The organism is Moorena sp. SIO1G6 (genome assembly GCF_010672795.1).
Classification (GTDB): domain Bacteria; phylum Cyanobacteriota; class Cyanobacteriia; order Cyanobacteriales; family Coleofasciculaceae; genus Moorena; species Moorena producens.
Genome location: NZ_JAAHFZ010000015.1, coordinates 1 through 50,442, shown reverse-complemented (window position 1 = coordinate 50,442; position 50,442 = coordinate 1). Strand labels below are relative to the sequence as shown.

At 43.8% G+C, this 50,442-nt stretch carries 42 protein-coding genes; 22 read left to right on the top strand and 20 right to left on the bottom strand.

Features of this window, described 5'->3' with window-relative positions; all coding sequences use genetic code 11:
• A partial coding sequence (locus tag F6K63_RS16540) for a helix-turn-helix domain-containing protein (RefSeq protein ID WP_287312716.1) occupies positions 1-331 on the bottom strand: 331 nt, incomplete at its 3' end.
• Positions 332-1,094: 763 nt separating this feature from the next.
• A complete protein-coding gene (locus F6K63_RS16535) occupies positions 1,095-1,718 on the bottom strand; it encodes a glutathione S-transferase family protein (protein WP_287312715.1) in 624 nt (207 codons plus the stop codon).
• A gap of 650 nt (positions 1,719-2,368) precedes the next feature.
• Between F6K63_RS16535 and F6K63_RS16530 the strand changes: the two genes are divergently transcribed.
• The 4 genes from F6K63_RS16530 (at position 2,369) to F6K63_RS16515 (ending at position 5,882) form a co-directional block, all read left to right on the top strand.
• Positions 2,369-2,575: a hypothetical protein gene (locus F6K63_RS16530; protein WP_044494884.1), complete on the top strand. Its 207-nt coding sequence runs from the start codon at positions 2,369-2,371 to the stop codon at positions 2,573-2,575.
• The gene (locus F6K63_RS16525; protein ID WP_154659921.1) at positions 2,562-2,828 is read left to right on the top strand and encodes a hypothetical protein; all 267 of its coding nucleotides are present in this window, start codon (positions 2,562-2,564) and stop codon (positions 2,826-2,828) included. Before F6K63_RS16530 ends, F6K63_RS16525 begins: the two co-directional genes overlap by 14 nt.
• 195 nt (positions 2,829-3,023) lie before the next feature.
• Positions 3,024-4,691, top strand: a complete 1,668-nt coding sequence (gene pyrG / locus F6K63_RS16520; RefSeq protein ID WP_287312714.1) for a CTP synthase — start codon at positions 3,024-3,026, stop codon at positions 4,689-4,691.
• 771 nt (positions 4,692-5,462) lie between these two features.
• Positions 5,463-5,882: a hypothetical protein gene (locus F6K63_RS16515; protein WP_071102957.1), complete on the top strand. Its 420-nt coding sequence runs from the start codon at positions 5,463-5,465 to the stop codon at positions 5,880-5,882.
• A 496-nt stretch (positions 5,883-6,378) separates the two neighbouring features.
• Here F6K63_RS16515 and F6K63_RS16510 read toward each other — a convergent pair whose 3' ends face one another.
• The 4 genes from F6K63_RS16510 to F6K63_RS16495 form a co-directional block, all read right to left on the bottom strand.
• Positions 6,379-7,203, bottom strand: a complete 825-nt coding sequence (locus F6K63_RS16510; protein ID WP_502708321.1) for a metallophosphoesterase — start codon at positions 7,201-7,203, stop codon at positions 6,379-6,381.
• A 328-nt stretch (positions 7,204-7,531) separates the two neighbouring features.
• The gene (locus tag F6K63_RS16505) at positions 7,532-9,541 is read right to left on the bottom strand and encodes an ArnT family glycosyltransferase (protein WP_287312712.1); all 2,010 of its coding nucleotides are present in this window, start codon (positions 9,539-9,541) and stop codon (positions 7,532-7,534) included.
• 9 nt (positions 9,542-9,550) lie between these two features.
• Positions 9,551-9,718: a hypothetical protein gene (locus F6K63_RS16500; protein ID WP_158026223.1), complete on the bottom strand. Its 168-nt coding sequence runs from the start codon at positions 9,716-9,718 to the stop codon at positions 9,551-9,553.
• 10 nt (positions 9,719-9,728) lie between these two features.
• Complete coding sequence (locus F6K63_RS16495) at positions 9,729-10,418, bottom strand: glycosyltransferase family 2 protein (RefSeq protein WP_287297058.1); 690 nt, start codon at positions 10,416-10,418, stop codon at positions 9,729-9,731.
• Between the two features lie 1,062 nt (positions 10,419-11,480).
• On the opposite strand from F6K63_RS16495, the gene F6K63_RS16490 reads away from it, so the two are divergent.
• The 5 genes from F6K63_RS16490 to F6K63_RS16470 all read left to right on the top strand — a co-directional run bounded on the left by F6K63_RS16490 (position 11,481) and on the right by F6K63_RS16470 (position 16,587).
• The gene (locus F6K63_RS16490) at positions 11,481-12,680 is read left to right on the top strand and encodes a glycosyltransferase (RefSeq protein WP_287251645.1); all 1,200 of its coding nucleotides are present in this window, start codon (positions 11,481-11,483) and stop codon (positions 12,678-12,680) included.
• Between the two features lie 187 nt (positions 12,681-12,867).
• Positions 12,868-14,556, top strand: a complete 1,689-nt coding sequence (locus F6K63_RS16485; RefSeq protein WP_287251646.1) for a glycosyltransferase family 39 protein — start codon at positions 12,868-12,870, stop codon at positions 14,554-14,556.
• Positions 14,535-14,678, top strand: a complete 144-nt coding sequence (locus F6K63_RS16480; RefSeq protein WP_165691865.1) for a hypothetical protein — start codon at positions 14,535-14,537, stop codon at positions 14,676-14,678. The genes F6K63_RS16485 and F6K63_RS16480 overlap by 22 nt, the downstream gene beginning before the upstream one ends.
• 168 nt (positions 14,679-14,846) lie before the next feature.
• Positions 14,847-15,593 (top strand): sulfotransferase family 2 domain-containing protein, encoded by a 747-nt coding sequence (locus tag F6K63_RS16475; RefSeq protein WP_071102962.1) that lies wholly within the window; start codon positions 14,847-14,849, stop codon positions 15,591-15,593.
• Positions 15,594-15,675: 82 nt separating this feature from the next.
• Positions 15,676-16,587, top strand: a complete 912-nt coding sequence (locus F6K63_RS16470) for a CoB--CoM heterodisulfide reductase iron-sulfur subunit B family protein (RefSeq protein WP_287251649.1) — start codon at positions 15,676-15,678, stop codon at positions 16,585-16,587.
• A 425-nt stretch (positions 16,588-17,012) separates the two neighbouring features.
• On the opposite strand, the gene rpmA is transcribed toward F6K63_RS16470, so the two are convergent.
• Positions 17,013-17,285, bottom strand: a complete 273-nt coding sequence (gene rpmA / locus F6K63_RS16465) for a 50S ribosomal protein L27 (protein WP_008188487.1) — start codon at positions 17,283-17,285, stop codon at positions 17,013-17,015.
• Positions 17,286-17,361: 76 nt separating this feature from the next.
• Positions 17,362-17,799 (bottom strand): 50S ribosomal protein L21, encoded by a 438-nt coding sequence (gene rplU, locus F6K63_RS16460; RefSeq protein ID WP_008188488.1) that lies wholly within the window; start codon positions 17,797-17,799, stop codon positions 17,362-17,364.
• 585 nt (positions 17,800-18,384) lie between these two features.
• Here rplU and F6K63_RS16455 point away from each other — a divergent pair.
• The 3 genes from F6K63_RS16455 (at position 18,385) to F6K63_RS16445 (ending at position 21,277) form a co-directional block, all read left to right on the top strand.
• A complete protein-coding gene (locus tag F6K63_RS16455) occupies positions 18,385-19,869 on the top strand; it encodes an alanine/glycine:cation symporter family protein (RefSeq protein ID WP_502708044.1) in 1,485 nt (494 codons plus the stop codon).
• A gap of 47 nt (positions 19,870-19,916) precedes the next feature.
• A complete protein-coding gene (locus F6K63_RS16450; protein ID WP_287312711.1) occupies positions 19,917-20,351 on the top strand; it encodes a universal stress protein in 435 nt (144 codons plus the stop codon).
• A gap of 113 nt (positions 20,352-20,464) precedes the next feature.
• Positions 20,465-21,277, top strand: coding sequence for a carbon-nitrogen hydrolase family protein (locus tag F6K63_RS16445; RefSeq protein ID WP_287265940.1), 813 nt, complete (start codon positions 20,465-20,467; stop codon positions 21,275-21,277).
• Between the two features lie 98 nt (positions 21,278-21,375).
• Here F6K63_RS16445 and aroF read toward each other — a convergent pair whose 3' ends face one another.
• From aroF to F6K63_RS16415, 6 genes are all read right to left on the bottom strand, one after another.
• Positions 21,376-22,440 carry a 3-deoxy-7-phosphoheptulonate synthase gene (aroF, locus tag F6K63_RS16440; protein ID WP_287265941.1) on the bottom strand — a complete coding sequence of 355 codons (1,065 nt, stop codon included), beginning with the start codon at positions 22,438-22,440 and terminating at the stop codon, positions 21,376-21,378.
• Positions 22,441-22,966: 526 nt separating this feature from the next.
• The gene (locus F6K63_RS16435; protein ID WP_287312710.1) at positions 22,967-23,476 is read right to left on the bottom strand and encodes a PAM68 family protein; all 510 of its coding nucleotides are present in this window, start codon (positions 23,474-23,476) and stop codon (positions 22,967-22,969) included.
• 35 nt (positions 23,477-23,511) lie between these two features.
• Complete coding sequence (gene rpsO / locus F6K63_RS16430) at positions 23,512-23,781, bottom strand: 30S ribosomal protein S15 (RefSeq protein ID WP_287312709.1); 270 nt, start codon at positions 23,779-23,781, stop codon at positions 23,512-23,514.
• A 60-nt stretch (positions 23,782-23,841) separates the two neighbouring features.
• Positions 23,842-24,297 carry a Holliday junction resolvase RuvX gene (gene ruvX / locus F6K63_RS16425; protein WP_287312708.1) on the bottom strand — a complete coding sequence of 152 codons (456 nt, stop codon included), beginning with the start codon at positions 24,295-24,297 and terminating at the stop codon, positions 23,842-23,844.
• Between the two features lie 112 nt (positions 24,298-24,409).
• On the bottom strand, positions 24,410-25,648 hold the full coding sequence (locus tag F6K63_RS16420) for a GNAT family N-acetyltransferase (protein ID WP_287312707.1): 1,239 nt from the start codon (positions 25,646-25,648) through the stop codon (positions 24,410-24,412).
• Positions 25,649-26,075: 427 nt separating this feature from the next.
• The gene (locus tag F6K63_RS16415; protein ID WP_008188499.1) at positions 26,076-26,378 is read right to left on the bottom strand and encodes a hypothetical protein; all 303 of its coding nucleotides are present in this window, start codon (positions 26,376-26,378) and stop codon (positions 26,076-26,078) included.
• A gap of 1,011 nt (positions 26,379-27,389) precedes the next feature.
• Here F6K63_RS16415 and F6K63_RS16410 point away from each other — a divergent pair.
• A complete protein-coding gene (locus F6K63_RS16410) occupies positions 27,390-29,681 on the top strand; it encodes a DNA polymerase III subunit gamma/tau (protein ID WP_287312706.1) in 2,292 nt (763 codons plus the stop codon).
• 274 nt (positions 29,682-29,955) lie between these two features.
• Here the strand turns inward: F6K63_RS16410 and F6K63_RS16405 are convergent, their stop codons facing one another.
• A complete protein-coding gene (locus F6K63_RS16405; RefSeq protein WP_008188501.1) occupies positions 29,956-32,040 on the bottom strand; it encodes a tetratricopeptide repeat protein in 2,085 nt (694 codons plus the stop codon).
• A gap of 732 nt (positions 32,041-32,772) precedes the next feature.
• Between F6K63_RS16405 and F6K63_RS16400 the strand changes: the two genes are divergently transcribed.
• A complete protein-coding gene (locus F6K63_RS16400; RefSeq protein WP_287312705.1) occupies positions 32,773-33,636 on the top strand; it encodes a fimbrial biogenesis chaperone in 864 nt (287 codons plus the stop codon).
• Between the two features lie 977 nt (positions 33,637-34,613).
• On the opposite strand, the gene F6K63_RS16395 is transcribed toward F6K63_RS16400, so the two are convergent.
• Positions 34,614-35,144 (bottom strand): hypothetical protein, encoded by a 531-nt coding sequence (locus F6K63_RS16395; RefSeq protein WP_008188505.1) that lies wholly within the window; start codon positions 35,142-35,144, stop codon positions 34,614-34,616.
• Between the two features lie 286 nt (positions 35,145-35,430).
• On the opposite strand from F6K63_RS16395, the gene F6K63_RS16390 reads away from it, so the two are divergent.
• Positions 35,431-38,103: a carboxypeptidase-like regulatory domain-containing protein gene (locus F6K63_RS16390; RefSeq protein WP_008188506.1), complete on the top strand. Its 2,673-nt coding sequence runs from the start codon at positions 35,431-35,433 to the stop codon at positions 38,101-38,103.
• Between the two features lie 424 nt (positions 38,104-38,527).
• Here the strand turns inward: F6K63_RS16390 and rpsF are convergent, their stop codons facing one another.
• Positions 38,528-38,857, bottom strand: a complete 330-nt coding sequence (gene rpsF, locus F6K63_RS16385) for a 30S ribosomal protein S6 (protein WP_193374718.1) — start codon at positions 38,855-38,857, stop codon at positions 38,528-38,530.
• 566 nt (positions 38,858-39,423) lie between these two features.
• Between rpsF and F6K63_RS16380 the strand changes: the two genes are divergently transcribed.
• Positions 39,424-40,224 carry a fumarylacetoacetate hydrolase family protein gene (locus F6K63_RS16380; protein WP_008188508.1) on the top strand — a complete coding sequence of 267 codons (801 nt, stop codon included), beginning with the start codon at positions 39,424-39,426 and terminating at the stop codon, positions 40,222-40,224.
• Here F6K63_RS16380 and F6K63_RS16375 read toward each other — a convergent pair.
• Both F6K63_RS16375 and F6K63_RS16370 read right to left on the bottom strand, forming a co-directional pair.
• Positions 40,221-40,697 carry a Tic20 family protein gene (locus F6K63_RS16375; protein WP_008188509.1) on the bottom strand — a complete coding sequence of 159 codons (477 nt, stop codon included), beginning with the start codon at positions 40,695-40,697 and terminating at the stop codon, positions 40,221-40,223. The two genes, F6K63_RS16380 and F6K63_RS16375, sit on opposite strands and share 4 nt — an antisense overlap.
• 169 nt (positions 40,698-40,866) lie before the next feature.
• A complete protein-coding gene (locus tag F6K63_RS16370) occupies positions 40,867-41,064 on the bottom strand; it encodes a hypothetical protein (RefSeq protein ID WP_008188510.1) in 198 nt (65 codons plus the stop codon).
• Positions 41,065-41,794: 730 nt separating this feature from the next.
• Between F6K63_RS16370 and F6K63_RS16365 the strand changes: the two genes are divergently transcribed.
• From F6K63_RS16365 to F6K63_RS16350, 4 genes are all read left to right on the top strand, one after another.
• Positions 41,795-43,054 carry an RNA-guided endonuclease InsQ/TnpB family protein gene (locus F6K63_RS16365; RefSeq protein ID WP_008188511.1) on the top strand — a complete coding sequence of 420 codons (1,260 nt, stop codon included), beginning with the start codon at positions 41,795-41,797 and terminating at the stop codon, positions 43,052-43,054.
• Positions 43,055-43,280: 226 nt separating this feature from the next.
• Positions 43,281-44,564: a serine hydroxymethyltransferase gene (gene glyA / locus F6K63_RS16360; RefSeq protein WP_008188512.1), complete on the top strand. Its 1,284-nt coding sequence runs from the start codon at positions 43,281-43,283 to the stop codon at positions 44,562-44,564.
• 315 nt (positions 44,565-44,879) lie between these two features.
• Complete coding sequence (locus tag F6K63_RS16355; protein WP_267872101.1) at positions 44,880-45,002, top strand: hypothetical protein; 123 nt, start codon at positions 44,880-44,882, stop codon at positions 45,000-45,002.
• Between the two features lie 1,045 nt (positions 45,003-46,047).
• On the top strand, positions 46,048-46,845 hold the full coding sequence (locus tag F6K63_RS16350; protein WP_008188514.1) for a PEP-CTERM sorting domain-containing protein: 798 nt from the start codon (positions 46,048-46,050) through the stop codon (positions 46,843-46,845).
• Positions 46,846-47,188: 343 nt separating this feature from the next.
• Here F6K63_RS16350 and F6K63_RS16345 read toward each other — a convergent pair whose 3' ends face one another.
• Positions 47,189-47,314, bottom strand: coding sequence for a hypothetical protein (locus F6K63_RS16345; protein ID WP_287250949.1), 126 nt, complete (start codon positions 47,312-47,314; stop codon positions 47,189-47,191).
• A 111-nt stretch (positions 47,315-47,425) separates the two neighbouring features.
• Between F6K63_RS16345 and F6K63_RS16340 the strand changes: the two genes are divergently transcribed.
• A complete protein-coding gene (locus tag F6K63_RS16340; protein ID WP_287312704.1) occupies positions 47,426-49,021 on the top strand; it encodes an efflux RND transporter periplasmic adaptor subunit in 1,596 nt (531 codons plus the stop codon).
• 249 nt (positions 49,022-49,270) lie between these two features.
• A complete protein-coding gene (locus F6K63_RS16335; protein ID WP_287312703.1) occupies positions 49,271-50,386 on the top strand; it encodes an efflux RND transporter permease subunit in 1,116 nt (371 codons plus the stop codon).
• Positions 50,387-50,442 lie beyond the last annotated feature (56 nt).

Genomic DNA, 50,442 nt, shown 5'->3' with positions numbered 1-50,442 from the left:
AGGGGCCATTGACTTCTACCGTATGACCGTAAGTATTTTTAGAACCCCGTTTCACCGTGATCACAGGGTTGCGCTCCCCGCTCTTGAGATTTTGGCGAATTACCTTCTGATTAACGTGAATCACAGCCTTAGTGTACTCCGTGCGCTTTGACCAATTCCGCTTCGGTCCGCGAGTACCAGGAGTGACCACCGGCATACCATCAAACAGAGGAATCACCCAAGTCCTACCCACCTTATAAGCCCCCTTCACTCTGCCTTTGCTCAGCAGGAAACGGACGCGAGTGGCAGAAACACCTAGTAATTCAGCGGCTTGGGCGGTAGAAATCATCATGGCAGCAAAACCATTGCTTTAACGTTACTGTTAACTTAACACAAATTCTCATAAAATGCAAGGGGTTAGAAAAACTATTGCAGCGATGCAGCGCGGTCATGGGGGAAACCCCCATGACCGCGCTGCATCAAGACATTGACACTATCTTTAGCTAGAGAGTGGTAAGGGTGGTAAGAGGGGTTAGAAAAACTGTTGCATTGACGCTATAGCAGAAGTCAGAAGTCAGAAGTAAAACTATTGCTATACTTAGCTTTGAGACTTTTGTCATGTCCTAACTGCCCTGGCGACTGCTATATCTGAGTTTAGGGGTTTTAAGGGTGGTAAGAGAGGAAAAAGTTTAAAGGGTCACAAAAACTGTTGCACTGACACTATCTCTAGCTAGAGGGTGGTAAAAGTTGTAAAGGTTGTAAGTGTGGTATTAGTGGGAAAAGGGGTCAGAAAACTGTTGCACTGACGCACTGATGAGCAGCCCATATTGCGTACGCGTAGCGGTGCCTGCGGCACATCGCAGAGAACCGGTATGCGTACGCGTTTACAGAACCAGTATGCGTACGCGTTTACAGAACCAGTATGCGTACGCGTAGCGGTGCCTGCGGCACATCGCAGAGAACCGGTATGCGTACGCGTAGCGGTGCCTGCGGCACATCGCAGAGAACCGGTATGCGTACGCACCAAATACAACTAATACAATTCTCGTTACTGTTCCGATCTCCCCATCTCCCCATCTCCCCATCTCCCCATCTCCCCATCTCCCCACTCCCGATTACCGATTACCAATAGTTTCTCTAAAAGCTGGACGTTCAGACAAACGCATCACATAATCAGCAACAGCTGGATACTCCTTCAAATCCAAATTTACCAGTATTTTGGCATAAGCTAAATAAGACCCTACTGCAATATCAGCCACACTTAACTTATCCCCTAACAAAAACGGTTTATCGGTTAATATTTCATTTAGTGGCTTCAACAAACGGGGCGTTTCTTTCTCCCGTCTATCGTCCACAAACAATTCTAGTCCTAAGGTAGCATTAGCAAACAACACCCACTGCAAAATCTCCGACTGTTCTTCTAGAGAAATAGGGGTTTCTTCATACTTATTAGCTAAGTAAACCAAAATCGCTCCCGACTCCCAAAGTTTGAAGTCCCCATCCACAATTGCTGGCACCTTCCCCATCGGATTAATCGACAGGTATTCCTGCTGTTTATGCTCTCCAGCTTTCATATCCAGCAAGATATACTCATAGGGCACTCCCAACTCCTCAAGATACCACTGCACAATCGCAGCTCGGCTCCGAAGAGCACCATAAAGTTTTAGTTGTGCAGATGATTGACTGACTTCAAAATTGTCATGACTACTGAATTCTGACTCTTGAGTAGGATAAGACATTGTTATAGATCTAGATTCGTTTACCTTAGAAGTATTAAATGCACTTTGCCCACTGACAGGATTAACGTATCCAAGGATTATATAAGTGGATAAAGTAGCTAATAAACAGAATAATAGATCCATAGCAATAAGTCAAGTAGTTGTTAATTTTGTGAGGTAGAAATTTCTGGGTTTTAGGGAGCAGCGAGTAGGGAGCAGGGAGCAGGGAATCGGGAATCGGGAATAGTAGAAAAGAGCGATGCAGCGCGGTCAAAGGATGCTACCCCATTAGCGACTGTATCAATAAGCTACAAAGACTTTTTGATGTTATGAGAAATCCGCCAGATTGTTAATGACCTATTTATAAATGCTATACAGCGTTTTTCATAACTATAAGCTATAAAGGTACATAAAATTTTTTACCTATTCCTTATTCCCGATCCCGATTCCCGATTCCCGATTCCCGATTCCCGATTCCCAATTCCCTACTCCCAATTCCCTACTCCCAACCAGTTTTTCACAAAACTTTTCAAAATATGTTATAATATTATATTTTTTGTGCTAAACTATAAGAGTGGGCGCTGAGACGCCCGGAGTCAAGAGCTAGCCCGTAGATGTTGGACCGTCGGCGGGCTAGCTCTGGCTCCCCTACAAAAGGAGATAGTTTGATTATGAGTTATTCTGAACGCCTTCATCCGTGGGTGGTCATTCGGCTGTTACCCAAGATGCAGCGGAGAGTCGTTGCTCGCTTCCGGAACCGGTCCGATGCAGAGGGACATTTATGGGCTCTGAAACGATTAATGCCTGATGCTCAATTTGTCATTGTCTTTGACGTCGGTAATCTAGACCTCGGTAATCCAATGGATGAGGAATCCTAGGGGTTTTGCATCGATCAGCGGTCAGCGGTCAGCGGTCAGCGGTCAGCGGTCAGTGGTCAGTGGTCAGTGGTCAGTGGTCAGCCGTCAGCCGTCAGCCGTCAGTGGTCAGCCGTCAGTGGTCAGCCGTCAGTGGTCAGCCGTCAGCCGTCACCTTCAGTGGTCAGTGGTCAGCCGTTGGCTGAAAGCTGATAGCACCTCAAGTAGCGTGCGCGTAGCGCTTAAGCTGATAGCACCTCAAGTAGCGTGCGCGTAGCGCTTAAGCTGATAACTGATTGCTGATTGCTGATTGCTGATAACTGATTGCTGATTGCTGATTGCTGGTAACTGATAGCTGATAGCTGAATACTGATAGCTGATAGCTGATAGCTCAGCAGCACCAAACAACTCTGGTGTACCATGGCACAATGAACCCAGAAAATCTATATCGCGCTATAATATTATTACTATTATGACTAAGTTTGTCTTCATCACTGGAGGGGTTGTATCCAGTATTGGCAAGGGGATTGTTGCTGCTAGCTTGGGACGTTTACTCAAATCCCGGAACTATTCCGTTTCGATTCTTAAACTAGACCCCTATATTAACGTAGATCCGGGAACCATGAGTCCCTACCAACATGGAGAAGTGTTTGTAACATCAGACGGTGCCGAGACAGATTTAGATTTAGGTCACTATGAACGCTTCACGGATACCTCTGTCTCTCGCCTAAACAGTGTCACAACTGGCTCGATTTATCAAGCCGTAATCAATAAAGAACGTCGCGGTGACTACCAGGGGGGGACAGTGCAGGTGATTCCCCACATTACCAATGAAATAAAACAGCGCATTCATCGAGTTGCCCAAAATTCCAATCCTGATGTAGTGATTACAGAAATTGGTGGCACATTGGGGGATATTGAATCCCTACCGTTTTTGGAAGCAATTCGTCAATTCCGTAAGGATGTCGGGCGCAATCACGTCCTTTATATGCACGTCACCCTATTACCTTGGATTCCTGCGGCTGGAGAAATAAAAACTAAGCCAACCCAGCACTCCGTCAAGGAATTGCGTGCCATTGGGATTCAACCGGATATTTTAATTTGCCGATGCGATCGCGCTTTCCCAAGCGGATTAAAAGATAAAATATCAGCATTCTGTGATGTACCAGTAGAGTCAGTTATTTCTGCACAGGACGCCAGCAGTATCTACGAAGTCCCCCTAATGCTAGAAAAAGAAGGACTAGCCCAGCAAACCCTAGAGTTATTCCAGATGGAGCAACGGGAACCAGATTTAACCCATTGGCAGCGGTTAGTTGAGCGTTTGCATAATCCCACTCACCATCTTGAAATTGCCATTGTTGGTAAGTATATCAAACTAACTGATGCCTATCTATCCGTTGTGGAAGCTTTGCAGCATGCTGCGATCGCAAAGGATACCAAAATCAAAATACACTGGGTTAGTGCTGAGGATGTGGAAGCTTACGGCCCTGAACCCTTCCTAAACGGTTTTAACGGTATCCTTATTCCTGGAGGCTTTGGGATTCGGGGAGTAGATGGCAAAATTGAAGCAATTCGGTATGCTAGGGAAAATCAGATTCCCTTGCTGGGCTTATGTTTAGGGATGCAGTGTTCTGTAGTTGAATGGGCAAAGCACATAGCCCTCTTAGAAGATGCCCATAGTGCCGAGTTTTTCACTGATATCAAGAATCCCGTCATTCATCTATTGCCAGAGCAACAAGATGTAGTGGATTTAGGCGGTACCATGCGTTTAGGGCTCTACCCATGCCGTATAGCACCTAATACTCTAGCATCTTCCCTCTACCAACAGGAAGTAATTTATGAGCGCCACCGCCACCGCTATGAATTTAATAACGCTTATCGCAACCTATTTCTAGAAACAGGTTATGTGATTAGTGGTACTTCTCCCGATGGTCGCCTCGTGGAAATGATTGAATTGAAACAACACCCCTTCTTTATTGCCACTCAGTTCCACCCAGAATTTAGCTCCCGTCCCAGTCATCCCCATCCATTGTTTGTGGGATTTGTGCAAGCTACCCTTGACAAAGCACAGGTTAAACAGTCCACTACTAACGGCAGTACTAGCGAAAACCAGCAATCCGTTGCGGAAGTAAGCTGCTAAGTATGTGACGCAGGTGCTTTCGGTATTGATCAGGGTAAATAGGGCAACGGATGTCACATATGTCGCAGATTAGGGGATCAATGACATCATGCCGGATAATTACCCTCCATCAAAACATGATTCCACAGAAATTATCCGGCTCTGAGGAATAAACCCCTGAAATATGACTTAGCTTGATCAGCAGCTAGGCAACAGTGAAGTACCCCAACCGACACCAAGTAGGTTGGGGCTTCAACTTTCGCTCAATTCAGGGATGATCTTAATAGAATTAAGAATTAAGAATGCGCGAATTTAGAATTGGATTCTTAATTCTACATTCTTAATTCTACATTCTTAATTCTACATTCTTAATTCTACATTCTTAATTCTACATTCTACATTCTACATTTTTCCTATCCTGGTTAACTATTTATCCTTCTTGGTTGAAAGTCAAGTAACAAGTAACAAATGGAGCATGTCAGTTTTGTTAATTCCTGATTCAGCTCCCCCTAAATCCCCCTTAATAAGGGGGACTTTTGAATCTAATTCCTCCCTTGATTAAGGGGGGTTAGGGGGGATATATGTACATAATTACAAAGGTGAAATGCTCCCAGTAACAAGTAACAAGTGTTAATTAACAAGAAGTAACCAGTAATCTGAATAAGAAGAGCAATCCGTATAGGAATTGTGATAATTTTTGTTTCCTGTTCCCTTTGCTAAAGTGATTAACTGGACTCGTTCGAATTGGTAATTGCTAGTATTACCAACCCATTATTTCAATAAGGAGGTTTTGTGAGTTACTGGATAAAAGTTAATTACGATCATCGAGAATATGTTATTGATCTGGATCGGCTTAGTACATTCACCCATGGACCCAACGGAAAAATAACCTTCTGGTTACCCGATAGTACTATTCCCATTATTATCAACCGTCAAAATGACCCAGACGGTTATCAACGAGTGGTCAACTACATTCAAAAGTTATCAGCACGATCACCTTCAGGTTTTTGGATTACATTCAGTTACGAGCGTCATGATTATATCCTTGACCTCAACAAAATCAGTAGTTTTTGTCACTACCCAAATCAGAGATTAACCTTTTGGTTACCTGACAGTTCCATGCCCATCATTATTAGCGAACAAAAATATCCAGACATTTATCATAAGATAATAGACTACATTGAACAAAAAACTGGCTACCTACTAACGTAATTATAGAATTTAGAATTTAGAATTGGGAATTTAGAATTAATAATTTAGAATTTAGAATTTAGAATTTAGAATTTAGAATTATACATGCTACCTTCTGGCTTCTGGCTTCTGGCTTCGGGAGCATCCCAATTTGGCACGTTAGCTCTTGTTAGGGGGCTGAAACCCTTGAAATATCGTTGCTTTGGGTAATATTGTTTCCAAAATGAGATGCTCCCCTGGCTTCTGGCTTCTGGCTTCTGGCTTCTGGCTTCTGGCTTCTGGCTTCTGGCTTCTGCCTTCTTAATTCCCCATTCTTAATTCCCCATTCTTAATTCTACATTCTTAATTCTACATTCTTAATTCCCCATTCTTAATTCTACATTCTTAATTCTACATTCTTAATTCTTAATTCTTAATTCTTAATTCTACATTCTTAATTCTACATTCTTAATTCTACATTCTTAATTCCCCATTCTTAATTCCCCATTCTTAATTCTACATTCTTAATTCTACATTCTTAATTCAATGTAATTACTGTCACTTCTGGTGGACAAAATAGACGACCTGGCCAATAAGTTCCTAAACCACGATTAGTATACAACTGGTTTCTACCGATCCGATGTAAACCCTCAGACCATTCCCAGTGCTTAGTTACTTTTGAACATACTTTCAAATACGGTATCCAGGGCTGCACAGATTTAGGAATATACTTCCGGAGGGTTTTTAACATTGCTGGCGCAGGTCCGATTCCTGGAATCACAATCTGACCACCATGGGTATGACCAGACAACTGTAAATCCACTCGCCAACGCTGTAATATCTCCGCAGTATCAGGGTTGTGGGATAAGACAATCCGGGGTGTTTTGGGGTCAATTTGATTGAGCACTGGACCAGGATTGAAATCACCAGACCAAAAATCAGCAAGTCCTACTAGCGGTAATTGTGCTCCAAACGGATAAGCGATCGCATTCCACAACACCTTCACACCAATCTTAGTTAGAGCCTGAGTAACTGTTGCTTTTGAATGACGCCAGACTAAATCATGGTTACCCAGTACAGCATAGATTCCATGGCGACTTTCCAGATACTTCAATCGCCGCACTAGTAGATAAATCGGAGTCGGGCTATTGGTTACGTAGTCGCCAGTTAAGACGACTAGATCAGGTTGAGCTTGATTAGCGGCTTCAATAGCGTCAGCTAAGATATTTTCTCGTAACTGCTGTCGATCATAATGTAAATCGGATAGTTGTACAATTGTTGTACCTCGCAATGACGTAGGTAAATCGGCGATCGTAACGGTGATTTTTTCTACCCTTATCGGTCCTGAAAATATCCAATTCATCCAGCTAATCAAGAGGGTCATTAAACACTTGCCTCCAGCATAGCTCAGCCATCAGCTATCAGCCATCAGCTATCAGCTATCAGCCATCAACTATCAGCTATCAGTTATCAGTTATCAGCCATCAGCTAATAGCTATCAGTTTTTGAATAAAACAGGTAACCATTTGTTTAATAGTCACAAAAGTCACAGCGTCGTTCGCACAGCGTGGCCAAAGGCCAAAGCCTGTGCCACAAAGCTGACGGCTGACGGCTGACCGCTGACGGCTGACCGCTGACGGCTGACCGCTGATAGCTTAAAATCTAATTTAGAATTAGGGATAAAATCAGGATTATTTTTGACTAATAAAAATCTTGACCTTATCTTTTGACCAAGCTTGAGGATAAATTATATTTTGGTAAGTTATTTCCTCAGCTTGGTTTGTTTTATCAGGTTCAGGTTTAGTTGAAAAAATTGCACAAGGAATAAATTCGCTATTGGTGGAAACTTCAGACTTGCTGGCTGATGTATTCTTAACGTTTATATGTTTAATCCTCACTGGTAAATCAGTCTGTTCTTGTAACAGTATCCATAATGGGTATTCCCAGTCATTATCACCTAAATACAGTCCAATATCTGTACATTTATTACTTTTCAAAATATCACTAGCACCGAGGTAAGCTGATTGGATTCGAGACTTACTGTTAAAATATTGCTCAGTACGGCTAGTGTTGAAAATACTGTTAGCGCCCAGAAGAGGTCGTTCTCTGCCAGATAATGCCCATGGTAATGATGTGATGATCAGAACCACTGCTATAACATTGGCAACTTGACGTAGCTTAATTTGGGACAATACTATTCCAACTACTGCAGAAAAAAGTAAGAAAATTGGTAAATGAAGCCGACTGTTCCACCATTGCCATTTCAACAGGAAACAAAATAGCAGAAATATGCTAATAATCACAGCAATGTAACTGATTATATAGCGTTGCTTTCGACCCTGTCGTTGGATGAAACAAGCGATGACTGAAAAAACGATTAAAACTAGATGAAGGGTGTTGCTGGTGTTGTTTTCCGTAGCATTAATTCCCAGAGTTGATAAGCTACCAGGAATCCCAAAGTTTCCGGTATAGGTAGTGCGGGGGTCACTAATATCTACACTTAAAACAAGATGGCATAAATTAATTATCTTATTAGATATAGCATTAATAATCCCAATCGGTGTTCCCAGGTGAAGACCAATATTTCTCAAAATATTGGAGACTAATACTGACGTTGTAAAAATTTCATTAGTATATCGTAGTTCTTCTGAAGCCGTGGCAATTGGAGTGCCATACAATTCAAAGTTACGGATATAGTGACCAAGATTAAGTAAAATAACAATAACCCCTACCGCTAAAATTGGCTTCCACCATCGCCAACGTAGGCGCTTAATCATCATCAGTGAAAACCAAATAAATAAGGGTAATGTATAAATATAGGCTGTTGCTTTCGTAACAATAGCCATCCCCATGGTAGCACCAACCCCTAATATATTAATCCAGCTAACTCTGGATTTGATAGTCAAAATAATAAAGTAAGCCAAACAAATCACCCAGAACGAAACCACATAATCATTCTGGGTACTTGACCCTTGTAGGATTCCCATGGGAATAGTCGCAGCGACGACAGCAGCAAAAACCTGTCCTCGTATCGCCGCTCCCAATTCTTTAGCAATCAGAGATACCCCAATCACGCTACCAATCATACTGAACCATTGGACAAGATTAGCTAAGCGATCGCCCCCACTCAGGAGTTGAAAATGCATGATCGTAAATTCAGCCCAAGGGTTTTGGTAAAGCTGTCTGGGAATATGGGTAGGATAATGGGCAACACTGTGATGCTGCATCCAATGAAGCACACGACTCATGTGGTAAGTCATAGAATCCCAGGTGTTGGGAGGCGCAACGATAGCAGTTAAGCCTACGATAGCGACCAGAAATCCTATACCTCCAAGTAATACCAGTAAAAAACCAGAGATTTGGGCATTCCCATTGTTTGGATTTTGCCCATTCGTGGAGGGTGAGCTTTGCCCAATCCCATTTTGCCCAATCCCATGTTGTGAATCCTCGGTGCGGGTGACTCGTTCTGGTTTAACAGTCCGAAAGTAGGCAAAAATCAACGTCAGACTCAGTAAACCCCAGATTCCCGCTAACCAACCCCAAGTAATTAACTTAAATAAACTTAAAACTTCAGTGATAAAGGTTAATAAGACTCCCCAGGTAATAGCTGTCCACAATAGGGAACTACGCCAGCAATAATTGTAACGATAGATGAAGAGAAATAAAACAGTGAAGGTAATCAGAGGGAGCAAAGCCAACATAGTTAGTTATTATAGCAAAGGGAATAGGGAATAGGGAATAGGGAATAGGGAATAGGGAGTAGGGAGTAAGTGATTAACCAAAAGTTCATGTAGGGTGGGCAGTGTATCAGACAGATTCCGAAGTTTGTAATAGGGTTGCTCGGCACTGCCCACCATCGGATTATGACTGCCCACCATCAGATTATGACTAACGAAAAAGATTGTATTTTAAGATACAGAATATTGCCCTAAACCCATCCCTCCAGCCAATTTTTTTCCCTTCTTCGTAAGTGCGACCATAGTAAGATATTCCTACTTCATAGATGCGGCATTTCTTTTTGGCAACCTTAGCAGTAATTTCTGGTTCAAAGCCAAACCGAGATTCTTCGATTTTGATAGATTGGATAAGTTCACGCCGGAATGCCTTATAGCAGGTTTCCATATCGGTAAGGTTAATATTGGTAAACATATTGGAGAGCATGGTTAAAAATTTATTGCCCACCATATGCCAGTAGTACACTACCCGATGGGGACCACCGCCAGCGAAACGGGAGCCATAAACCACATCCGCTTTGCCATCAATAATCGGCTGCATTAACAAGGGATATTCCTGGGGATCGTACTCTAAATCAGCGTCTTGAACGATTACGATATCTCCAGTAGCCAAGCCAAACCCAGTCCGTAAGGCAGCTCCTTTGCCCCGATTCTTGTGATGATAGACAACATGGTCAATCTGGGATTCTAGTGATGACTCTAAAATCTCTCTAGTGCCATCCGTTGAGTAGTCATCGACAACAATAATTTCGCACTCTTTAACCGGAGATGCTTTGACAGCTTCAATAACATTGGCAATTGTGTTGACTTCGTTAAAACAGGGTATTACAACACTTAGCTTCATAAGCTTAATCCTTAATAATAAGCAAATAATTTGATTAGCTTAAAACTTTACATAATCTTTACATAATCCCCGCCTAATTCCCCTAGCCTTTGGTTAAGTAGAGAGTTTGAGCCCCTAAACACATCACGAAATATTTACATAACGTCAGTTACATAAAGTTATGGGAAGTTTCCCCGTGATTAGATGGGATTGAACCCTCAAATTCAGGGCACGACCAGGATTGATAGACAGGTTTGAGGTTGACTACTTGACACCCTGAATAAATTAGTATAATTCTACTGTAGGATTATAAATAGATCAACTAAATAGAGCAACATAGAGCAACTAACATAGAGCAACTACTAAACCATTACGCTCAAGCCTGATTGGGGAGTCGTTGCTCATTACTCATTAGTATTTTGGTAAGCATTCAGCCGTCAGCGGTCAGCCGTCAGACTTTGGCTGATAGCTTGTAGGGTGGGCAAAAACAGTTTGCTTCTTTTGAGTATTCTAGATTATACTACTTTGCCCACCCTACTTTAATTGGTCTGATCCGCGACACGCTGATAGCAGCTTGTAGGGTGGGCAAAAACAGTTTGCTTCTTTTGAGTATTCTAGATTATACTACTTTGCCCACCCTACTTTAATTGGTCTGATCCGCGACACGCTGATAGCAGCTTGTAGGGTGGGCAAAAACAGTTTGCTTCTTTTGAGTATTCTAGATTATACTACTTTGCCCACCCTACTTTAATTGGTCTGATAGCACTGATAGCTGATAGCAGCTTGTAGGGTGGGCAAAAACAGTTTGCTTCTTTTGAGTATTCTAGATTATACTACTTTGCCCACCCTACTTTAATTGGTCTGATAGCACTGATAGCTGATAGCTGATAGCTGAATGCTTACGTATTTTGACTAATGACTGATAACTAGTGACTAATAACTAAACTAATGACTAATGCCATAGGCTTGATAGCACTAGGTATTAGGCGCGCTAGACATTAAGTACTAACACCATTAACCCAAAACCTAACATCTAACATCTAGCACCATTAACCTAAAAAAAATTCCATCAACCAAGAGAGTATGTCTTTGGATACCAGTAATGACTACATAACACCAGAAGAATCTCACCTTAGTGATTCTTCCTTATCCTTGGTGATTCCCACCTATAACGAGAGTAGAAACATCGGGGAGCTAATTAGAATCCTGAGCAATTTGCTCGATGAAGCTATACCAAACCAATACGAACTAATTGTAGTAGATGACGATAGTCCTGATCGTACCTGGGAAATCGCCCAGGCTCTGATGTCGGACTATCCACAGTTACAGGTAATTCGCCGTCAGCATGAACGGGGGTTATCTACAGCAGTTATTCACGGCTGGAAGGTAGGTACTGGAAAAATTTTGGGGGTAATTGATGGGGATTTACAGCATCCACCAGAGATATTAGTAAAACTTTTGGTAGCAATGGAGGATGGAGCCGATATCGCTATTGCCAGTCGTCATGTAGACGATGGTGGTGTTAGTGATTGGAGTGTAGTGAGGCGTTTCTTATCCAGAGGTGCTCAACTTTTAGGATTATCGATTTTACCAGAAGTTATCGGTCGTGTTTCTGACCCAATGAGCGGTTTTTTTATGGTACGCCGTAGTGCCATTCAGGAAAAAGACCTCAATCCTCTGGGGTACAAGATTCTAATTGAAGTGCTGGCTAGGGGAAAAATTGGCCGAATTGCAGAAGTTGGCTATGTATTTCAAGAGAGACTCTCAGGAGAGAGCAAAGTTACCTGGAAACAGTATGTAGACTATATTAGACACTTACTCCGGTTAAGGTTTTCTCTCGGAACCATTGGTAAACTTAGAAAAGGCATTCCCTTCCCCTTAAAGCGGTTTATTCGTTTTGGCTTAGTGGGATTCAGTGGGGTATTTGTGGATATGACTGTGCTTTACTTACTCCATGACCCTGCTAGTTTGGGTTGGGGACTCACCCGCAGTAAAATTATTGCTGCTGAAGCGGCCATTATGAATAACTTTATTTGGAACGATGCCTGGACATTTAGGGATATAGCGAGTCAGCAGTGGGGATGGGGTAAGCGCTTGAAACGGTTTTTGAAGTTTAACCTGGTCTGTTTGATCGGTTTGTGCCTAAATGTGCTGTTGTTGAATCTGTTGTTTAATCTCCTGGGAATTAACTATCTGATTGCAAATGGTATTGCGATCGCAGCCGTTACTTTCTGGAATTTCTGGATTAATCTAAAACTCAACTGGCGAGTGACGCAAAAATAATGATAACCGGTTGACTGTTGACTGTTGACTGTTGACTGTTGACCGTCAACAGCAAAAGGTTTTAGGGAGTCGGGAGCGGTGCGACCCGTGGCGAATTTAATTCGCCAACGGAAAGCGCACCGAGGGAGTCGCGGTAAGAAAATTGAATGTACTTCATAACAATGAATATCATCTATGGTAAACCTATATGGTAAACAAATTGCAGCAAACTCGTAGATTTACATCAACTTGGTTAGGGCTTTTAATTATTATCCTGTTGATGCTAGGAATAGTGTTTCGATTCGTAAATATTGACAAAAAAAACTACTGGATTGATGAAACCTTTACCTCGCTACGGATTTCTGGTTATCGATTGTCAGACATGATACCAGAAATTTCCAATGGGGATGCGATCGCTATTAAAGAATTACATAAGTATCAGCAGACAAATCCGGAAAAAACTTTGATTGGTACGATTAAGGGATTGGCGTTTGAAGAACCTCAACATCCCCCATTCTATTACGTGATGGCGCGATTTTGGGGGCAGTTATTTGGGAATTCAGTAGCAGTGAGGAGAAGTTTTTCAGCTCTGATTAGCTTGCTGATGTTTCCTGCTATCTATTGGTTATGTCAAGAATTATTCGAGTCGTCCTTGGTGGGATGGGTAGCTATGGCCTTAGTTGCCGTTTCTCCCTTTCAGGTATTGTATGCCCAAGCAGCAAGACAGTATGGCTTATGGGGCGTAACTATTTTGCTATCAAGTGCAGCACTGTTACGGGCAATACGCTTAACCAAACCAAGAAACACCACCAGTAAGATTAGAGACATCCTACACTTTATCTCTACCTGGGGAATTTACGCCCTCACGTTAGTGACAGGATTTTATACCTTTTTATTTTCTATCTTAGTAGCCATCAGCCATGGCATCTATGTACTGGTAACAGAACGGTTCCGCTTCAGTAAAATTATTGTTTACTATGGGCTATCATCGTTAATGGCTTTGATGGTATTTGTCCCTTGGTTACTGGTTTCTAACAGTAACCTTTCTAAGGTATCCAGCAAAACCAAATGGGCACTCAAAGAAGTTCCCTTATCATCATTAGCCCAAACCTGGCTGATTAATATTAATCGGAGTTTCTTTGATCTCAACCAAGGCTTAAATTTCCCCAGCGTAGTGGTCTCTGTAATAATCTTAATCCTAGTCGGCTATGCCATTTACTTTCTCTGTCGTCATAGTCCCAAACGAGTTAGTCTATTCATCTTGACATTAATTGGAGTTACCGCCTTAGCCCTAGTGCTACCGGATTTAATTTCCGGAGGCAAGCGTTCTAGCGTAACTCGCTATCTAATTCCCTGTTATCTTGGTATTCAGCTAGCAGTTGCTTACCTATTTACTAACAAAATAACTAACAAAGTAACTAGTATTTTTCAGGGAGTATGGCAACAGAAGCTATGGCGACTCGGAATGATTTTGCTACTGTCTGGTGGAATTCTATCCTGTGTGATCAGTTCTCAAGCAGAATTTTGGTGGAACAAGTATACTAGTGCTAACCATACCCAGGTAGCAGCAATCATTAACCAGGCTGACCAACCCCTCTTGCTGACAAAAAGTCTGGAAGTGATCTCCCTGTCTTACCTTCTCGACTCCAAAGTGAAGTTTTCTTGGTTAAGCGACAAATCCGTAAAGATGCCTAATGGCGAAAAAAGCAAACAGTTAATCATCCCCGAAAATACCGATGAATTCAGTGATTTATTTTTATATAATCCATCTAAGGAATTGCGAGAAAAATTCGAAAAACAATACAACTATAAATCAGAACTTATTGGCAAATGGAACCATAAACTTGAACCAACCTACGAAATTAAAACGTTTCTGTGGAAACTAGTAAAGCAATAAACTTAAGCATTCAGCTATCAGCCGTCAGCTATCAGCCGTCAGCCGTCAGCCGTCAGCCGTCAGCCGTTGGCCTTTGGCCACGCTACTTGAGGTGCCGTCAGCTAAGAGCTCACACTACTTGAGGTGCTGCGCAAACAGTAGCCTGACCACAGGCCCAAAGCTGATAGCTGAATGCTGATAGCTGAATGCTGATAGCTGAATGCTGATAGCTGAATGCTGATAGCTGAATGCTGATAGCTGATAGCTTACGTCTTGTTTATAATAATCCCTAGAATAACAGGAGCTTGCTCATGGCAATGATTTGCCGTAAATACGGCTTACTCTACCTGATGGCACCGCGAACTGGTTGCACAGCAGTAGAAGATGTCCTCGAAAAAAAGCTAGAAGGTGAACTAGTCCCCCCCCAAGACATCCTAGACGCCAACGGAAAATTTTTGATGCACAGAAGACATCATTCTCTACGAGAGATGTTCAGACGCAATCTTTTGACAGAAAAAGAGGCAGCATCTTATCTAAAATTTAGTTGTATTCGCAACCCTTTTGACAGTTTAGCTTCCGACTATGTAAAAAGAGCCTCAAAATACCAACACTTTATCGCTGACTCCACGTCATGGGTTCACCGTCTACCGGGTTATATAGAAGACATGGAATTTTGCAAAACCCATTCATTTAATGATTGGATTGAGAAACACTATGGCTCTATTTACGGCAATGGACTGAAACGAACCCTTCAATCCCTGGTTCGGAATACTAATCGAAACCGACTTAAACAGTTTGTAGGTCTTCCCGCTGAACCGTATACACTCTATGGAAGTTATACCAAAGGTATGGATAGTGTAATGCGTTTTGAAACCCTTCAGGATGATTTTGACAGAGTCCTGGATAAAGCTGGAGTGCCCTTCAAAGTGCAAATACCAGTGATCAACAAAACCGAAGAAAGAAAGAAAAACTATCGAGAGTACTATAATGAGCGATCGCGAAAAATTGTCCAGTACGTTTTTCACGAAGAACTAAAGCGCTACGGTTACGAATTTTGAACAAGCTAGTAACGGTTAGGGCATCAGCTGTTACCCTTGAGCTGATCTCTAACCGCTTTAAGGCGATTAAGTATAAATTACTATGCCATCTGCTACGCTCAAATATGCCTATTTTCCCGGCTGTGTTGCTCAAGGAGCCTGTGGAGAACTATACCAATCTACGTCAGCTTTAACCCAAGCGCTAGGTATTGAACTGATTGAGTTGAAAAAAGCTGCTTGTTGTGGTTCTGGTACCTTCAAAGAAGATTCCCAACTCCTAGAAGACACTGTTAACGCTCGCAATATCGCCCTAGCTGAGGAGCTGAATCTACCCCTGTTAACCCATTGCAGCACCTGTCAGGGAGTAATTGGTCATGTAGATGAGCGTTTAAAGGAATTCCAAGAGACCGACACAGCTTATGTGGAAAAAGTCAATGGCTTGCTGAAAAAAGAAGGCTGTTCTCCTTACAAAGGCACTACGGAAGTCAAGCATTTACTGTGGGCATTGGTGGCAGATTACGGCATGGAAGCCCTAGCCGCACAGGTGAGTCGTAAGCTAACTGGACTCAAATGTGCTGCATTCTATGGTTGTTATTTGCTGCGAGCTCAGACATCAATCCCCTACGATGACCCAGTGCATCCAGAATCCATGGAAACTGTATTTCGCACTGTAGGAGCAACACCTGTATATTACCGAGGTCGTACTCAATGTTGTGGTTGGCCAATTTCTAGTTATGCCACAGAACAATCCTTCAAGATGGCAGGGAGGCATATTCAGGAAGCCTTGGATGCTGGTGCCGACTGCATGGTGACCCCTTGTCCGTTGTGTCATCTTAATCTGGACTCCCGTCAACCGGAGGTAGAAAAGGTGATTGGGCGTCAGTTCAGGTTACCAGTATTGCATTTACCCCAGTTAGTTGCCCTAGCGCTAGGGGTTAGTCCAAAGCAACTGGGTTTAGAACGGCACGTGGTTTCGACTGGACCTGTATTAGAGAAGTTGGGCCATAAAGTATGAAGTGTGACCTATCAAGTGTGAAGTCTAAATCCGGTTGACGTAAGCATTCAGCTATCAGCTATCAGCTATCAGCTTATGCGCGATGCGTGGCTATCGGCCAAGGGCAAATCCCCAGACTTTCAATTCTCATTAATCTGGAACTATTAAATTATCCTTTTCAAGGTTTATTTTAAGCTGTCAGCCGTGAGCTAAAAGCTGACGGCTGACAGCTGACGGCTGAATGCTTACCGGTTGACTAATTATCATCTCCCTTATCGGGTAATGGGTAATTGGTAGTTAACGATTACCCATTACCCATTACCTTTTGTCTTTGCCAGACATATTTTCAAGAGAAAAGCACCCCCTCGGGGGTGCCTCATCAGTTACCATCAACAGCAGCCAACTGCTGATGGAGGGATTTCAGTCTCAACTATAAACTGTTGTATCTAAGCTGATGCTTCGGTTTCAACCGGGTAAACGCTGACTTTTTTTTGGCTTTTGCCCCTTCTTTCAAAAGTGACTATGCCATCAGCCATGGCAAATAGAGTGTCATCACCGCCGCGACCAACATTGGTACCAGGATGAACCTTAGTACCTCGCTGACGTACCAAGATGTTGCCAGCCTTGACAAACTGACCACCGTAGCGCTTGACCCCTAGGCGTTTGGAATTAGAGTCACGACCGTTACGAGTACTTCCTGTTCCTTTCTTATGAGCCATAATGTTCCTTTATATTTAGGTGTTTTTACGGGAATTTTGAGGTAATTTTGCCCTATGCACAAGTCTGAGCCATAAACTATTCCGGAGCAGTTTCAGCGGTTTCCTGAGTTGCTGGTGCTTCAGTTGCTGGTGCTTCAGGGGCAGTTTCTGCTGAGACTGGTGCTTCCTCTGCTTTGGAAACCGAGGCGAGCACAGAACCATTCATACTAATAGCATCAATCATCAGACGGGTTTTTTCCTGTCTGTGTCCCCGCTTCTTACGGGTTTTCTTCTTGGGCTGCATTTTGTAGACGATGATTTTGCGATCGCGAAAGTGTCGCATCACCGTTCCTTGTACGGTTGCTCCTTCAACTAAGGGCTGACCGATGCTGATTTCACCATCATGATTAACGAACAGGACTTTGTCGATGGTGACATTTTGCTCTGGTTCAACGTGCAGTAGTTCGATGTCGTAAAAGCGACCGGGTTCGACTCGCAGTTGCTTGCCACCAGTTTCGATAATTGCGTAGGTCATGGATTTGTTTTTCTATAGTTGCCGTACAGGTAGCTGGTTAGTGTTTGTTCCGATGGATAGGATTTCTTGGTTGTGCCAGCTTTTGCTATGCCTTCACCTGATCCGAGCAGGAAAGTACACTTGACACTCCCCACAGCTATAAGCCGGGGGATTCTTGGCTCCACGACTTGACTTGCCATGACAGGTTTACACCAAGCACAGTAGAGGCCAAATCTCCCCAAGCGTTCAGATCATGGATCTAAGTTCCGGTGTGCCCCACCGTACTCATGGTTTTTGCTAAGACTTGCCAGGCTTTGTCTAATTTTTTGTCCAATGACTTTCGCAGGCGACCAGATCGTTAGACCAGACTTGCGCAATGTGCATTTTCTTGACACATTCTTTACGCTGCCTACTTATATCAAAGAGTAATTTTCCCAGCTTGATCACTTCTTTATTATATACTAAATAGCCAGTATCGGCATTCCAGATAAAAATTAGCTCACGGGGAATTTATTCCCCACGGGCTCATTCCCATAACTATAAGTTAAAGGCTTTTGCCCTTCGAAATCTCGGTAAGTCCTGGTAAAAAAGTATTGCTAAAAGACGTTGACACTAAATCCTATTTTTTTTTACTCATCCACTCTAGCTCTAGCAGCAAACAACTCGGTTCTAACTAACCTCACCGCTATTGTTAACCAAATCTTAAATGGCATATCTAATGTACTCTTCTTTAGCATCGGTGGTATGCCACTGATTGTCTTGTGGCTAGTCTGTGGTAGCCTATTCTTCACCTTCAGGATGAACTTCATCAACATCTGGGGATTTCGACACGCCATTGACATCGCCTTAGGCAAATACGAGCAACCCAACCAAAACGGTGAAATCTCTTCCTTTCAAGCTCTATCAACTGCCCTATCCGCTGGTGTTGGACTCGGTAGCATTGGCGGTGTTGCCTTTGCCATCAGTATCGGAGGACCAGGAGCTGCGTTCTGGATGACCCTTGCTGGCTTATTTGCCATGAGCAGTAAATTTGTAGAATGTACCCTGGCTCAAAAATATCGAGTGGTCAGACCAGACGGAACTATAGCTGGTGGTCCAATGTATTACCTCTCGGCTGGTTTAGCCGAAATGGGATATCAAAAACTCGGGAAAATTGTGAGCCTCCTATTTTGCATCTTTGCTATTGCTGGGTCATTTGGTGGTTCGAGCATGTTTCAAGCTAACCAATCCTTTGAAGTAATGGCCAGCGTAGTCCCCTGGCTGATCAATCGAGGCTGGCTTTATGGATTAATTCTGGTTGGCCTAGTGACATTGGTGATTATTGGTGGCATTCAACGTATTGGCTTAGTGGCTGGTACCATCGTACCCGTCATGTGTGGGATCTACATTTTGACATCCCTCTGGATTCTAATTGTCAATTTTTCCAGCATCCCATCTGCCATCGAAACTATTGTGACAGAAGCCTTCTCTCCCCAAGCCGTTGAGGGAGGTTTGATTGGGGTGTTAGTACAGGGATTAAGGCGTTCAACCTTTACTAATGAGGCAGGTATTGGTTCATCTGCCATGGCTCACGCCGCTGCCAGGACTGAGGAACCAGTGCGGGAAGGAATTATAGCCCTACTCGAACCTTTTATTGTTACTGTGGTCATCTGCAATATGACTTCTCTAGTAATAGTCATCACTGGAGTATACAAAAATCCTGAGTTTGCTGACTTCGGTGGTGCCGAAATGACCGCTGCTGCTTTTGGGAGTGTAATTAGTTGGTTTCCCATCCTCCTTGCCATCTCTGTGTTCTTTTTTGCTTTCTCTACCATGATTTCATGGAGTTACTATGGTGAAATCTGTTGGGATTATTTGTTTGGTTCGAGAACGTTGATTGTCTACAAAGTATTATTTCTTATCACCATCTTTATTGGAGCTGTGGCTAACCCAGAAGCAGTCATTAATTTCAGTGATAGTATGCTTTTTTCTATGGGTTTACCTAATCTTTTCGGTGGCTACTTACTCTGTAGCAAAGTAGCCACTGAACTTAAAGACTATATGGACCGCTTGAATGCTGGAAAAATAGTTACCGTCACTCAATCTTCCTAGAAGATTAGTATTTATAATATTTTTAAACAAGCCATAGGAGTGAATCTATGAGCTTATTTGCCACCGACCGTATACTTGTCCCAATTGATTTTTATGAAACCTCCTTTGAGGCTTTAGAAAAAACAATAGACTTTGTCAAGGATGCATCTCATATATACGTTATCCATGTCCTACCTCCTCTCAACCCTGGTGAACCGGGAGTTATGTGGCGTACGGTAGATAGCCAGACTCGTAAATCCCATGTGGAAAACGTGCTTTCTGAGAGATTCAAGGAACCTCTATACCAAGGAATTCATATCAACGTCACCATCGGAAATCCTGCCTCAAACATCATCGACTACGCCAGGGAACAAGCTATTGACCTGATTGTGATCCCATCTCATGGCTATACCGGTCTGAAACGATTTGTCTTGGGGTCAGTAGCTGAGCGAGTGGTTCGATTTGCCCACTGTCCAGTGCTGGTTCTGCGACGGGAAGTCTAACAGTGATTAATTTTTTTTAATTTGGTTTGGGGCATTCTGGGGAAAATATAGAAAATAGATTTAATATCAGATTTAATATCTGTCTATATTGAAAACTCTAGGGTTGAATCATAATGAAGTGCTATCTTGCAGCTGCCATTCAAATGACTAGCTCCCCTGACCTAGAAAAAAACCTAGTTCAGGCAGAAGAACTGATCGACCTAGCCGTGCGTCGTGGTGCTGAGCTGATTAGCTTACCGGAAAACTTTTCTTTTCTTGGTACAGAGGAAGACAAAATTACCCACGCTGATGCGATCGCAGAGCAAAGTGAACAATTCATCAAAACTATGGCGCAACGGTTCCAGGTCACCATCCTTGGTGGTGGCTTTCCCGTACCAGTGGGTACTAGTAAAGTCTACAATACTGCCCTACTCATCGGTTCGAGTGGCAATGAACTAGCTCGCTACCATAAAGCTCATCTATTTGATGTTAACCTTCCTGATGGGAATACCTATAGAGAATCAGAGACAGTTAAGGCTGGAACTGAACTACCCAAGGTCTACTCGTCCCCAGAATTCGGCAATTTGGGACTCTCTGTGTGTTATGATGTCCGATTCTCGGAACTATACAGACACTTATCCCAGAATGGAGCCGATGTATTGTTTGTGCCTGCTGCCTTCACCGCCTACACTGGCAAAGACCATTGGCAAGTTCTGCTCCAAGCTAGAGCCATAGAAAACACCTGCTATGTCATTGCCCCAGCCCAAACTGGTCGTCACTATGCCATGCGCTACACCCATGGTCATGCTATGATAGTAGACCCTTGGGGGGTAATCTTGGCAGATGCTGGAGACACACCAGGAGTTGCGATCGCAGAAATTGACCCAGACCGCCTCCAACAAGTCCGCCAACAGATGCCTTGTCTAGAACACAGAGTGTTTGTTTGATTAGTTCTTAGTTATCTTATTAGCTATCAGTCTTAATTAACCTGAGTTCTGGATCAAGTTAGTAATCTCGAACTCAGGTCATCACTAAGAACTAACTACTAATGAGTAGCAACAGGCACAGCAGATTCAGACCAACGCCCTACGGCTTTGCCGATGACCGCCATTTCTTTCACCAACTCGTCAAACCGCTCCGGTGTCAAAGATTGTGGTCCATCAGACAGGGCTTTAGCGGGGTTGGGGTGAACTTCGATCATCAACGAGTCAGTTCCAGCTGCGATCGCTGCTTTTGCCATAGCTGGAACATAATCCGACTTCCCTGTGCCGTGACTGGGGTCAATCATAATCGGCAAGTGAGTGAGGGTGCGCAAGACTGGGACTACTGAAAGATCTAGGGTATTCCGGCTGTATTTACGGTCAAATGTCCGAATTCCCCGTTCACAAAGAATCACATTAGAATTGCCCGCTGCTAGGATATATTCAGCAGCCATCAACCACTCATCAATAGTTGCTGACATCCCCCGCTTCAGGAGTACTGGCTTATCTTGAGCCCCCACTTTTTTCAGTAGGGCAAAATTCTGCATGTTACGGGCACCCACTTGCAGAACATCTGCTACCATACCAATTTTATCCACATCAGCCGTGTCCATCACTTCAGTAATGATGCCCAACCCAGTTTCTTCCCGTGCCTTGGCTAGCAAATCCAAGGCACTTTCTCCATGACCCTGGAACGAATAGGGGGATGTCCGGGGTTTGTAGGCACCTCCCCGCAGGAACTTGGCTCCTGATGCCTTAACCCGCCGTGCTGTTTCCACGATCATCTCCTCGTTTTCCACCGAGCACGGACCGGCAACAATTACCAAGGGATGGTGTTCACCGAACACAACAGGTCCATTCGGCGTTGGCACTAATACCTCACTGGCTTCCCCATGACGATACTCACGGCTAGCCCGTTTAAACGGTTGCTCTACCCGCAGTACCTGTTCTATCCACGGACTAATTTCCTGAATTTGTAGGGGGTCTAAAGAAGCGGTGTCACCGACTAGACCCAACACCACTTTATGCTTACCAACAATTTTTTCTGGAGTCAGCCCCCATTGGCTAAATTCCTGGCTCAGGCGAGTCACCTCGACTTCTGGAGAGCCTACCTTCATTACTACTATCATAAAAAAATCCTCGTGAGTTTATAAACCCCGCGTCTAATGACCGGGGAGGAAAAACGAGCCGACTAAGAGCCGATTAATTGGTTGTACATCAAAACAAACATAATTCTAAGGCTGAAACCCAAGATTTCCCTTAGAGTGTCTCATACAACTAGATTTTTAACAGCTTAGGGCCTTTAGTCCCAGTCTGGGAATGTGGGTGGGAGATGGTCGAGTTACTCCCTTTTACTCCCTTTGCTGTTGACAGAGTGCTTTAATTATTCTACAGAACACTTTCTTGCTCTAGATATGCCTTTTTGGCTTATATTAATGTTTAACTAGTCACGATATCTGTTTTAAGCAAAATTTTGAGGGAACTCCCTGTCTACAATCTTTGATTTAGGCGGAAGAACGCAAAAATATAACTAATTAATATAATAATATGTTAATTACCATAACAAATTACTTACCCAGGTTAGTTAGGAAGCACTTTTGGGCTTCCTACCTGGTAAACTTATCCCCAAACTGAGATCATAGGCTCCCCAAAGGGTTAACTCTTTGACTTAGCAGTACGCCATGCTGATGTCAATCTGCCTAGGTTAGTGGTGAACTCTTGCCAACCAAAAAAAGTTCCTGGTATATCTTCCTCCCACGAAGCAGAAAGAACACCATAGCTCAACCCCAACACACCTAGACCAAAGCATCCCATACTCACCAGAATCACTGCCACATGGGGTAACTCTACCCCAACCTGTGTGATCAATAAATAGCTAACCACAAATGTAACTATCCCTAAGAAACTGGGAATACCACACATTAGACCCATCCGACGCACCATCCGTTTACTGACCACATCGGGGATTGCCATTGAGTCATTTGAGGCTGCCGTTGGCTTATCTTGCTTCTTATCTGGCTTCTTATCTTGCTTGACAGTAGTTTTACTGGGTTTTTCCTTAGGAGTAGTTTGGGGATTTGTTGATGAATTTTGGGCTTTAGAGTTCTTTCTGCGCTTTTGACGTGGTTCAAAAGGCAATCGCTCCCGTGACGGTTCAGTAGACATACACTCTTTTCCACTAGGGTCTATTCAACTAGGGTCTATCCCCGAATACCTAAGCGCTCAATCAATTTTTGATACCGTTGTTGATCCTCTTGACGAATATAGCTAAGTAAGCGCTTGCGGCGACCGATCATCTTTAACAATCCCCGTCTCGACGAGTAATCTTTTTTGTGGCTTTGTAGATGGAGACTCAATGTATTGATACGCTCAGTCAGGATAGCTACTTGCACCTCTGCCGAACCAGTGTCAGTTTCATGAACCTGGTAGCCATTAATAATTTCAGTTTTACGTTCTTGAGTTAGACTCATTGATAAAGTTTAATTAGTATAAGTCAACAGTTTTCTATTCTATCACCATCAAGAAGGGATTCAATTCCCAGAGGCTGGAGGATTCTGATGATTAGCTGAGCGCCGCCTATCTAACCACTGTTGTAGGATAATAGCAGCAGCGTGACGGTCAATCAGTCCTTTATTTTGGCTAAGCGATCGCTTACTCGCCTTAAGTCGCGATTCAGCCTCCCAAGAGGTAAGCCGTTCATCGATATACTCTAGCGGCAGCTGGAGTGCTGCTGCTAATCGCCTAGCCAATTTTTGCACCTTTTGTGCCTGGAAACCCAGAGTCCCATTCATCGAATAAGGCAAACCTACCACTAGTACCTGCACTTCTCTGGTTTCAACTAACTCTCGCAGTTGGTCAACATCCCGCTGAAAGGAGGTACGCTCAATGGTAGTTAAACCAGTAGCAATCAAACCCGTCCCATCACAACCCGCCACACCAATACGTTTGCTTCCCAAATCCAATCCCAGTGCTGAAATTCTTTCCATAGCTTGATCCCCCATCTTATCAACTTACAGTCAAAGAGCTATTTTTGGAAATGGCAGATCAGGTATGGGGCATCTGAAAATTAGTTGTTAGAACCCAATTGGGGATAATTAACTACTTCTGATCTGAAGATTTAACCGACACCGTCTCCTCTTGAGAGACTACACTCTTAGACTGGGAAACCCCAATAGAGACCTTTTTCCCCTTAGCACGGTGTTTCTTCGATGGGGATTGTGACCAGGATATGCGGCTGGGGATTGGGGTTCGGGCTGGCTGTAGCCCCTGAAGCACATCCGATAACTCAAAAGTAACAGACTTGTTTTCCCGCAACTTATGCCATACGGAACGGGACATCAGCAGAGTATGCTCAATTCGTTCTGCTCCCAGCTGAGCTAGATACTCTTCCTGCTCCGCTTCATAGTCAGCCGTTGCCAGATGTAGGGATTGGGAAGGCAGTTTTTTGGCAATTCGTGCTATTTGAGACAGTAACTCTGGATATAGGTAATTGTAGGCTGGATGAACTGTTAACTCAGCTGAGTTGGTACGGTTACCATCACGGCACAGTCGCAGCCGAAAATAGCCAACGGCAACTTTACGCTGTGGTTCAAATACATAGGAACTGATCACTTCAGTATGATTTAGCCACTGCCACAGTGAATCAATGATTTTCCGTGACATACTGGTTTGAAAATCCTGGATATGGCGGTCAAAAACCTTACGCACTATTGGTGGCATTGATGTCGTATCCAGCTGATAGAGCAACTGAGCATCTGCGTTACTGACAGGCAACAGGTTCTGCAAATCTGGTTCACGAACCGCCAATTTTTCCAGCAGTGTTGGCTCTATCACCCAGTAGGTCATCTGAGCTAGGGGTTGGAATCCGTTTTGCCGATACAGAGCCAGTGAACTTTTATGATTGATATTGACTTCCAATAACCAAGTTCGCGCTTGCCAAATTTTTTCAAAACAATGGCGCAACAGAGCCGAGCCAATGTCTCTATTTGCCAGGGTGTTACTCACACAAGGAGTGTTGGCATCAACTAACACCTGCTCCACCCGCCAAGTACTACGGGTGTGATTAAATGGGGAAATTTTGATCAGTCCACGCAGCTTTTGGAGTTGCTCAGCCACATAGATACAAAAGCTGTACTGATAGGGGTTGGGAAACCAACTCAAAAACTTCAGCAACCAATACCAGCCTCTAACGTGCTTAAGTGGCTGTGGGACAACAGATGGGCAGATCTTACTCTGGCCATCTGTTGCCTGTTGCACTAGCTTCTCTATTGCTGCCAAATCATGGTATTGAAATGGGCGGATCAAGTTCTTCGGGTTTTCCGAGACAGGTGAAGTCATTTTGGGTACGGATGCCATGAAGCTGCTCGCTCTGTTTGACCCATGTTCTTGCGCTGTAACCTACATTGGCAAGACTAGGGTTACTGCCAATATATTAGCTATTTTCCCATCATCCCAGTTGTGACAAGACATATGAGTAATATTAAGTTGTGTTCATGGGGTTTAATCAACCACTGGGAGTGTTGAGTGTTAATCGTTAAGGGTCGGTCAAGGGTGAACACTCAACATAGTCTCAACATAGGTAAGCTATCAGCTATCAGCTATCAGCTATCAGCTATCAGCCTGTGGCCACACTACTTGAGGAGTACACCGCAATTGAATCAAATAACCTGACCGCTGACTGCTGACCGCTGACTGCTGACTGCTTACCAACATAGTCTCAAGGTAGTATAGGCATGCCCTTATCTAGCGCTTAGTCTTGTAAGGCTTAGTCTTCATCCATTATATTCCCTTTGTCTACCCGTTCTAACTGCCACAGAATTTGATTACCTTCACGCCTGACCCTTGAGACAACCCAGTTGCGCCAAGACCAGTGGTTACCCCGACTAGTGACAGCGCTGGCGTTCACATCCATTAAATCGGCCAGTTCAGAACTACTAATCAGGTAGCCTTGGCTGGCAATTTCATCCGCGATGTGTAGAGTTTCTACCAGATTACGCAGTTGAGCAACTCTCACCTCGCGGGGTAATTCGTCAGTAGTACTAACAGAAGAAGAAATAGCTGATTCCATAATTAAAACAGAAGATATATATCGATGAGGTAGAAATGCTCGATTATATAGTTTACCGAAAGCTCTGAGGGCTCATCCCCTAACTTATCGTTATGGGGATGAGCCCGAAGGGAATTTATTCCCCGTCAGCTAATTTTGATCTCGAATGCTGATACTGGCTCTGGTAGTATATAATCAGATAGTAAGGCACGCCAGTATTGGAGATGACCCTTTGATATAAGTAGGTAACGTAAAAAATGTGTCTTGAGAATGCACATTGCGTAATTCAATCTAACGATATGATGGCCTATGAAAGTCATTGGGCAAGAAATTAGAGAAAGCCTGGCAAGTCTGAGGAAAAACCCTGAGTACGGTGGGGCACACCGGAACTTAGATCAATGATTCTGAACGCTTGGGGAGATTTGACCTCTACTGTGGTTGGTGTAAACCTGTCACGGCAAGTCAATTCGGTGAGCCAAGAATCCCCCTGCTTATAGCTGTGGGGAGTGTCAAGTAAGGTAACCCATCAGTAGTATAGGAGTCTGATATCCCTGTTACTATCTTTGGTGAAAGATTACCACCGAAGATAAAGGTTTAACAAACCCCTGTCTCCAGCAATCCCTAAAAAGACCCCCATATGTCTTGCCTAAAATTAAAACACTATTAGCTAAACCGCGAGAAGCCCCGCACTTTACCGGATAGGCTAAGTGTACTATGGTCAGCGCGGGGCAAGGGTCGGAACGTCGAAATGCCAAATGGAGGCGCGCTTGACCTAGGCGAATTTAATTCGCCATGGGTCGCGCCTCAAAGTTTTAACCCTTTCAGCCAAGCCTCCTAGCCATAAAGGCTGCCCCAGCGAGGGATTGCTCGCTGGGGTAACTTCTGACCGTGTCGTTAATAAAGTAACCCGTGTAACCTAAGCAGTAGCTGGTGTTGGAAAGAAGCCCGCACTGTCCCGTGCTTGGCAGCGTCGGGAGTATGTCACTAAAACACTACTAGAGCAATCTGGTAAGCCCCCCACAGCACAAAGTCGTGAGCTACGAACCCCTACATCACAAATATCGTCCCCAGAGATTTGCAGATTTAGTGGGGCAAGATGCGATCGCAAAAACCCTAACCAATGCCATCGAGAGTGAGCGCATTGCCCCTGCCTATTTGTTTACTGGCCCTAGAGGTACCGGGAAAACCTCTTCAGCACGGATTTTAGCTAAGTCTCTCAACTGTCTCAAGACTGATTTGCCAACTCCATTTCCTTGTGGGGAATGTCACGTCTGCCGTGAGATCGCTGGTGGTTTATCCTTGGATGTGACTGAGATGGATGCAGCTAGTCATACAGGTGTAGATAATATCAGGGAAATCATTGAACGGGCTCAATTTGCCCCAGTCCAGTGCCGCTACAAAGTGTATGTGATCGATGAATGCCATATGCTTAGTACCGCAGCCTTCAACTCCCTTCTCAAAACCCTGGAAGAACCACCGGAGCGGGTAGTCTTCATCTTGGCTACCACAGACCCTCAACGGGTATTACCCACCATTATTTCCCGCTGCCAACGCTTTGATTTTCGCCGCATTCCCCTAGAGGCAATGGTGTCTCATCTGAAGGATATTGCAGTTAAGGAAAATATAACTATTACACCAGATGCCTTAACCTTAGTGGCACAAGGGGCTCAAGGCGGGCTCCGGGATGCAGAAAGTTTGCTAGATCAACTGAGTTTGTTAGATGAACAGGTCACGGTAGAGCAGGTTTGGGATTTAGTGGGGGCATTACCTGAACAAGACTTGCTGGCATTGCTAAACGCGATCGCATCTTCTGAAGCAGTAGCAGTACTAGAACAATGTGGCTATCTGATCGATAGAGGTCGAGAGCCCCTAGTTATCCTACAAAATCTGGCTAGCTTCTACCGAGATTTGTTGATTGCTAAAACTGCTCCTGCTCGTAATAATTTATCAGCCATCACCCTCCCCACCTGGCAGAAGCTGTGTGAGTTAGCTAAACAGCTGGATGTGGAGAGTATTTTACGTGGTCAACAGCATCTAAAAGACAGTGAAATTCAGATCAAAAACACTACCCAGCCCCGTCTCTGGTTAGAAGTAACCCTAATGGGTTTATTGCCAGCGGCTCTTGCCTCTCAATCCGTAGAAACCTCAAAGTTATTCCCTGAAAATCCATCAGTCAAACCCTCAGCACCTTCGGTTAAACCTAGGCACCAGCCTAAACTACCACCAGTTGGGAAACATCAGCCCAGAAAAGAGCCATACAATCAATCAACCTCTGCTCGAGATCAGACTACTCCTAAACCAGAGCATCCAAGTAAACCAGCTCAGAAGCCCAAGACTCAGAAAACTGAGGAGCCTAAGCCTTCAGAAAGGTTAGGGTTTCAACCACACCCAGACACCTCTACCAATGGCATACCCAAAACCCCTGATTTAGCTACAACCTCAATACCGAATCAGGCGGTTGACCATAGCGCTATTGTTGAGCAAGATAGCGAGGTTAGCAACCAGCCCTACGAAATCGAGCAGGTTTGGCAACAGGTCATTCGTAATATTGAACTGGATGGGTCTAGAGAAATACTGCGTAGCAACGGCTGTTTATTAGCTTTCAATGGCCGAGAGGCATCTATTGGCATCAAAAAGAAGGGTGTACAACAGCTTATAAAAGGAATGTTGCCCCAAATTCAAAAGGCATTTGCCAAAGTCCATCCAGGTCATGTGAAAGTTAATTTCCAACTCGTAGGAGCAAACCCGTCCCAGACCGCTCCTCAATCAAGAGTGACCCTAGCAGCAGTACCAACTCAGAAATTACCTCCACCAATCACTACCCCAGCACCACAGGAATCTTCAAACAGCAAGGGGGATTCAAAGGGGGATTCAACCAAGGCCAAACTAGTTGTGCCACCTAGCACCAGTGACTCTTCAAAGCCAGCAGTAAACCCCTCCTCCCAACCATCCCAGCCAGAAAACCTTGCCCCTCCTAGCAATTCTGAAGCATCTGAAGCAGTGGACACTGTATTATCCAAGGGAGGTTATGATTTCTCTGACTTAGACTGGGATGCTGATCAAATAGAGCAAGCTTTAGGGAAAATTAAAGATTGTTTTGGCGGAGAAATTATTGATTTAAATGATGAGCTGAGTAATAATGAAGTGATGCCCAAGGAGCCATTAGTAGAATCGTTTGTCAATGATACTCAGGCTATCTTTGACCAAGAGCAACCCCAATCATCAGTAGCCGAAAATCAACCTGATCCAAGACCGTTTCCTAGAAAGATTCACAACAAGCCTCAACAGTTACAATATGATCAAGATGGTGAACTATCTTTTTAGAATTATAAATTTGGGAATTGGGCTAGCAAAGGGAGCAGAGAGTAGGGAATATGGCATCAAAAATTATTTGTGATAATTTTTGATATCTAGAATTGGTAATTTAAATTTAAATTTAAATTACTAGGCTCCTATAGCGTTGGTATTTGAGATGGAAACCTGTATGGTCTTTTTTTATTGGACAATAAAACTGAGGTTCTCTTTCCCCTATTGCTAGCATGCCTATTGCCTTTTGCCTTTTGCCCCAATTCGTGTGTTTACAACCCAGAGACAAACCCTATAGGCGATGCAAAATTTCTGGTAATAGCTGACCTGGCACTTTAGAAAGGGCAAAGCTTTGTCCCGCAGGACCATTTTCCCGAGAGAATGCTCGAATGGTGTGGATTAGGTAATTCAGAGAAATTTGGTAGGTTTCCGGTTGCTCAACTGTACCCATACAAGCTTGGACATGTTGGTGTAGGGCAGCTTCTAAATGAGTTAACTTAGACCCTTTGCTTAAGGAAAATTGTGGGTGTGTCGCTAGCTGGAAATTAACTAGCCCCAAGTTGTTGTAGGTAGCTATAATATCAAAATTAACTGGTACAGGTGATCTGTTATGGTTAGAGACTTGGTCAGAAGGGTGTGGTTGATATCCTGCGATCGCAAGAGCATTTTCATAAGCCGTTATACATTGCTTAAAGTATTCTGCTTTTGCCCCATATTCCTCCTTTAACTGGTCGGCTAAGTGCCAGTAGGCGGTACCTAGGTTATTCTGGGTTGCAGCATAGCCAGCTGGGTCAACCTCCGGTTTCCGGTATTTGAGAGCATCTTGATAGGCATATATGGCTAGCTTCAACCAGACTGTTGGTTGTTCGTGCTGGGCAAGACTCCAGTAAGTCGTACCCAGGTTATTTTGAATCATTGCCCAATTCTGAGGATTGGCTGTGGTGTCATGATGAGAGATGGCTTCTTGGTAGGCTGCGATCGCTTTCTTTAAATTCGGCACTGGTGATTGATGTTGCGCTAGATTCCAGTAAGCCGTTCCTAAGTTATTCTGGGTTGAAGCATATTTAACCAAGTCATGGTCAGCACCGCCATAGCGCAAAGCTTCTTCATAGGCGCGAATAGAATTTTCCAGATTTTTAGCTAAATCTTGGTACTGGGCTAACTCTCCATAAGCTGTTCCCAAATTATTCTGTATCATGCTAAAAATTTCGGGAGATTGTTCCGCTAAAAAGTCAGTTAGTGCTACTTGATAGCATTTAATGGCTTGCTCTAAATAAGAGAGCATCAGGTTGTCATTGTTCGGACAACGAGATAGCATCCAGTAGAAATTTCCCACATCATTGAGGATAGCGGATTCTTCGATAGGTGTGAATTGTGACCATTGCAGCGCCTGCTCATAAGCCTGGATTGCGATCACTAAGTTTTCCTCAGAGGCATCTCCTTGTTCAATCAGGTAGCGATAATGATTGCCCAATTCAAGATAGGTTTGGCCTGTAGATGGTTTTTGAGTTCCAGGTTGCAAGTTATTTGGTTCAGAGTTATCTTGTGGTGTTTCAGTTTCAGTTGTCGGTCGCAGGTTATTTATTTGTAAGTTATCTTGTGGTGTTTCACTGTGATTTTCAAGTCGCACATTCTTTGATTGAAAGTTATCGTTTAAAGCTTCAACATTAAAACTTTTAACTGTCAACATATCCTCTTGCCCTAACAGTGTCTCCACATCTTCCTGACCAGGATCGATTACTGTTGTTGAGGGGGGTAATGTGTAAGAAGCCTGTGCTGTATCAGCCACCCTTTGGGATAGGGGTGTTGGTTCTCCTTCAAACTCAAAGAAACCAGTGTGCTGTTGCCAAAATTCTGGTACCGACTGCTGAATGGAATAAAACCAAGGTCGTGGCAACCAAAGCAAGAAAGTCAGTTCCCAGTAGCTGAGATTATTCCCAATTGACTGTAAATGCCTGAGAAACAATCGTTGCAGTGCTGCGGGTTGCCGTGTTAAGTTTTCTATACCCAGAATCTGAAATCCCGGTATACTTTCAGAAGTGTAAGATTCCTCATGGTCGGTTAACCATTGACTAATCTGAGCTAAGGGATTGGGTTCGCTCAGATTTAAATTCAGGCTGACCAAGTTTGGGTAACCTTGGTGGTTCATTGACCCGTTTGCTGCACATAAGCCTAACTCCCGGTATAATTGATCTGCTAGCTGGTTGCGCAGATTCAGGTCATCACACACTGCCAAAAAAAGCTGGCGGCGCAGACCAATACTCAAAGCGAGTTTCAAACGTTGATAGGTTTGCCGATTCCAACTGGAAATTTCTTGATTTGAGGCAATGTCCGTTACTATCATGCTGGCATAGGTGTCAGAGCAAAGGGATTCCATATCAACCTTTTCCTGGTTTTGTTGCCTAAGTCAGGATTGAACTTGAATATTCTGTGATCGTGGCTTAATTTATCACTACTTAGCACTCAGGACGATTTTAAGGTAAGTATTGTTTAAGTATCATTACAAAATAAATTACCTCTTCCTATTATCGGTAAGGCTTATAACATCAGGATTTTTATTTTGTAAAACAGGTAATTTTTTTTGTGTGACTACTTACAAATCACTTAGCATTGCTATATCCGTATTTATAACGATTGTTGAAAAATAATAGTATATAAAAATCAGTAATTTTAACCATAGCTATTACCATAAATTTAGTCAACAATAGATTAAAGTATAGCGCTACGCGCAAGGCAATAGGCAATAGGCATGCTAGCAATAGCTGAATATAATAGCTTTTGCTGCTTTTATAAATGTCCTAACCTTAATGGGTAGTGCTATATATCGCTGTTTACTAAATTATCGTAAGCATATGCGCTACAGATGGTGCTACTTGAGGTGCTATCAGCTATCAGCTGTCAGCCGTCAGCTGTCAGGCGTTGGCCTTTGGCACCTCAATTATCGTGGCATAGGCTTCGACGCTGGGACGTAGCGCATAAGCTAAATCCTTACTTTGTATAGTAAATAGGTACAAATATTTTTCCCGATTCCCGATTCCCGATTCCCGATTCCCGTTCCCCTCCTGGGAGGGGTTAGGGGTGGGTTCCGATTCCCGATTCCCGATTCCCGATGACCTGTTCCCTGTTCCCTGTTCCCTGTTCCCTAGAAATGATTAAACTCAATCAACATTTAATAACTTATTTAGGTAGTTGCGCCTTATCTGCACTGGTGCTGTTTCCCGGATTAGCTAAAGCTCAGGTTCAAGTTTCTCCCTTAGTTATTGAAGAAGAAGCAGAACGAGGTCAAGCCCGAGGTATCATCAACGTCACCAATCGCAGTAATAAGGCATTTCGAGCCCGTGTCTATGCGACACCTTTTACCTACGATGAAAATGGGTTTGAGGCATTGGAATCTAGCTCTAATGATTTAACCCCTTATCTACAATTCTCCCCTCGTGAATTGGTGGTAGAACCAGGAGTAACTCGCCGCATCCGAATGATTTCCCGCTTTCCTCCTAGTATGGAGAAAGGGGAATATCGGGCAGTGATTTTCACAGAAAATCTGGAACATTCCCAGAATAACCGTGGTGGTGTCAGTATGGGCATCGTACCTCGCGTTGGTGTCACTGTCTATGTACGTCATGGAGATATTTCTCCCCAGTTGACCGTAGAGGAAGCGAGCTTTGATGACAAGAGTAAGCAGATTCTGTTACAGGTTAGCAACAGTGGCAATGCCACTGCACGTCCCAAGTTGGAGTGGACTCTGAAACAGGGAAGCACTACGGTCACCACTGGTAAACAAAACCCATGGACAGTTATTGCTGGGGGGGAACGAAAGATTTCCCTAGGATATCCTAGTGATGCCAAGGAATTGACAGCTGGACAATACCAATTGACTGGAACCTTGCTTTGGGGCGAAGAAGAGAATCGACAAAGTGTGCCTTTTAGTATTAATCTGACTATGCCCAGCAGCACCACTGCTCAGAGTAGGTAAATTCAGAGTACGCCAATCAGCAGACCTCTTGCAAAAGTCCAAAACTAGTCTCCACAATCCTGCCAATATCCCAAGTTATCTACTTCTCCAAGAAGCCGATTTGATTAAGTCGAATGGCACTAACTTAAGCAAAAGTAGAGAGGTAGCATGCTATCTCTCTACAAGACTGCAAAGACTGAATTAAAAAGGTAGTATTTAACACAGATATTATCTTTTTATTAATTAAAAATTATCCGGTTATCTGCTCCGAATTTACCTGTTTCCTGTTTCTTTTAAAAACTAATTATGATAAACTCCAGTTGTAAGCATTCAGCTGTCAGCTAATGGGCTACGCGCACGCTACGGGAACAGGTATCAGCTTATGCGCTACAGATGGTGCTAGTTGAGGTGCTAGCAGGCGCTTTAACTGCACGGGGTCGGATGAGTACAACGAGCAGGGATTTTCAACCAGCCATACCACCACCCCCCAGCTGGTTTACTACCTCCCTTTGATTACCTGACGGCACATCAAGTAGCGTGGCCTACGGCCAACGGCTGATAGCTGAATGCTTACATCTACTTGAGCTAGGGTAAACTGGTGGTGTAAAGGAAATTTTTAGAAATTATTTTAAAAAAATAAAAACTGTAACCATTCAGCAAAGATACCGAAATTTTAAACTAATTTAACTTGATTAATATGTAGAAAATTACGGGTAATATAGTAATATTTTTTATAGGATTATGGTGGTTTTTATTCCCATAGTAAATAATACAGACCCTAATTGTTTTTACTTAAATCTGTCTGGAAAGGCTGTTCTAGATATTGACAGAACAATTAGCTGATGTTAGATTATTATAAATCAACGGTTTGTTGGTAAAGTCTCCGTAGGAAAAATCGGGTGAAGCCGATTCCCACGGAGACAACTAAAAATATAGAGGTTAATTGCAGTTCAATTTTCCAGCGGAATACGTCGCTGGCTTCCAGCCAATAGTTGAGTTTAGTCAGCTGTAGCTGTCACCGTAAACTTATAGGCATAATCACCACCTTTAAGGGGTAAAAGTCCCTCGATCTCCATGTTAGCTTCAACATCGTATTGGTTAGGAGGTAACGATTGGGGTGGCAGTGCAGGTCCTTCCTTACTACGCCCAATCTCGCCAACTGGTCCACCCCCAAGATCAAAAAAAGTAACTCCATACTCGTAGTTATTGGCGGTGTCTAAAAGTTCTTCAGATAGACGATTCATCGGCATCAAATCCCCAAGAGAGACAATTGCGCCACTATTACACACCATCACACCTGTAGCAGGATCACCTTCTACGTCATTAGCAACTAATACTTCGGGAAAAGGGTTTGCTAAATTACCAGGTTGAACATTTAAAAAAGAACATGTTCCCTCTACTGTGCCGTGGAATTCAAACTCCTGCTCTGTCTCAGGAGCTTCCTGAGCAAAGGCACTGGTAGCACCAACAGCAACACCTAAAGCAGTCAAGGCGGAAATAAATAAGGATTTACCGAATTGGTTTCTCATGTCCTTTATCTGGTGGGAATAAACTGTTTGTTTGTAATTTGTTTGTAATTCTATTGTTTCCTAATTTCCTAACTGGATACATCCGGAAAGATACCGAATTTAAAATTCATTGAATTTGATTAAGGTGGATAAAATTACGGGGAATAAGGGAATAGTAGTGCTACTGCAATAAACCCGATGTATCAAACCCCTTAGTTACTGTTACTTGATCTGACCAAATTGGAAAGTATGTATGTAGTTTCCCTTAAAAAATTTAGTCAGCATTTAGTCAGCTCATAGGTGTTGGATGAAAATTATTTCACTAGCTTATCTAGCTGTAACAACTCTCTTGTCTTCTTTGATTACCATAACTTCCGTTGTTGCCCAAACACTAGCACCTGAAATCCCAAAACCGGAAGTCGCCGCCACTACCTCTAGCCCAAGGCGAAACGATAGTGATCAATTGATTATTCTTCCTGTAGGCGTCAATCTGGGAAAACAGAATGTGATTCCTAGTACCTTAGTGCGGGGATTTGAAGATGGTTCCCAGGCAATTAATTTTGAAAAGTGGCTGATTCCCTTAGATGATGTGATTAAGGGCTTGAAATTAGATGTCAAACCCTTAGAAGATGGTCAATTAGAAGTGCGATCGCCTGGTTTAGTCACCCGCATCAATCCAGAAGACTTACCAACTGACCCAGAATTAGGATTAGTCATTCCCGTCAAAACCATCCAAACTCTTCTAGGAGTCCCGACGGAGTTTGACATGATTGAATACGCCATTAGGTTTAATCCCCCCTGGTTGAATGTGCGGCGCAAAGGTCGGCGAACTCCAGAAATCCCAGTCGTACTTGAAGGATTATCTGAGATTGATGCCCCTGCCTTTAGCATATCCGCGATCAGACAACGGGTAAATATTAGTGGCAGAGGGGGTGGTAGCAGTTCTCTGTCTAATTCCACTAACTATACTGGAGAATTTACCACCATCGGCACCTTATTAGGAGGTAGCTGGTTTCTGAGGACTCGCCAACCGGATTTAACCGATACTGGGACGTTTCGGTTACAGGAAGCCCAGTATTTTCGCCAAACCGATGCAGCGGATTATGTCCTAGGTTCCCAGCCCACCTTTTGGCGAAGTCAAGGGACAGGTCAATATTGGGGTGCGACCACTATCCAGCGCTGGGGATTTATCCCACCACGGTCATCGGGGGGTGGATTTAGTCCTAGCCAACGGTTACAAGCCAATGACATTGGACGCAGCATTACTGGGGAAGCTGAACCGGGTACGTTAGTCCAGCTGACCCAAGGTTTTAATGATGTGGTAGTGGATGAAATCCTAGTGGACTCCTCTGGGGTTTACCGCTTTGAAAATGTCATAACTGGACGAGGCGGTAGCAATACTTATCGCGTCTTTCTATATCCCGATGGACAGCTTACTGCGGAACCGGAAATTCGAGAGGCAAAATTTTCTATTATACCGGGTCAATTGACCAAGGGAGCCTCTGCTTTAGTTGTTTCCACTGGCTTGAGTCGGGAATCGAGCCAGAATGGGAATTTCTTTGGTGAGTTTACAGACGTGCGGGGGGGAATTGCCTATCGCTTAGGAGTCACAGAAGACCTGACTTTGGGGATGGGGATGGTTTACGACGAGTCAGTATTGGGGTTAGGGGAACTATTCTATCAACCTGCTGGATTTCCCTTAAAGGTAAAAGTGTCGGCTCTTTTGGGTACAGAGGATGAGGGGATAGACTATGATGCCAGTATTAACTTCCAACCCTCCCCTAAGCTGAGCTTTAACTTCAACAGTGATAGTCTAGCGCAGCGGTTTCGGGTCAACTGGCAAGTCTTTCGTGGTTTAACCTTGAGAGCCAGTGGTAACACTCGGGAAGAAGCCTTAGCTGCTGGTATGAGCATTTCCCACACTAGCCAAAATTTCTCACTCTTTGCCAGTGCTGACATGGACACCAATAATAACTTGCGCTGGAGTTTGAGGTCTAACCTGGGAAGTCTGAGACTGTCCCATCGAGGCAATGAAATCACCACCAATTCCGAACTAATCTATTATTTGTCCGATAGCAGTGCCTCTAAAGGACATTCCCTGCTACTGGGTTACGAAACCCGGGATTCAAATAACCGTGATGATCACCTCGCTCGCTTAGCTTGGCGCTATCGTTCTCCACAACAGTCTAGTGATGGTCGATATCTATGGGACTTGGATTTCGGCTATGGCTTCGGTTCTCGGGGTAATGGATTGATTGCCTCAGCTTCCAGTGCCGTGATTCCCGGATTAGTATTGCGGTTACGTTATCAGGAAATATCTACTACCTCTGATGGCAGCACGTTCAGGATTGAGGTCTCTCCCAATATCAATGTCCAATCAGGGATTAGCGCTGCCGACACCCGCTTTGACCGCTTACGCAGCCGAGGGGGATTGTTAATTCAGCCTTTCTTTGACAACAATGGCAATGGTAAACGAGATAAAGGGGAAGAGATTTACCTCGAAGAGCCGGATTTACTGTTACTGCTGAATAATAAATCGATTACCTCTTTTCGACCAGACATTCGCAACAATGGGATTTTTGTCAAACTCGACCCTGACACCTATCGCCTTGACCTTGACCCCGCCGGATATCCCATCGACTGGAAACCCGAGGAATCGGCCTATGCGGTGGAGGTGGTGCCCGGTAGCTATACTCCAGTTACTGTGCCAATGGTACTATCCTACACCTTTGCAGGTGTAGTCACTGATGCTGGGGGAGAAGCGGTGGAGGGTGCGAAGGTAGAAGCAGTACCAGTTGATTCAGGAAAATCGATTTTTTCGATTACCAACGGTGCTGGGGTCTTTTATTTAGAAGGGTTGCAGCAGGGTAAGTATAATTTACTGATTAATGGTGAATCGGCTCAACCCAATCAAATCGAGATTAAGCCAGATTCCGAACCTTTCCAAGAACTGAATTTATCGATACTCCTTAGTCCTTAGTCTTTAATCCTTAGTGTTTTGTAGCCAGCAAAGAAGTAAGCATTCAGCCCTTAGCGGTCAGCCCTGGGCTTTTGGCCCACCCTGGGCGAACAGCTTTGTGGCACAGGCTTCGACCCTGGGACTTTCCTGATATTAAACGAATGCTTACCTGTTTTCTTGATCCCAAGCGCGAGTGGGGGAAACCCCCTTTGGCTGACTGCATCGCTTATTCAAAAGCTGTTCGGTGTAGCTTGCCCTATGCCCATAAGCACATCAAGTACCGTGCCCGCCCATAAGCTGATAGCACCTCAAGTAGCATGCGTGTAGCGCATATGCTGATACGCGACACGCTGATAGCTGAATGCTTACGTAATAGGTAATCCTCAACTACCCATTACCCATTACCTGTTACCGATTACCGATTACCCCCTGGAATACCGAGAGTTCAAGCTTCAACTTCTGCTGGTTCTGGTGTAGGGGCTGGGGATGATTCCTGTCTGATGGTGAGGTAGCGAATCACATCTTGACTTAGACGCATTGCTCGCTCAATCTTGGCCACATGGGTACCTGGTCCATTATAGTTCATTTGAATATAAATCCCTTCCCGGTACCTATCTATGGGATAGGCTAAACGACGCTTGCCACGATGCTGAATCTCGATTTGCTCTCCACCTAGTTCCTGCAACAGGTCTCGATATTTGCCGATAGCTTGATCTACTTGTTCCTCGCCCAAATCAGGACGCAGGATGTACATCATTTCGTAAGTGTTTTTCACTGGTATTAATCTCCTTATGGACAATTTGGCTTCTTTTTATCCGATACACAGCACTAACAATCAGCACTAACAATCAGCACTAACAATCAGCACTAACAATCAGCTTTCCTTGAACCACACCAAAGGTGAGAGTCAAGGTTGGGTAATTGACTTGCTTGCTACTGGATAGTTAAAGAAGCAAGGAATTGATCTACCGCTACTCAAGCGGACAGTTACCGGATCGGTAAGTGTGTGGGGTTGTTACACTTATCTGAATACTTTGATCTCAATACTTTGATCTCAATACTTTACAAGCATTACCCCTTCAGCATTTTAACCCCTTGTGCAACCAATTTCAATTAAATTTCAATTAAGTTGTGCTCAAAGAAAGTACATTCGTCAAAGGGGAATAACACTAGACACCACCAGACACTACTAGAAGATGCTATGTCTGAATGCAGCTTGTTATCTATTGTACTGTTAAGGACAATCTGTTATCGGTACTCAGTACTGACGTACTACCAACTCAATACTACCTTAGGTAAAGTAGAGAATTTTCGTAATATTATTAAGGAACATCTATTGTTATGACACAGCGTTACGTTCGAGTTAAATCTTCTAAAGGACAGACCTACTACGGCTTGTTACAGGTGACCCGCACTATTCAGGTGCTGGATGCACCACCTTGGTTACAGGGACAACCCATAGATTTAGAGTTGGAACCAGAAAGCTATCAATTGCTGGCTCCGTGTGCACCAACTAAAATCGTGGCTGTAGGCAAAAACTATACTGAACACGCAGCGGAATTGGGAACATCAGTTCCTGAGGAACCTTTACTGTTTCTTAAACCCCCTACCACTATAATTCCTGACTCTCAAGCCATCCAGTATCCGCCTCAGTCTCAGCGAGTAGACTATGAGGGAGAATTAGCACTGGTAATCGGTGACTATTGCTTAGACTGCACACCAGACGAAGCTCAATCCAAAATTTGGGGTTATACGATCGCTAATGACGTAACGGCTCGGGATTTACAAAAGCGGGATGCCCAATGGACCAGGGCTAAGGGATTTAATAGCTTTTGTCCCCTCGGACCCTGGATAGTCCGGGAATTGAGTGCTGGGGCAAAATTGCAGACATTTCTGAATGACAACCCTGAGCCAGTACAATCAGCTTTAATTAGTCAAATGGTATTTCCGCCAGATGTTCTGGTATCTTACATTTCCCAGGTGATGACCCTAGTACCAGGAGATGTGATCCTTACGGGGACACCCCAAGGAGTAGGACCAATGGAAGTTGGCGATCGCGTCCGGGTGGAAATTGAGGGAATTGGCCAGTTGGAAAATACGGTGAGCTTACGCCCTTCACAGGCCAAGACTAAGGAATACTAGGGGACTTGGCTGTAAACGGCTTGACTAAGGCTTGGTATTTCTGCGTAACGACCCATCAATGATTGAATCATGGAGTAGCCGCAGGCGGCAAGGATTCCTAAAAATACTACATTATACAAGGTTTCTGTTAGCAAGTTAACCCCTAGTGCTTGGCGTAAAATTGGCAACAATAGAAAACCCAAAACTAAAAGAATGTCTAAAAGAATCGCCTGCATGGTGTTAAAGCGAACAAAATGGCTGATTCGTGGGTTTCTGACTACGGCTAAGAACAAAACAAAGAAAATAATTAACCCCGCCAACGGCAAACGGTAGTAAATTGAAATTAATGGTTGTAGTGGCAGGTAAATAATGCCCAGAATGGGAAACTGTCTTAGCAGAAATTGACCAAAGGGCAAAACCACAATTAGAGGCAGTATATATGCAAGGGCTGCAAAAATCCGGTCTTTAACATCTGTTGATCCGCGCCAAGTCATCGTGATTTCTCCTTGAAGATGTTCAGATCAGGGTTACACTAACTATTATTCAGCATAGCGCAGCACAACACTCTACCCCATCGCAACCTGAAATGCGATTGACCTTTGGTCACGCTTCGCGATCGCTTAGTACAAAAGTTCTTACTACAAAAGTTCTTACTACAAAAGTTTACTCCATATTTACCAGACGGAAGCCCATTTCACACTCATACTGTTGAGCTTGCTTCTCACTTAGCTTCTTGAGGAGATGAGCACACACCAATTTGCCTTGATGCCAGCGAGGTTGACCACTTGGGTCAGCCAGTAAACAACATTGGCAGACAAGGTCGGGGGAAATTACTTGGTTGTCCGTTAGAATTACTAACATAGCACTAATCCTGTTACGCTATCAGGGCTGATGCCGAAGCAAGATACTCTAAGGTCTTCTCAACAGGCTGGAGGATAGGGAAAAATGTTTATTTGCTCACGACACCTTATGCCCATACTAATCGAGAAACTCTTGACCAATCACCTTAGTGCTTAAGTCTTGTTTATAAGTGCTGTTGATTAGAACTATTGCTTAACCCTATTCTTATCTTATTAGATCCCCTGGATGATAAGTGTTGTATAATAAATAATTTAACATAATAAAAACTTTAAGTTTTGCTAAAAATTGGCCTAATCTGAGTCTGAATCGTTCCAGAATCAAGCTTTAAGCTCATCCTTACCGATGAATTGTTTGACAGGACTTATGAAAAACTGGTGAAAAACTGGGCATCAAACGCCCATATGTAGTAGGAATAAGTAGTAGGGATAAGTAGTAGGGATAAGTAATAGGGTGCGTTAATAACCAACCCTGTAGGTATATTTACTGGGTAAGTCCTGTTTAAGGGTCGTGTCCAACTAAACGGGCAAGGGGTCTCCCGTTATAATCGCGTGATTTAACGGGTTAGAAGTTACCGTAAGACAGTTGAGCCTTATTTCATATAACTTAAACTTATGACTCACAGACTGTCGCTTATAAAGGCTAAACTGTCTAAGGCGCGCGTCTCCGGGGAATTGCCCGACTGGGTATATTGGTTCTTGAGATATTGTTTGAGTTGTTTAACTAAGGGCTGATGATACTGACCTACTGCTACAGAATTAAGCCGAACACCGAACAAGTAGCCATCATGGAAAGATGGCTAGAACTATTGCGCCGTCACTGGAACTATGCTCTAGGGCAAAGACTTGATTGGCTCAATAGGAGTCGTTGCTCTATTGATAGATGTAGTATCGTTAGTGAACCAATTGGTGAAATACCAGAACCACTCAATTATTACACTCAGCAATCAGCCCTCAAGGAAACCAAACGGTTGTTCCCTGAGTACAAAAAAATTTACGCAGAAACTCAACAAGTTAATCTACAACGACTTAATAAAGCGTGGGAAAGATGGAGGAAACCTGTCAAGGGTGGCAAGCGGGGTGGAAGACCTCGTTTCAAGAAGCCTGGAGAACTTAGATCTTTTGTCTTTCCTAGGGTGAATAGTTCTAAAGCGGGGGCGCACTTAATTGATGGAGTTTTAAAACTAAGCAAGATCGGTTCTATTCCTGTGGTAATGCATCGACCATTGCCGGATGGATTCACTCTCAAGCAGTGTACTATTGTCAAAAAAGCTGATGGTTGGTATTGCTGCATTTCAATGAAGGATCATACCGTCCCTGAAATATTACCTATAGATTCAGTTAAGTCTGCTGTCGGAATTGATGTTGGCTTAGAAAAGTTTTTAACTACATCTGACGGTGAAGCAGTACCGATCCCACAGTTCTACAGGAAGGCTCAAGACAGACTGGCATTAGCTCAAAAAGCGATGTCCCGTCGTGTCAAGGGTTCTAACAACTGGAAAAAAGCTAAAAAGCAAGTTAGCTTGTTGCATCTTCACTTAGCTCGTTGCAGAAAAGAGTTTCATTATCAGGTTGCTCATTGGTTGTGTAATAAATATGACTTAATTGCTCACGAAAATTTAAATATCAAAGGACTTGCTCGAATAAGACACGCAAAATCAATACATGATGCTGCGTGGGGGTCATTTCTAGAAATCTTACAAGCAGTGGCGGTCAAACGCGGTTTGTTAGTCCAGGAAGTTAATCCACGGGGTACAAGTATCGAGTGTTTCAATTGTGGAGCTTCAGTTGAGAAAAATCTCGCTGACAGAGTCCATCATTGTCCTGATTGTGGAGTAAAAATTGACCGCGATTGGAATAGTGGCATCAACATTTTGAATCGTGCATTAATGGCGGTTGGACTGCCGCTCAATGGCTGTGGTAAATCGATACAGGATATCGAGGAGCAGCAAGTCTCATTTGCGAATTTGAGAAGCCCACATCATAATCTCTGATTTGATGTGGGAGTGGTCACAAAATCTTCAGGGCGACTAAAGCTGCTATGTCGGTACCGGTAGTCGCTGATGGGATAAACCCGTGCATCAAAGCGCTACCTCAGTTTTTGATTCCCGCTCCTGCCTAGACGGGGCTTTATTGCCTCAGAGGATTTTTTGTAAGCACTTACACCTTTAAGGTTGTTGTGTCAATACCCAAACGTGATCGATCCTAGAAGTAAAGAAAGTGACTCAAACTAACTTAGATTTTCTCGCCGAAACCGATCCCACGATAGCCACGTATCTGGGACAGGAACTCCAACGCCAACGGGAGCATCTGGAACTTATTGCTAGTGAGAACTTCACCTCCCCAGCGGTGATGGCAGCACAAGGCTCAGTGCTAACTAACAAATATGCTGAGGGATTGCCCGGAAAGCGCTACTATGGCGGCTGTGAGTTCATTGACAAAGTCGAACAAGTAGCGATTGACCGTGCTAAAGAACTATTTGGTGCTGCTCATGCCAATGTGCAGCCCCATTCTGGCGCTCAAGCGAACTTTGCAGTATTTCTAGCCTTACTAAAACCTGGTGACAAGATTATGGGGATGGATTTGTCCCATGGCGGACACCTTACCCATGGGTCACCGGTCAATGTGTCGGGCAAATGGTTTGAGGTGTGTCACTACGGTGTCAGCCAGGAGACTGAACAATTGGACTATGGTCAGATTCGGGAACTTGCTCTGAAAGAGCGTCCCAAACTGATTATTTGCGGCTATTCCGCCTATCCCCGAATCATTGACTTTGAGAAATTCCGGGCCATTGCTGATGAAGTGGGTGCCTACCTGATGGCGGATATGGCTCACATTGCTGGTTTAGTTGCTACTGGTCATCACCCTAACCCCCTTCCTCACTGCCATGTGGTCACTACTACCACTCACAAGACCCTGCGTGGTCCAAGGGGTGGCTTGATTCTGACCAATCAATCGGATTTGGGTAAAAAGTTCGATAAGGCAGTGTTTCCCGGAACTCAGGGGGGTCCGTTGGAACATGTGATTGCTGGTAAAGCTGTTGCCTTTGGGGAAGCCTTGACCCCAGCATTCAAAACCTATTCTGCCCAGGTGATTGAAAATGCTAAGGCTTTGGCAACGGCACTGCAAAACCGGGAGTTAAAGATTGTTTCTGGTGGTACAGATAACCATGTATTACTGGTAGATTTGCGCTCTATTGGTATGACAGGTAAGCGAGCTGACCAACTGGTGAGCGGTGTCAAGATTACGGCTAACAAAAACACTGTTCCCTTTGACCCAGAGTCGCCCTTTGTCACCAGTGGCTTGCGCCTAGGTTCCCCCGCCATGACTACCCGAGGCATGGGAGTGGCAGAATTTACTGAGATTGGTAATATTATTGCCGATCGCTTACTGAATCGAGAGGATGAGCAAGTGGCAACTCAATGTCGCCAGCGTGTGGCACAGTTATGCGATCGCTTTCCTCTGTATCCCCATTTGACCATTCCTTTACCAAGTTTGGTCTAAGGGTTGAGGGTTGACGGTTGAGGGTTAAGCGTCAGCATAAAACCAACAGTAGGGTGGGCTAATAACGCACCCTACTGTAGTCTTCGCTTTGGTTTATCAGGGAGTCGGGAGCGGTGCGCTTGACCCGTAATTTAATTACGGGTCAAGCGCACCGAGGGAGTCGGGAGTCGGTAACTTCGGATTAAAAGAACTGTCCGCCGTAACCCACCAATAGTCAGCGATTTCAGTTGTCTTAAGATTTAGTTTATAAACAGTTTCTAAGTCCTATTCTGTCAACATCAATAATGGAACAGCCCTTATTCACACATTTAAATTGTGAATAGGGGCGCTTTGGGGAGATGGGGAGATGGTCAGAGGGTAGACCGGCTTTTTCACAAGTGGATTGACCGTTGGTCACGCTACGGGAACGATTGGCCGTTGGCCAAGCTACGCGATTGACCGTAGGTCACGCTACTTGAGGTGGAAATTTAAATGCATCTTAGGGAACCCAAGTATAGCGTTTTTATTTGAGATGTAAACATAGGACTGCATCAATATAGGGAACAGGAAACAGAGAACAGGGAAGAGTAGGAAGGGTGCATCTCATATTTGTAAAAAAGATCGGAAGTGTGGGGCCCGGGCGCGGGGAGTGTGGGGCCCGGGCGCGGGGAGTGTAGAAATTTTCGCCCGAATTTTTGCCTAATTGCAAAACTGAGATGCACCCAGTAGGAAAGAGCTCCGAATAGTTTTTGATGTTATCAGAAAGCGATGCAGCGCGGTCATGGGGGTTCCCCCCATGACCGACTGCATCAAGACACAGCAATATTGTTTATGACCTATTGGTAAATGCTATATTGACTGAATTATCTCTTATCAAAGAATTTTTCATTAAAACTTGATTATTTTAAAGATTGAGTAAATTTTACTTGGATTAGCTCAATTTTTCCAGATTTATATGTAATATTATTCTTGGGAAATAAATCAGTCATCAACGTTAAATCGTTCATTGTTGTCATAGCTACCAACCTAAAGCAGTAAAAGAAAAGACCTCCCTCTGGGGATAATAATCAACAATGAACTCTATCTTGAGAGAGCGCTGCTTGAGTTCGTAGCGATTTTTCTGATTAGTTACATCCATGCTTAAACTAGTTGGCTTGGATGTGTCAGATCATGGTGCTTGCGTATTAAGAGGCTCTAGATTTTAGAATTAATTGATTTGAGCCCCTTGATATTTAGATGTTCTGACTTATAGCTTTTATGGCCTTGATGAGGTATGGTTATCAACCTCAAAGTCCTCCTTACAAATGGGGACCAACGGGGGATCGCTTTGTACCTCATTGAAGAGAGAATTGCTATATTAATAAATTCTCCAATACTCTCCAAACCGATGCAGTGGCTCATAGGATAAACCCCCTTTTGCCGCGCTGCATCAAGACATAGTTACAGCAAATAGTGTCGTCGCGAAAACCATCGTATTTTCCCTAACAAAGGAGTAATCAAGTTTATGTCTACTCGCCAATTGTTCAATGTCTTAACCCTATGCTCAGGTACAGTAAGTTTAGTTAGTGCCGCAACTCTTTTAAGTGCTAACCCAGCTTTGGCAATTGTCAATGGCAGTTTTGAGACTGGTGATTTCAACCCATGGGCAACCATAGGCGACACTAGTATTGAGACAGCAGAGTTTGGAAGTGGTCCAACAGATGGAGACTTCCAAGCTTTACTAACTACTGGTGTTGGCTCAGTTCCTGTCTCGGATATAGAAACATTCCTAGGATTAACAGCTGGAAGCTTAGCTACTATCCCTAATCTTCCCAATGTAGATACTCCCACAGAGGGTTCTGCAATTCAACAAACCTTCACTGCCTATGCCGGAGATATTTTGACTTTTGATTGGAACTTTCTCACGAATGAATTTACATCATCTTTGAATCCAGAAGATTTTAACGGTCTTCCCTTTGTTAATCCAGAAGTTTTTAACGATTTTTCCTTCGTCAGCATCTCTCAAATGGTAGATGGACTAGCTGACACCAACTCCCCACTATTCATAGAATCTTTGACACCTTTCTTTCAGACACCTTTCTTTGAAGAGACTGGCTTTCAGAGTTTTTCTTATACCTTTGAAACTTCTGGAACCTTTAGTTTAGGACTTGGAGTCTTGGACGAGGATGATCCTTTTGTTGACTCTGGACTGCTGATTGACAATGTTCAGCTAACACCCGTTCCGGAACCTGCTTCAATTTTGGGCTTACTAGCATTAGGTGCTTTGGGAACAGGTGCAGCTTTCAAAAAAAAGACTGCTTAAGCATATGCGCTACGCGCACGCTACTTGAGGTGCGGTCAGCGGTCAGCGGACAAAATAAATTCTTGTAATTAGTTTCAATTAATAATCATAAAACCCCACTGGTTTAAGACACTGGTGGGGTTAATTTATGATTTATGATTTATGATTTGTAATTTTTAATTTGTCCACAAATTGACCAAGATTTAAATGCAGCAATTAATTTATCCAGTCTGGCGTACAGCTGAAAGCCTATAGAGGGGTAACCGCTTCCTACTCCCTACTCCCTACTCCCTACTCCCTACTCCCTACTCCCTACTCTCTACTTTAATACAATTATCCCTCGGTTTTGGTGCTTATCCTGATTTCAACACAGGTTTTGAAGCTGTATACTTGACAAAACTTCCGGTAATCCTATACCACCGGTTGATGGCAGGGTTGCTCCAACTGATATATTATGAGTTTCTGCTCGTTCTGATTGCCCCTGTGGCATTTCTCTAGAAACAAACTCCTTGGTTACAGGCGATATCCTTTATATAGGGTAACTAACCCCATACTGTGCAACTCAAAAGTACTTAAGACTTGATGCTACAGGAAATAAACAATGAAATCAAATCCTTTGCCTCAAAAGCACTTGTCCTCACCTCAACCAATTCAGGAACACATTGATCAAGGGGTTGAACAGCAACCACAAGACCCATTACCCGAAGTAGAAACGGAAGCTGCCAGGGAAGCAACCAATACCTCCGCCAATCCCTCCCGTAAAAAGCGACCGATGTGGCCTTTTCTGTTGCTAGGTATCGGTATTATAGCATTGGGTGCGATCGCTTTCAAACAGTCCCAACCTAATCCCGAGGTATCACAAAACACCATCACAGCAGCCCCAGCTGAACCTAACCGGTTACCTGTACGAGCCACCCCAGTCAAAATTTATCCACTGCAACAGTTAGTTTTTGGCAATGGTTTCGTTTCAGCAGTGCGAGGCAAACACCTGACCTTCCAAACCTCAGGAACTATCACCTATCTCAAAAAAGTTAATGGACGGGATCTACGAGAGGGAGATTTTGTCAAAAAGGGTGAATTACTAGCAAAATTAGATGACCGCAGACTGCGAGCAGAGCTGGCACAAGCTCAAGCCCAAACTGCTGAAGCTCAGACCCAACGGGTAACAGCACAAGCAAATTTGTCTCAATCTCAAGCAAATGTAGAACAAACCAAAGCACAAGTAATCAGCGCCCAAGCCCAGTTTGAAGCAGCAAAAAATGATTTTGATTTAGCGATATCTGAATTCAAACGCCGTCTAGAACTTTTCGATGCCGGTGTAATCTCAGAGAGTGATGTTGATGTCTACAGAAATAGAGCCGAGGATGGTCAATCCCAAGTCAGAGCAGCACAAGCTCAAGTTAATGCTGCCTTGAGCAATGTCAAAGCTGCTGAAAGTCAGTTAGCATCTGCCCAGTCACAATTAACTGCTACTCAAGCCCAGATTGCTTCAGCCAAGGCTGGGCAAACTCGCTCTACCATTAGTTTAGAAGATACGGAGATTGTAGCACCCTTTGATGGAATTGTAGCCCACCTTAATATCCGAGAGGGAGACTTCTGGACAACCCAAATTTTAAACAGTGTAAACACTAGTAATTATCAGACTGTAGTCGATTCAGTGCCGATCATTGTCAATGACCCTAGCGCTTATGAAGTCGATGTCGAACTCCCGACCTTTTATGGCCCATTGGTGCAACCCGGTCAATCAGCTTATGTGGTGTTAGATCAAGACATGAGTAGTGCCTCTAGTAGAGGCATGACCCAACAGGAATTGTTTCGCCTTGCTAAAGCCCGAGGCGCAATTTTTTCAGTCAGTCCTTCGGTTAACCCTGGTGAGCGTTCTGTAAACGTGACCATCCGCCTGTACCAAGGAAGTAAGAATGTACTGGATAGGGAGCGAGTTTCTGTTTGGATTGCTGTGGAAGAAAACCCCACAGCCCTAAGTGTTCCTATTAATGCAATTGTCTACCGCGACCATAAACCCTATGTATTTGTTGTAAATCAACAAGAAAACGTCGTTCAACTGCGTCCGGTAACAGAGGGTATTAAGGGGATTTCTATGCAAGAAATTAAAAGTGGTGTTGAACCTGGCGATTTAGTTGTCACAGAAGGACTCAATCGCTTAGTTGATGGCACACCAGTTGAAGTTATTAACTAGTAAGGAATAATTTGGGCAGTTGGTAATTGGTAAGCATTCAGCGGTCAGCGGTCAGCTATCATGCAGACGTAACTCAGATTAAACAAATGGTTACCTGTTTTATTCAAAAGCACCGATTGCGCGTAGCCCATAAGCTGAATGCTAATAGCTAATAGCTAATAGCTATTAACTGAATGCTGAATGCTGAATGCTGAATGCTGAATGCTTACGGTAATTGCTAAGATGACGTTTTCCTTTGGTAGGTAATTGATGAGTAGTAAGCTGGTTTCCTCCAACTCTAAACCTGAGGTTTTACAGGATAAATTAGATCATAATGGGCATAATGGGCATAATGGGCATGATGTGCCTGATGTTAACCGAGCCTCAGGTTTAGCTAAATTCTTTTTCCTGAAAACAGTATTTGGTATTCTCTTGATCGTTTTGCTAACCTTGGGTGGATTGATGGGTTATCAGTCGATGGTCAAAGAAGCCGATCCAGATGTGGAAATTCCCATGGCGATAGTGACTACTAGTTGGGCAGGGGCTGACCCAGAAAGCATAGAAACTCAAGTCACAGATAAAATTGAAAAAGAACTCAAATCCCTAAAGGGATTGAAGAAAGTTGAGAGTGCTTCTTTCAACGGTTTCTCCCAGATATCAGTGGAATTTCAAGCTAATGCCAATGTTCAGGAGTCGATGGCACTGCTGCGGCAAAAAGTCGATGATGCTGAACCGGAGATTAGTTCAGAGGCTAATCAACCAAATATAGAGCAAATCTCTGCCCAAGATGTCCCAATTTTCTCGATTGGTTTATATGGTAATCTCGATCCGGCGGTGTTCAGTCGGGCGGCGGAAGATATTCAAGAAAGACTCGAAAAAGTCTCGGGTGTACGGGAGGTTAATGTAGCAGGACAACGGAAAGAAGTTATCAATGTCCAACTTATCCCCAGCCGCATGATTACTTTGGGGATTTCCCCAACCACAGTAAGTGACCGCCTCAGAGTTGCTAACCAGGATATGCCCTGGGACCAGATTGAAAATGAACAGATTGGGGCTCAGGTACGATTGTACGGTAGGTTTCGTACCTTGGAAGATTTACGTAGCTTGCCTATCACTCGTTTGGGTGGTACTAATGGCAGGGTAGTGCGCCTAGATGAAGTGGCTTTAGTACGTCGGGATTTGGAAAGGGAAAAGACTCGTGCCTTCATTAGTTGGCAGGGTTCTGAGTTTGAACCCACCGTCAGCATGGATGTAGTGAAAGTACCAGGGTCTGACTCGATTAAGGTCATCGAAAAAACCTTAGAAGAACTGGAGTCTGATACTTTTAACCCGGACAAATTCCGACATCTTGGATATCTAGGATATCATTTGAGTCAGAAAAGCTGAGTACTACATCCCCGACTGCTTCGAGGAAGGTGGTATCCCACATCGCCTTCAGGAAA

Bases quoted from the DNA above. Each gene is read 5' to 3' on its own strand.
- F6K63_RS16535 (WP_287312715.1), bottom strand. From the start codon at position 1,718: ATGTCTTATCCTACTCAAGAGTCAGAATTCAGTAGTCATGACAATTTT.
- F6K63_RS16530 (WP_044494884.1), top strand. From the start codon at position 2,369: ATGAGTTATTCTGAACGCCTTCATCCGTGGGTGGTCATTCGGCTGTTA.
- F6K63_RS16525 (WP_154659921.1), top strand. From the start codon at position 2,562: ATGAGGAATCCTAGGGGTTTTGCATCGATCAGCGGTCAGCGGTCAGCG.
- pyrG (WP_287312714.1), top strand. From the start codon at position 3,024: ATGACTAAGTTTGTCTTCATCACTGGAGGGGTTGTATCCAGTATTGGC.
- F6K63_RS16510 (WP_502708321.1), bottom strand. From the start codon at position 7,203: ATGAATTGGATATTTTCAGGACCGATAAGGGTAGAAAAAATCACCGTT.
- F6K63_RS16505 (WP_287312712.1), bottom strand. From the start codon at position 9,541: ATGTTGGCTTTGCTCCCTCTGATTACCTTCACTGTTTTATTTCTCTTC.
- F6K63_RS16500 (WP_158026223.1), bottom strand. From the start codon at position 9,718: ATGGTGGGCAGTCATAATCCGATGGTGGGCAGTGCCGAGCAACCCTAT.
- F6K63_RS16495 (WP_287297058.1), bottom strand. From the start codon at position 10,418: ATGAAGCTAAGTGTTGTAATACCCTGTTTTAACGAAGTCAACACAATT.
- F6K63_RS16490 (WP_287251645.1), top strand. From the start codon at position 11,481: ATGTCTTTGGATACCAGTAATGACTACATAACACCAGAAGAATCTCAC.
- F6K63_RS16485 (WP_287251646.1), top strand. From the start codon at position 12,868: ATGGTAAACAAATTGCAGCAAACTCGTAGATTTACATCAACTTGGTTA.
- F6K63_RS16475 (WP_071102962.1), top strand. From the start codon at position 14,847: ATGGCAATGATTTGCCGTAAATACGGCTTACTCTACCTGATGGCACCG.
- F6K63_RS16470 (WP_287251649.1), top strand. From the start codon at position 15,676: ATGCCATCTGCTACGCTCAAATATGCCTATTTTCCCGGCTGTGTTGCT.
- rpmA (WP_008188487.1), bottom strand. From the start codon at position 17,285: ATGGCTCATAAGAAAGGAACAGGAAGTACTCGTAACGGTCGTGACTCT.
- rplU (WP_008188488.1), bottom strand. From the start codon at position 17,799: ATGACCTACGCAATTATCGAAACTGGTGGCAAGCAACTGCGAGTCGAA.
- F6K63_RS16450 (WP_287312711.1), top strand. From the start codon at position 19,917: ATGAGCTTATTTGCCACCGACCGTATACTTGTCCCAATTGATTTTTAT.
- F6K63_RS16445 (WP_287265940.1), top strand. From the start codon at position 20,465: ATGAAGTGCTATCTTGCAGCTGCCATTCAAATGACTAGCTCCCCTGAC.
- aroF (WP_287265941.1), bottom strand. From the start codon at position 22,440: ATGATAGTAGTAATGAAGGTAGGCTCTCCAGAAGTCGAGGTGACTCGC.
- F6K63_RS16435 (WP_287312710.1), bottom strand. From the start codon at position 23,476: ATGTCTACTGAACCGTCACGGGAGCGATTGCCTTTTGAACCACGTCAA.
- rpsO (WP_287312709.1), bottom strand. From the start codon at position 23,781: ATGAGTCTAACTCAAGAACGTAAAACTGAAATTATTAATGGCTACCAG.
- ruvX (WP_287312708.1), bottom strand. From the start codon at position 24,297: ATGGAAAGAATTTCAGCACTGGGATTGGATTTGGGAAGCAAACGTATT.
- F6K63_RS16420 (WP_287312707.1), bottom strand. From the start codon at position 25,648: ATGACTTCACCTGTCTCGGAAAACCCGAAGAACTTGATCCGCCCATTT.
- F6K63_RS16415 (WP_008188499.1), bottom strand. From the start codon at position 26,378: ATGGAATCAGCTATTTCTTCTTCTGTTAGTACTACTGACGAATTACCC.
- F6K63_RS16405 (WP_008188501.1), bottom strand. From the start codon at position 32,040: ATGGAATCCCTTTGCTCTGACACCTATGCCAGCATGATAGTAACGGAC.
- F6K63_RS16400 (WP_287312705.1), top strand. From the start codon at position 32,773: ATGACCTGTTCCCTGTTCCCTGTTCCCTGTTCCCTAGAAATGATTAAA.
- F6K63_RS16395 (WP_008188505.1), bottom strand. From the start codon at position 35,144: ATGAGAAACCAATTCGGTAAATCCTTATTTATTTCCGCCTTGACTGCT.
- F6K63_RS16390 (WP_008188506.1), top strand. From the start codon at position 35,431: ATGAAAATTATTTCACTAGCTTATCTAGCTGTAACAACTCTCTTGTCT.
- F6K63_RS16380 (WP_008188508.1), top strand. From the start codon at position 39,424: ATGACACAGCGTTACGTTCGAGTTAAATCTTCTAAAGGACAGACCTAC.
- F6K63_RS16375 (WP_008188509.1), bottom strand. From the start codon at position 40,697: ATGACTTGGCGCGGATCAACAGATGTTAAAGACCGGATTTTTGCAGCC.
- F6K63_RS16370 (WP_008188510.1), bottom strand. From the start codon at position 41,064: ATGTTAGTAATTCTAACGGACAACCAAGTAATTTCCCCCGACCTTGTC.
- F6K63_RS16365 (WP_008188511.1), top strand. From the start codon at position 41,795: ATGATACTGACCTACTGCTACAGAATTAAGCCGAACACCGAACAAGTA.
- F6K63_RS16350 (WP_008188514.1), top strand. From the start codon at position 46,048: ATGTCTACTCGCCAATTGTTCAATGTCTTAACCCTATGCTCAGGTACA.
- F6K63_RS16345 (WP_287250949.1), bottom strand. From the start codon at position 47,314: ATGCCACAGGGGCAATCAGAACGAGCAGAAACTCATAATATATCAGTT.
- F6K63_RS16340 (WP_287312704.1), top strand. From the start codon at position 47,426: ATGAAATCAAATCCTTTGCCTCAAAAGCACTTGTCCTCACCTCAACCA.
- F6K63_RS16335 (WP_287312703.1), top strand. From the start codon at position 49,271: ATGAGTAGTAAGCTGGTTTCCTCCAACTCTAAACCTGAGGTTTTACAG.